29 protein-coding genes and 2 pseudogenes (1 of these 31 running past the window's edge) are annotated in these 57,671 nt (G+C 73.1%); 21 read left to right on the top strand and 10 right to left on the bottom strand.

Annotation, left to right across the window (positions count from 1 at the left end):
* Both DEJ46_RS03865 and DEJ46_RS03860 read left to right on the top strand, forming a co-directional pair.
* Positions 1-121 carry the 3' portion of a CsbD family protein gene (locus tag DEJ46_RS03865; RefSeq protein WP_150264170.1) on the top strand. The gene continues 62 nt to the left of window position 1, outside the view, so 121 of the gene's 183 nt are visible here — the last part of the coding sequence; its start codon lies off the left edge, out of view; it ends in the stop codon at positions 119-121.
* Positions 122-301: 180 nt separating this feature from the next.
* On the top strand, positions 302-1,045 hold the full coding sequence (locus DEJ46_RS03860; RefSeq protein ID WP_150264169.1) for a CPBP family intramembrane glutamic endopeptidase: 744 nt from the start codon (positions 302-304) through the stop codon (positions 1,043-1,045).
* A 12-nt stretch (positions 1,046-1,057) separates the two neighbouring features.
* Here DEJ46_RS03860 and DEJ46_RS03855 read toward each other — a convergent pair whose 3' ends face one another.
* From DEJ46_RS03855 to DEJ46_RS03820, 8 genes are all read right to left on the bottom strand, one after another.
* The gene (locus tag DEJ46_RS03855) at positions 1,058-2,791 is read right to left on the bottom strand and encodes an alpha/beta hydrolase (RefSeq protein ID WP_150264168.1); all 1,734 of its coding nucleotides are present in this window, start codon (positions 2,789-2,791) and stop codon (positions 1,058-1,060) included.
* A gap of 154 nt (positions 2,792-2,945) precedes the next feature.
* Positions 2,946-4,826 carry a hypothetical protein gene (locus DEJ46_RS03850; protein ID WP_150264167.1) on the bottom strand — a complete coding sequence of 627 codons (1,881 nt, stop codon included), beginning with the start codon at positions 4,824-4,826 and terminating at the stop codon, positions 2,946-2,948.
* A 13-nt stretch (positions 4,827-4,839) separates the two neighbouring features.
* The gene (locus tag DEJ46_RS03845; protein ID WP_150264166.1) at positions 4,840-6,384 is read right to left on the bottom strand and encodes a patatin-like phospholipase family protein; all 1,545 of its coding nucleotides are present in this window, start codon (positions 6,382-6,384) and stop codon (positions 4,840-4,842) included.
* On the bottom strand, positions 6,381-8,096 hold the full coding sequence (locus DEJ46_RS03840; RefSeq protein ID WP_223834490.1) for a GMC oxidoreductase: 1,716 nt from the start codon (positions 8,094-8,096) through the stop codon (positions 6,381-6,383). Before DEJ46_RS03840 ends, DEJ46_RS03845 begins: the two co-directional genes overlap by 4 nt.
* A 171-nt stretch (positions 8,097-8,267) precedes the next feature.
* Complete coding sequence (locus tag DEJ46_RS03835) at positions 8,268-9,425, bottom strand: AI-2E family transporter (RefSeq protein ID WP_150264164.1); 1,158 nt, start codon at positions 9,423-9,425, stop codon at positions 8,268-8,270.
* Between the two features lie 15 nt (positions 9,426-9,440).
* Positions 9,441-12,362: a helix-turn-helix transcriptional regulator gene (locus DEJ46_RS40440; RefSeq protein ID WP_150264163.1), complete on the bottom strand. Its 2,922-nt coding sequence runs from the start codon at positions 12,360-12,362 to the stop codon at positions 9,441-9,443.
* Positions 12,363-12,494: 132 nt separating this feature from the next.
* On the bottom strand, positions 12,495-12,725 hold the full coding sequence (locus DEJ46_RS38975; protein ID WP_190623340.1) for a hypothetical protein: 231 nt from the start codon (positions 12,723-12,725) through the stop codon (positions 12,495-12,497).
* Between the two features lie 131 nt (positions 12,726-12,856).
* Entirely contained in the window at positions 12,857-16,030 is a 3,174-nt protein-coding gene (locus DEJ46_RS03820) for a type 2 lanthipeptide synthetase LanM family protein (protein ID WP_150264161.1), read from the bottom strand.
* A gap of 294 nt (positions 16,031-16,324) precedes the next feature.
* Here DEJ46_RS03820 and DEJ46_RS03815 point away from each other — a divergent pair, with 294 nt between their 5' ends.
* The 15 genes and pseudogenes from DEJ46_RS03815 (at position 16,325) to DEJ46_RS03755 (ending at position 50,170) form a co-directional block, all read left to right on the top strand.
* Positions 16,325-17,668 carry a helix-turn-helix domain-containing protein gene (locus tag DEJ46_RS03815; protein ID WP_190622415.1) on the top strand — a complete coding sequence of 448 codons (1,344 nt, stop codon included), beginning with the start codon at positions 16,325-16,327 and terminating at the stop codon, positions 17,666-17,668.
* A gap of 243 nt (positions 17,669-17,911) precedes the next feature.
* Positions 17,912-18,382 carry a cobalamin B12-binding domain-containing protein gene (locus DEJ46_RS03810; RefSeq protein WP_411757713.1) on the top strand — a complete coding sequence of 157 codons (471 nt, stop codon included), beginning with the start codon at positions 17,912-17,914 and terminating at the stop codon, positions 18,380-18,382.
* Positions 18,379-19,794 (top strand): methylaspartate mutase, encoded by a 1,416-nt coding sequence (locus tag DEJ46_RS03805; protein ID WP_150264158.1) that lies wholly within the window; start codon positions 18,379-18,381, stop codon positions 19,792-19,794. The genes DEJ46_RS03810 and DEJ46_RS03805 overlap by 4 nt, the downstream gene beginning before the upstream one ends.
* 7 nt (positions 19,795-19,801) lie before the next feature.
* Positions 19,802-20,821 (top strand): asparagine synthetase A, encoded by a 1,020-nt coding sequence (locus DEJ46_RS03800; protein WP_150264157.1) that lies wholly within the window; start codon positions 19,802-19,804, stop codon positions 20,819-20,821.
* A 134-nt stretch (positions 20,822-20,955) separates the two neighbouring features.
* On the top strand, positions 20,956-22,257 hold the full coding sequence (locus tag DEJ46_RS03795) for a glutamate synthase-related protein (RefSeq protein ID WP_150274071.1): 1,302 nt from the start codon (positions 20,956-20,958) through the stop codon (positions 22,255-22,257).
* Positions 22,254-23,645, top strand: coding sequence for an MFS transporter (locus tag DEJ46_RS03790; RefSeq protein ID WP_150264156.1), 1,392 nt, complete (start codon positions 22,254-22,256; stop codon positions 23,643-23,645). The genes DEJ46_RS03795 and DEJ46_RS03790 overlap by 4 nt, the downstream gene beginning before the upstream one ends.
* Positions 23,638-25,065, top strand: coding sequence for an amidase family protein (locus tag DEJ46_RS03785; RefSeq protein ID WP_150264155.1), 1,428 nt, complete (start codon positions 23,638-23,640; stop codon positions 25,063-25,065). The genes DEJ46_RS03790 and DEJ46_RS03785 overlap by 8 nt, the downstream gene beginning before the upstream one ends.
* 136 nt (positions 25,066-25,201) lie before the next feature.
* Complete coding sequence (locus DEJ46_RS03780) at positions 25,202-25,417, top strand: MbtH family protein (protein WP_150264154.1); 216 nt, start codon at positions 25,202-25,204, stop codon at positions 25,415-25,417.
* A gap of 102 nt (positions 25,418-25,519) precedes the next feature.
* Positions 25,520-28,696: pseudogene (locus DEJ46_RS40850) on the top strand (amino acid adenylation domain-containing protein); the annotation flags it as partial.
* Between the two features lie 3 nt (positions 28,697-28,699).
* Positions 28,700-39,895: pseudogene (locus tag DEJ46_RS03775) on the top strand (amino acid adenylation domain-containing protein); the annotation flags it as partial.
* Positions 39,896-40,047: 152 nt separating this feature from the next.
* The gene (locus tag DEJ46_RS39640) at positions 40,048-40,257 is read left to right on the top strand and encodes a phosphopantetheine-binding protein (RefSeq protein ID WP_223835430.1); all 210 of its coding nucleotides are present in this window, start codon (positions 40,048-40,050) and stop codon (positions 40,255-40,257) included.
* A gap of 9 nt (positions 40,258-40,266) precedes the next feature.
* Positions 40,267-47,517, top strand: a complete 7,251-nt coding sequence (locus DEJ46_RS03770) for an amino acid adenylation domain-containing protein (protein WP_150264152.1) — start codon at positions 40,267-40,269, stop codon at positions 47,515-47,517.
* A gap of 47 nt (positions 47,518-47,564) precedes the next feature.
* The gene (locus tag DEJ46_RS03765; RefSeq protein WP_150264151.1) at positions 47,565-47,969 is read left to right on the top strand and encodes a nuclear transport factor 2 family protein; all 405 of its coding nucleotides are present in this window, start codon (positions 47,565-47,567) and stop codon (positions 47,967-47,969) included.
* An 87-nt stretch (positions 47,970-48,056) separates the two neighbouring features.
* A complete protein-coding gene (locus DEJ46_RS03760) occupies positions 48,057-49,133 on the top strand; it encodes a branched-chain amino acid aminotransferase (RefSeq protein ID WP_150264150.1) in 1,077 nt (358 codons plus the stop codon).
* Positions 49,134-49,300: 167 nt separating this feature from the next.
* The gene (locus DEJ46_RS03755) at positions 49,301-50,170 is read left to right on the top strand and encodes a class I SAM-dependent methyltransferase (protein WP_150264149.1); all 870 of its coding nucleotides are present in this window, start codon (positions 49,301-49,303) and stop codon (positions 50,168-50,170) included.
* On the opposite strand, the gene DEJ46_RS03750 is transcribed toward DEJ46_RS03755, so the two are convergent.
* Positions 50,125-50,532, bottom strand: a complete 408-nt coding sequence (locus DEJ46_RS03750; RefSeq protein WP_150264148.1) for a MerR family transcriptional regulator — start codon at positions 50,530-50,532, stop codon at positions 50,125-50,127. The two genes, DEJ46_RS03755 and DEJ46_RS03750, sit on opposite strands and share 46 nt — an antisense overlap.
* 50 nt (positions 50,533-50,582) lie before the next feature.
* On the opposite strand from DEJ46_RS03750, the gene DEJ46_RS03745 reads away from it, so the two are divergent.
* Positions 50,583-51,461, top strand: coding sequence for an NAD(P)-dependent oxidoreductase (locus DEJ46_RS03745; protein WP_150264147.1), 879 nt, complete (start codon positions 50,583-50,585; stop codon positions 51,459-51,461).
* Here the strand turns inward: DEJ46_RS03745 and DEJ46_RS03740 are convergent.
* A complete protein-coding gene (locus DEJ46_RS03740) occupies positions 51,458-54,607 on the bottom strand; it encodes an AfsR/SARP family transcriptional regulator (protein WP_223834489.1) in 3,150 nt (1,049 codons plus the stop codon). The two genes, DEJ46_RS03745 and DEJ46_RS03740, sit on opposite strands and share 4 nt — an antisense overlap.
* A gap of 209 nt (positions 54,608-54,816) precedes the next feature.
* Here DEJ46_RS03740 and DEJ46_RS03735 point away from each other — a divergent pair, with 209 nt between their 5' ends.
* The 3 genes from DEJ46_RS03735 (at position 54,817) to DEJ46_RS03725 (ending at position 57,536) form a co-directional block, all read left to right on the top strand.
* Complete coding sequence (locus DEJ46_RS03735; protein WP_150264145.1) at positions 54,817-55,059, top strand: hypothetical protein; 243 nt, start codon at positions 54,817-54,819, stop codon at positions 55,057-55,059.
* Between the two features lie 38 nt (positions 55,060-55,097).
* Complete coding sequence (locus DEJ46_RS03730) at positions 55,098-56,642, top strand: PQQ-binding-like beta-propeller repeat protein (RefSeq protein ID WP_150264144.1); 1,545 nt, start codon at positions 55,098-55,100, stop codon at positions 56,640-56,642.
* Between the two features lie 120 nt (positions 56,643-56,762).
* Positions 56,763-57,536: an SDR family oxidoreductase gene (locus DEJ46_RS03725; RefSeq protein ID WP_150264143.1), complete on the top strand. Its 774-nt coding sequence runs from the start codon at positions 56,763-56,765 to the stop codon at positions 57,534-57,536.
* The last annotated feature ends 135 nt before the right edge of the window (positions 57,537-57,671 follow it).

The raw sequence follows: 57,671 nt of genomic DNA, 5'->3' as shown, positions 1-57,671 counted from the left end.
CCACGAGCGCCTTGAGGCCGAAGGCAAGACGGACCAGGTGCGAGCCAGGATCCGTCAGAAGGTGACGAGCGCTCGACACCGGGCCGAAGGCATCAGGGACTCACTCCGGCACGACAGGTGAAGGCGAGGGCCCGCGTCGCCCCGGACGGGCGCTCCCGGGCGGCGCCGCCGGCCGGGCGCCCGGGGCGGGCCGTCGGTAACGTGGATCTGTGGAGGGGCGAGACGACCCGCTGGTGCAAAGGCCAAGGACGGAACCACTCCAGTGCCCTGCCGCGATCCGGACGATGCCGAGCCGCCCACGGTGCGAAGGCACCCTGGCGGGGAGGCACGGGAGCACAGCCGGCGGCGCGGGCCGATCGGCACGGGGCAGGCCGTCGTTCTCTCGGTCGTCGTTCTCGCCGCGGCGAATCTGCTGCTGCACCGCTGGACCGGCCCCCTCCGCCTGATGGCGGCCGTCGCGGTCAGCGCCCTGCTGCTCGGTGTGCTCCGCTGGGCGGGGGGCACCCTGGCGGACGCGGGGCTGGGACGCGGGACACTGGCCCGCGGCGCGCGGTGGGGGCTTGTCCTGATCGGCCTCGTCGGACTCGTCTACGCCGCCGGCGCGCTGCTGCCGGACACCCGCTCGCTGTTCGAGGACCGGCGGTACGACGGGATGACGGGGAGCGAGCTGGCGGCGCGCGTCCTCGTGGTGGTCCCCGTTGGTACCGTCCTGGTGGAGGAGATCGCCTTCCGGGGGGTGCTCTACGGGCTGGTGCGCCGGGCCCGTGGGCCCGTCTGGGCGACCGCCGTGTCGAGCGTGCTGTTCGGACTGTGGCACGTACTGCCGTCCCTGCACCTGGCGACCGCGAAACCCGCGCTGACCTCGGTCCTGGGAGACTCCGCGCTCGGCTCCGTCCTCGCGGTCGCGGGCGCCGTGCTGTTCACGGCCGCCTCGGGCGTCCTCTTCTGCGAACTGCGACGCCGCAGCGGCAGCCTGCTGGCCCCCATGGGGCTGCACTGGGCGGTCAACGCCTTCGGCTACCTCACCGGCTTCCTGCTGCGCTGAGCCCGAGGGGCTTCACTTCTCCGGCGGCTGGATGATGTCCCGCAGCCGGTCCAGGTCCTGCGGCGTGAAGCCCGAGGTCCGCATGACGGCGTTCCAGCCGTCGACGTACGCGGCCTTGTACGTGTGGCCGTGGCCGTCCGGCACACCCGTGGAGAACGGCAGGTCCGCAGTGACCTGCCAGAAGGTCACGAAGGGGATCCAGAACATCCCCTCCAGCACGTCGCCGCCGGGCGCCTCGCCGATCCAGTCGGGCTCGGAGAGAGCCAGCGACGGGCTCCACCAGACGATCGGGTCGGACGGGTGCATGAGGTACAGCACCCGCGTGCCGTCCCACGGCGCGCCCTCCGGGGTGATCCCGGTCGTCGGGTCGTCGGTGAACCGTACGGTCCGCCCCTGCTGGTAGACGGGCTCGATCTCGGGGCTTCCCGGGTCCCGGTGGTCGCTGAACTCGCGGAACAGGGTGTTGAAGTTCGGCGGACCGGCGAACAGGGTGCCGGCGGTGCGGTTGCGCAGGTCGTACTCGCCGCTGAAGGCCGTCTCGCCGCCGAACGACCCCAGGCTCTCGCCGGCGACGAACAGACGCGGGCGCTGGTCCTGGGGCAGCTTGGACCAGACGTCGTAGACCGCGTCGAAGAGCTCCCGTCCGGCCTCGCGCGCCTTGGACTGGTCCACCAGGTAGGAGAGCCACGACGGAAGGTACGAGTACTGCAGCGCCACGGTGGCGACGTCGCCGTCGCCGAGGTACTCGAACGAGTCCACGGCGGCGGGGTCGACCCAGCCGCTGCCCGTGGTCGTCATGACGAGCAGGTTCGCGCGCTCGAAGCCCCCGGCCCGCCGGAGGTCCGCGACGGCCCGCTCGGCGCGGGCCTCCGTGTCGTCGGCGGTCGCGAGTCCGGCGTACGCCCGTACGGGCTCCTGCGCGGGGCGGTGGGTGAAGGCGCCGATCTCCGTGGCCGTCGGGCCGGTGCCGGTGAAGGCCCGGCCCTGGTAGCCGAGCGTGTCCCACGGCACCAGCGAGCCGGGCCCGCCGGAGCGCAGGGCGGAGGAGGGCTGGTGCACGCCTTCCGGCGTCTCCGTGTCACGCAGTGAGAACGCCTCGTTGGTCGCGTTCACGAAGCCGGCCAGCAGGACGCCGCTGATGACGGACCACGCCAGGGCGGCCACCACGACCCAGCCGACCACCGCGGCCGCGCGCGGGCCGATCCAGCGCCGGAGGTGACGGGCGAGCCACCGGTACAGGCGCCGCAGTCCCCGGCCCGCGAGGAGCAGGAGCCAGAAGACGAGCGCGGCCACGAAGGGGCAGGCGATGGTGGTGAGGACGTTGTAGTCGGTGACCCCCATGAGCCGGCGGATCTCGTGCTGCCAGTACTGGCCGAACCCGAAGGCCAGGCCGAACAGCACGATCGTGCAGACGAGGAGCACACGCCATGACCGGCGCGACGCGGCTCGCGCCTCCCGGTCGGCGAACGCACGCCACACGTAGGCCGCGATCAGGCCGATCCCGTAGCCGATGGCCGCGGTGATACCGCAGATCAGCCCCTGGAGCACCCCGCCGCGAGGCAGCAGGGACGGGGTGAAGGAGAGGCAGGCGAAGAGAAGCGCCCCCCAGCAGCCGGGGAGCGTGAGCCGGGGCGACCAGCGGCGCTTCCCGGAGGCGGCCGCCGGCTCGGCGCTCTCGGCCTCCTCACGGCCCGGGGAGCCGTCCGGGGAGCCGTCCGGTGGGGACTGGTGCACGTCAGGAGCCATGGCTGACCTCCGGGAAAATAGTCCCAAGGCCCGCCCCGACGTGCCACCCGTGCCGAGCCGACTGCCCCTCCGCCGCCGCTCCCGGATCCGGATTCCCGTGCTTGTCCCTGCACACGTGGTGACCGCCGCGACGCCCGGACACGCGGCGCCGCTGTCATCCGGTGGGAGGACCGGGGGGACCGGGCGGATCGTCCGGAACCGTCGGCGCCCCGTGCGGCGCGATCACCACGGGCTCCTCGACGAGCCGTACGGTCGGCGACGTCATGGGCACCGGCCGGTGCCACGCGGTCGGCTCGTCCGGGACCTCCCTGACGTCCCAGTCCCGGCAGGTGGCATCGAGCGCCAGGGCGTAGAGGGTGAGCGAGCCGTCCGGGGCGATGTGCATCCGGACGAATCCCGTGCTGTCGTCGATCGACTGCCCGGACATCTGCCATTCGGCGACAAGGCCCTGGTCGGTCCACCGCACCCACAGGGCGAAGACCAGGGAGCCGAAGAAGGCGCCCGTCACCGCGGCGACGGCGAGCGCGATCAGCAGCGCCCAGAACCCGTGCCAGGACTGGGGCAGGGCACTGGCCACGGCGACGACGGCGGCGAGGACCCCCACGCCGACCGCCAGCTGGAGGAACGCGGCGACGAGGGCGGACCGCCGCCTGGGCTGCCCCGCGCGCACCAGTCGCCTTCCGCCGCCGATCACGAACGGCAGGACGAAGAGGACGGCGCTCATGCCGAGCAGCCCGAGGACGTCGTCGATGCCCGCTCTCCGCACGGTGTCGAGCGGATGGTGCCCGCCCTTGGCCAGCGCGAACGCACCGCTCGCCAGCAGGACGAGCAGCAGCTGCACCACCCCGGCCAGCACGGCGAAGCCGGGGTTGCGCCGGGGGAGCCAGTGCGGCGACCACGGCCTGGCGACGGCGCCGGAGAGCGCGCGGGACCTCTTGGCGTCGGGGTACGTGTCCGGGGCGAGCTCGAACACCGGCGGCGGGTCGTCCCTGTCCCGCATCCGCGAGGTGGCCGGCGGCAGCGGCAGCGTCTTCGGGAGCCTGTGCGTGGCGGCCAGGAACGCGCCGCCCAGTCCGCACGTCACCAGCTGGCGCCGCCGGGGGTCCGGAGGCAGTGCCTCGCCGGAGCCGGACGGATCCTCGGGGAGCCGTTCCGCGTAGCGGGCGTAGTGGTGCTTGTCGCCGGTCAGCCAGAGCCGGATCGACGCGCCCGTCTCCTCGGGCAGCCCGGTCTCGGGGTCGGGCCGCGTCCGGATGATCTTCCGGTCGAACCAGTGGAGGGTGTTGAAGGCGTCGCGCTCCTCGTGGCTCCTGACCCAGGTGGGCGCGGCGGAACAGACGATCACGCTGTCGCCCGGCAGCAGCCGCGGTGAGAGATAGGTCTCGAAGTAGCGCCGCTGCGGATCGTCGACGTAGGAGCCGAGCTGGCTGTCCAGACCGACGAGCCACCAGCGGTGCGGCAGCCGCACCGCGAAGTAGCTCCGGGTCTGCCGGGTCTCCCAGCCGCCGATGGGCCTTCCCTGGGCGAACATCCTCAGGAACGCGGTGAGTCCGTCGTACCAGTCGTGGTTGCCCGGCAGCACCACCATGAGCGGACGGTCCGGCGCCGACGGGAGCGCGGCGCGGTAGGGCCCCTTCATCCGGTCCTCGTACGCGGTCGTCGACGCCACCGGATACACCTGGTCGCCGCCGAGGACGAGCAGCGAGCCCCGCGGGCACGACACGCCCTCGGCGACGGTGAGCCGGTCGGCCGCCAGCGCGTTCGCCACCGAGGACGTCGCCTCGAATCCGTCGCCGAGGTCGGCGGCGAAGTCGATCCAGACCTCCTCGGCGTCGGGACGCGCCAGCGGCGCGTGCAGGAGCCCGGCCGGGAGCGCGCCCTGCATCTCGCGCTTGTCCGCGTAGTCGGCGAACACGGCGGCCAGCCCGACCTTGACCGCCGTACGCGCCAGTTCCGTCGGCGCCAGCCAGCGCACCGGCTCCCGTGGGGTGAACAGCAGCTCCGGCGCGTGCCCGCGCAACTCACGGAGATCCACGACGCCTCCTCGCTCACAGAGGTGACCAGGGCAGGACGTTCTGCGCGTACACGTCCCACAGCTTGCCGGCGAAGAACTGCCCGAAGCGCCCCAGCGTGGTCACCCTGCCGGGGAGCGTCGGCGCTTCGACCCGGAAGGTGGTGAGCTGCTTCAGGAAGTCGGCAGGGCGGATGCGTACGGCTCCGGAGGCCACCACCTGGGCTTCGGGCTCCTCTTCGGAGCCGATGTGGCCGCGGAGAACGCGGGTGTGGAGGACGGACGTGTCCTGCCAGACTCCCCGGCGGGAGTCCTCGTCGACGTCCTTGTGCCCGCTGAGGGTGAGCGGATGGCCGGCCCGGTCGGTGAAGTGCAGGCGGTAGTTCATCCGGAGGTGCTGCGGGTCGGACCGCTCCACGAACAACTGGAACGTTCCTCGCTCGACCGGGAGTCGTCCGCCCAGTGCCTGGCAGACGATCTCTCCCCGGATGGCGGCCTCGTGCTCCGGGCTGGCGAGGAAGCGGTCCACCCCCTGGATGTCGACGGTCACGTGCAGCGCCAGGTCGGCGGTGGCTCCGCGCTCCGGCGCGGGGATCTCCTGGATGTCGTGCTCGCCGAACGTGACGCGTCCGACCATGCGTTCGGTGAAGCGGATACGGGTGGGGTCGGCGCGGTCCGGAGGAGCACCGGCCCGCCAGGGAATGTCCTGGGCGGTGCACCAGTCACGGGCGCGCCGGACTCCGAGTTCCACGGCTTGGGCGAAGCGGTCCCGGCTGAAGTTGACGAGGTAGTTCAACGGGACCTCGGCGCTGAGGAGCCGGACCTCGATGAGCCTCCCGAACTCCCCGTGCCCTCCCGCGCGGATGGCCGCGTTGCTGACCTCGATCCGGCGCAGCCAGTGCTTCAACTGCCCGTTGGCCGTGGTCTCGATGATGTGGAAGTAGTTGGCCACGAACCCGTCGCGCCAGCGGTGCCGCCGGCTGACCGTCCAGATGATCCACAGCTCGTCGCACCCGCGCCGGATCGCCTCCTCGACGTTTCCGTCCGTGAGGTAGACCGGGTCGATGTACGTCCGCCCGTCGATCACCACGGGAGGGAACCACATGGGCAGCGCCACCCCGGCGCAGAAGCGGTCCTCGTCCATCCGGTCCGGGGTCACCGCCTCCAGCTCGTTGGAGCTGAAGTCGTAGAGGTTGAAGGTGGCTTCGCGGTCGGTGGCCCGGATCCGGTCCCAGTCCAGTCCCCAGCCCGGGAAGACGTGGCGCCGGTAGCCGTCGAGCGTGAAGAGCGAACGGGCGTACGGTCCCTTCGGCAGTTCGCGCCAGTTCGGGGTGACGCCCTTCAAGGGCGAGAGGGTGCGCCAGTTGTCCGCGATCTCGCGCCCGGACATCCCCTGGCAGTACATCGCGAGGTTGAAGATGCCGCCGCTCGCTCCGTCGACATGGTCGAACCGCAACTCGGCCTCGTCGAGCAGGACTTGGAGGACTCCCGCCTGGAAGGCCACCTTCAGGCCGCCGCCGGCGAGGATGAGGGATCTGCGCGGGGAGTCGCCGCGGCGCTCGCCGCCCTGGCCGGTCGTCATGAGGGCTCCGTGGAGTTCCCGGAATCGTCTTCGATGATGCGGACGGCCGACCGGTCGGCCAGTGCCGCGATGGTGAGCGAGGGGTTCGGGCCGACGGGGCCGGGCATCATCGAGCCGTCGGCGATCGACAGACCCGGATACCCGTACACGCGCCCGAAGGAGTCCACCACCCCCTCCTGCACATGGCGTCCCATCGGCGCGCCGCCCAGTGGATGCACGGTGATGAGGCGGTTGAGCCACCACAGGGGGTTCGAGACGTAGCGTCCGCCGACGCTGCGGGATACGCGCCGCATGGTGTCGTTCATCTGCCGGAAGTACGGGTCGGAGGCGGCCAGGTCCCAGTCGAGGTCGAGGTGCCCCTCCCGGAGGAACATGCGGCCGTTGGGGACGTCTCTTCCCATGCCGAGCAGCGGCAGGGACGTCGCGGTGAACAGCCCCTTGCCCATGGCGTCACCGAGCTGCCGTCCCACCCGGCTCCGGGCGGTCCCCGTCAACTGCGCCCAGCCTCGCCGGAGCAGGAACCTCCCGACCCTGGTCGACATGGTGAGGACGTTGTGCTCGACGAGCCAGTTCAGGAACTCCGGGTAGCCGGCGTCCTCGATGTAGGCACCCCGGGCGGCGTCCCTGGTCTCGGCGTTCTCGGCGTTCTCGGCGTTCTCCTCGCGTTCCACGCGCATCGCACTCGTGATGACCGGGCCGAAACTGGGCCTGAGGAGGTGCGACTCCGCTTCACCGGGCAGCTCCCGACGCCTCAGCCGTGCCTTGAGCACCAGGCCGAGGAAGTCGCCGTTCCCCGAGAAGTGCGTACCCAGCGCCGGACTGAGCCCGGGGAAGGCACTCCGGTTCCGCAGCAGAAGATAGGTGGTGCCGAGGGTGCCGGCGGAGAGGATCAGCCTCCTGGCCCTGACGGTGTGCCGCTGGGGAGGGGCGAACGGATCCCCGTCGGCGGCGGCGACGTGCCTGATGTAGGAGACCAGGAAGCCCTCCGGCACCGGTTCGAACGAGAAGACCTCGCAGTGGGGCCGGATGTCCGCCCCGAGCTGCTCGGCGGCGCTGAGGTAGGTGAAGTCGAGGCTGTTCTTGCTGCCGAAGTTGCAGCCCAGGTCGCATTCACCGACGAGCCTGCACGTGTAGCGCGGGCTCCGATGGTAGTTGTCCTCGCCGCCCTCGATGGGTACGCCGGGCGCCGCGGGGTTCCCGAACGAGACGGCCAGCTTCGGCAGTTCCCAGTCGAGACCCAGCTGCGCCGCCGCCTCTTCCATGGCGAGGGTCTTGGGAGTGTCCTTGTAGGGCGTCACATGGACGGGATACCGCTGCGCGCCGAGCATGTCCTCGACGAGCTGGTAGTGCGGTTCGAGGTCCGTGCGGGTGACGGGCCAGTGCTCGTAACCGCCGTCGAACGACTCGTGGACGAACCAGCTCTCCGGCTTGCGGATCAGCACGTTGGCGTAGATCAGCGAGCCCCCGCCGAGACCGCTGCACACCAGCGCGTCGAGCTTCGAGAAGCTCCACATGTCGTACATCCCGAACAGCCGGGAGTCCGGGTCCCAGAAGTTCTTCGCCGCCTCGTGGGGGCTGCGGGGAAAGGAGCCCGGCGGGTACGGCTTTCCCCTCTCCAGCACGCAGACGCTCTTCCGCGCCTCGGCCAGACGGAAGGCGGTCACGGATCCGCCGAAACCCGATCCGACGACGACGGCATCGAAGACGTCCACGCTCGCCACCTCTGGAGGCTTGCCACACCTGGAGTCCGGAGCCCGTGCCTGCCTTCCCCCGCACCCCGTTGCCGCGGGCACGACCTCCTTCAATGGTTCACCAGCGGCTGGTGACGCGCACGTCGAAGGGCCGTACTGGGGCCTGTCCGACGGATCAGGGTCGGATAGGCCCTAGGCGGTCGCGGCCGTGCCGAGGGGAGCGCCGGCGGGCGGTTCGTCGGCGGTCGGCCCGTCCGCCGGCGGAGCGTCGGGGTCCGTCTCCCGGCGGGGGTCTTCGAGCTGGGAGCGTACGTAGTTCCAGACCACGGCGATCAGCGCGGCCACGGGGACGGCGAGCAGGCTGCCCACGATGCCGGCCGTGCTGCCGCCGAGCGTGACGGCCAGCAGGATGACCGCCGCGTGCAGGCCCAGACCGCGGCTCTGGATCATGGGCTGGAAGACGTTGCCCTCCAACTGCTGGACGACCACGATGAGCGCGAGCACGATCAGCGCGTCGGTCGGACCGTTCGACACGAGGGCGATGAGGACCGCGACCAGACCCGCGAACAGGGCGCCGATGATCGGTACGAACGCGGAGACGAACGTCAGGACGGCCAGCGGAAGGACCAGGGGCACGTCGAGGATCCACAGCCCCAGGCCGATGAGGACGGCGTCGATCAGGCCGACGAACGCCTGCGAGCGGACGAACGCGCCGAGGGTGTCCCAGCTGCGCTCGGCGACGACCGGGATGTCGGTGGCGAGCCGGCCGGGGAGCTGGCGCGTGAGCCACGGCAGGAAACGCGGCCCGTCCTTGAGGAAGAAGAACATCAGGAAGAGCGCGAGGAACGCGGTGACCACGCCGTTGAAGACGGTGCCGAGCCCCGTCGCGAGCGCGGTGACCATGCTGCCGATGCTGTCCTGGAGGCGGGCGACGGCGGTGTCGAGTGCTCCGGTGATCTGGGTGTCGTTGATGTTCAGCGGAGGTCCGGCCGCCCACTCGCGCAACCACTGGATGCCGTCGACGACTCCGTCGCCGAGTTCACCGGACTGGGACGCCATGGGTACGGCGATCAGCGCGACGATGCCCGCGACGGACAGGAGGAAGAGCACGGTCACCGTCGCCGCGGCGAGGGCCGGGGGCCAGCCGTGCCGCCGCAGGAACCGGGCCGGCGGCCAGGTGAGGGTGGTGAGGAACAGGGCCGCGATCAGCGGCCACACTATGGACCACATACGGCCCACGAGCCACAGCGTCACCGCGGCCATCAACAGCACCAGAAGCGATTCGGCGGAGACACGTGCGGCTGTCCGGAGCGCGGCAGCGGATTTCGCGGAACTCAACATGGGAGACATCCAAGCACCCTTGGGTCAGTGCTTCTGCCCCGCCGGGTCCGACGCGGACAGGTCGCACAGCGCCTCGCGGTCCTGCCGCGCGGTCTTCGTCAGCAGGGCCGCCACATGCTTCTCGACCGTCCTCGGCGAGATGTAGAGACGGCCCGCGATGGCCTTGTTGCTCAAACGTTCCGCCAGCAGCTGGAAGACCTCGTACTCGCGGACCGTCACCCCCAGCGCCCGCAGCGGCGCCGGAATGCGGTCCGCGCCGCTGCGCCGCTGCCGGACCGAGACTCCGAATTGGCGCAGCAGCGCCCGGCAGGCACCCGCCACGTCCGGCACCGACGCGGCGTGGAAGTGCTCCTCCGCCCGGCGCAGCCACGTGGCCGGATCCCCCCAGCCGTTCTCGAGGGCCGCCTCGGCCGTCAGGCGCAGCCCCAGATGGAGCGCGGTCGGATAGGGGGCGGCCAGCAGCTCCGCCTCGGCGACCGCCGACACCGCCGACTCCGCCTCGCCCGAGCGGCCGAGCAGCACCGCGTGGGCCAGCAGCACGAACTGCCGGTTCCAACGCATCCGGCTCGCCGAGGTGGCAGCCGTACGGTGGTAGTGGTCCCAGCCCGCCTCACCGGCCAGCACGTCGAGCAGCAGCCGCAGCCCGTGCAGACCACTCAGATGGAACGTCGTCGGACTGTCCAGCTCCTGCGTGCGCGCCCGGTCCAACTCCCGCAGCGCCAGCGGCCGGTTCTCCTCGAGGAGTGCGCAGAACGCGCGCGCCAGACCGATGCACAGCGGCTCCTCCTGCGAGCCCGCCCCGTCCCAGCCGGCGAACTCCCGCAGCGCTCCCTCCATCGCCGCCCGGTCGCCCTGGTGCGCCGCCAGCGTCGCCCGGGTCATCAGCACGTACCGCGCCACCGGCGCGAGCCGCAGCCGGGCCGCCGTCGTCGCTATCTCCCCACCGAGCCGCGCGGCCTCCTCGAACCGGCCGCAGAGCACCGCCTGGAGGACGAGGATCGCGTCGATCGAGTACGCGATGGTGACCGCGCCCAGCCGTAACGCCTCCTCGCGCGCCAGCTCCAGGGACCGCGTCTCCCCGACCGCCAGCCATTCGTTCCCGCCGACCCGCACCAGCGCGTAGGCCCGCGGAATCGGCAGCCGGTGCTGCTCGGCGATCCGCCGCGCCCGCTCGAAGCACAACCGCGCCTCGTCGAGATCGCGCTCCCGGGCCAGCACCCCGAGAAGCTCCCAGGCCTGGCAGGCCACCGCCGGCTGCGGCCCGGCCTCGGCCGCCGAGACCGCGGCCCGGGCCAGCTTCTCGGCCGTCTCGGTGCGGTCAGGGCCCGGAGTGTCCAGCGCCAGATACGCCGCCACCACGTCGACGGCGGCCGACTGCGCCGGATCGCGTACGGTCGTCAGGAGCGCCCGGGCCTCGACGATCTGCGCATTGCCGTCGGCCCAACGGCCCGCCAGATGAGCCACCTTGGCCAGCCGGGTGTGGAGCGCGGCGAGACGGCCGGCCTCCACCCCCGCGCCGACCAGCTCGTGCAGGCCCTCCGCCAGCTCGAAGGCCCGGTCGAACTCACCGCTCTCCGCCAGCGCGGGCAGCAGCGACTCCAGCACCTCTGCCCGCGCCGACCAGTCCTGACAATGCGCGAGCAGCTCCTCGGCGCCCAGCAGCAGCGACACCCCCGAGCCCACGGCACCGTCCGCCAGCGCACGCCGGCCCGCCTCCGTGAACAGCCGCGCCGCACCCACCCGGTCCCCGGCGTCCCGGCGCAGCGCCGCCACCAGCGGACACCACTCGCCCGGCAGCCCCGGGTGGAGCTCCTCCACCACCTCGGCCGCCCGGCCGGACAGCTTAGCCCGGTCGGTGGGGGTCAGCTGGGCCAGCAGAGCCTCGGCGGTCAGCGGATGCCGGAACGCGTACCAGTCGGGGGCAGGCTCGTCCGGCACCACCAACTGGGCGGCCACCCCCGCGTGCAGATGGCTCAGCAGGCCGTGGTCGTCGATGCCGCACATCCGCTGGAGCACGGGCAGCGGGAAGCGGCGGCCGAGCACGGCCGCCGCCGACAGCAGCATCCGGCCCTGCGGTCCCAGCCGGTCGGTACGGTGCGCGATGCCCCGCACGAGCGTGCTCGGCACCTCGGTGCGCAGCGAGCCGACGACCTCCCAGGAGACGCCCCGGTGGACCACCGAGCCGTTGCCGATCATGCCGTGGAGCAGCTCCTCGACGACGAACGGATTCCCGACACTGGTGTCCCAGAGCCGCTCCACGATCTCGCCGGGCACCCGGTCCGCCTCGGTGTCCAGGCAGGAGGCGATCATCCGGGCGACCTCGGAGCGGTCCATCGGCCCCAGACCGAGCAGCACGCCGGAGCGCCGCTGAGCCACCGAGTGCGCCAGGTCCAGGGCGGCGCACGGCTCCGCGCGGGTGGTCGCGAGCAGGACCACCGGCAGGTGCTCCAGGTTGTCCACCAGGTATTCGAGCACCACCAGGGTCTCGGTGTCGGCGTCGTGCAGATCCTCGAGGACCACCAGGGCGCCGTGCTCCCTCGACACCACCGAGAGCAGCCGCAGGACGGCCTCGGCGAGCACCACCAGCGAGCCGCCGTTCTGCGCCTCGCCCGCCCAGTCGGGGACCAGTCGCCCCAACACCGGCCGGTACGGTCCCAGTTCGGCCTCCTCCCACGGCTCACCACCGCGGAAGAGCGACATCAGCGCCTCGGTGAGGGGGCGGAACGGCACCATCGGCCCGATCGTGCTGCCCCGGCCGCGCAGCACCCGCATTCCGGCGGAGAAGGCCAGGCCCGTCGCCTCGGCCGCGAGCCGTGACTTGCCGATGCCTCCGTCGCCGACCAGGAACACCGTGCTGCCGCGCCGCCCGCGAGCGGTCTCGAGGGCGCGTGCCAACTGGGCGATTTCCGCGTCACGTCCGACGAGGAGAGGAGCTCGGGGATGCATACCCGCGAATTTACCCGTTCATGCCAGGGCATAAGTGACGCTTCGATCAGGTGCCCGCACACACGGCGCCGGCGGCCGCCTCCACAGGGATCGGAGGGCGGCCGCCGGGGACGGGGATGTCAGGTCGGAGTGTCAGATCGGCAGGATCGGGATGCTCACGGTCGTGTCGATGTCGTTGAGGATCGCCACGAGACCGGTGCCGAGAGCGAGACCCGCGAGTGCCCGGGCCCGGGCCGTGGCCCGGTCACGCCCGGAGAGCGCGATACGCCCGGCCGGATCCACCGCGCCGGTGGCCCCGGGGCCCTCGACGGTCGTGTCGGTGAGTGCGGTGGCGGTCTCGCGGGACGGCGTCTGCGGGTTCATGGAGATCCTTTCGAGGTGCGGTCGGATGGACGTGCGTGCCGTACGTGCCGTACGTGCCGTGCGTGCCGTACGTGCCGTGCGCTCTGCGGGTTCCGTGCGGGTGGTGCGGGTGGTGCGAGGGGACGGCGGGGTCACCGCTCCCCAGGAGTGGGGTCGAGGAGGAGTACGGAGGGGACGGTCTCGGCGAAGCCCAGCCGGAGCAGGGCGTAGCCGATGCCGGACGATCCGGTGAGGAGCCCGGGAGAGGGCACCGTGTCAGGGGTGGCACAACGGGGTCCGTACCCGTCCAGCGCGCCGAGCACCAGCCCGGTTCGATGGGTGAGCCGGGCCGAGGCCCCGGGAAGCCCGTGCGCGGCGGCGACGGCCAGGGCCTCCACCGTGCCGAGCTCCCCGTGACACAGACTCAGATCGCTCAAGGGCGGGCGGTCACCCGCCAGTCGGTCCCACACGGTGGCCGGGACGGCCGTTGCCGAGGTGGTGGCCGAGGCTGTGGCGTCGGCCATGCCGGCCAGGAGGGTGCCGGAGAGCCCTGAGCACCAGCCGAGGTCGATGTCCGTGTCCGAGCCCGTCGCCACCGGGCCGAGCAGGGCCCGGCCGGCCGTCGCGTACCTGCCCTCGGGCGAGGGCGCGGCCGCCTCGTAGCGGCGCAGTGCCCAGCCCGCACCGGCCCGCCCCCGCAGGAACCCGGCCGGGAGTTCGCCGGCCACCGGGAGGAGCCGGTCGGCGAACTCCGCGGCGAGCGCGGCGGCTTCGGCCAGCCCGGTCTCCCGGTGGACCGCGAGGAGCGCCGCGAGACCTCCCGCGAGACCGGTGCCGACGTCCGCCGGGGGACCGGCAGGGTCGTGCGTACGGGCCGAGGCGGCCAGCGCCCGCAGCGCGAGCGGCAGGCAGTCGCCGAGCCGGTCGTCGCCGAGCAGGGTGGTCAGCCGGGCGAGCGCGTAACAGAGCCCGCCCAGGCCGTGGAATCCGCCGGGCCCGACCGCACGGCTCAGCTCGGGGTCGGAGGCGAGCGCGTGGATGAGCCGCGGCAGTGGCCGGGCGGCCCGCGCGGCCAGGTCCGTGTAGCGGCCGACGCCGGTCAGTCGGCCCAACTGGGCGAGGAACAGCGCCACTCCGGTGTAGCCGTCGGCGAGACCGGCGCCCATCGGGGTCACCGCCCAGTGCCTGCCGTCGACGAGCTCAAGGCCGATCCAGTTGGCCCGGGAGTCGTCGCGGACCGCGCGCCCCACGATCTCGTCGGCGATGCCGCACGCAGCCGCGAGGAGACGGCGCGGCTCCGGCACCGCGGCGGGCGCCGTGGGCAGGACCGGCGCGTCGGCGCGGTGCGTGACGCGGCCGGCCCGGCGGGCGGACAGCGCGGCCGAGATCAGCCATTCCTGGTGGTGCCGGTCCACCTCGTCGAGGCCGGAGATCTTCTCCTCGGTGGCGACGAGCGCGGGCGTGGCCAGCAGGCCGGGCAGTCGGGCCCCACGGGACGACCACGCGTCGGTGCTGCAGGGCCGGTGGACGAAGACCGGGACGTCGCCGTCCCAGAGGTCCGCGATCTCGTGCTCGACCAGGCGCCGCCGTACCGGGTCGCCCGCGGACTCGGCGTACAGCAGGGAGAACAGCACGTCCCGGTCGACGGCGTCGCCGAGCACGTCGGGGTGGGCCGACTCGTCCAGGAGCGTCGCGTACAGCCGGGTCGCCCGCCCCACGAATCGGGCAGGCGCCGTGCCGAAGCCCGCCAAGGGCCCTTCCTCGGCGAGGAGTTCCTCCCTACAGGCGACCAAAGTGTCGTAGCCCAGCCGGAATCCGGTCAGCAGCGCCGCGCCGTACGCGCCCGGATCGATCTCCCGGCCTTCCAGCGAAGGGCGGTTGGGGCTTCCGGAGTACGGGACCCGTCGGCGTACCAGATGCATCGTGTCGGTGCCGGCGTCCGCCCAGTCGACGGCGTCGGCGGGGGACAGCGCGGCCTGACCGCCGCCGAGGGCCGAGATGTCGAGCGCTCCGTGCTCGCCGATCAGCAACTGCGGCAGCAGGCAGGTCCGGTGCACGGAGGCGGCGAGGGCCAGCGCCGCAGGGTCGGGGCCCGCCGTGGTGGCCGCGGGCACCGAGGGGTGCATCAGCGTCTCCACGTCGACGAGCACCGGCTGGTCCCCGCAGGCGATGAGGTTCTCGCAGTGCATGTCCGCGCCGTCCAGCGCGTACAGCAGAGCCAGGAGCGCGCCCTGCCGCCGGTAGAACAGATCGGCCTCACCGACCGAGCCGCAGGGCCGGTGGCCGACGAACTCCAGCCAGCCGTACCCCTCGCGGCGCACCACCGCGACCGTGCGCAGTCCGAGGCCCGGCAGCCGGTCGTCGAGCCAGGCCACGAGCCGGTCGAAGCAGGCGTGCTGGTCGAGCGGGCGGGGCTTGTACACCACCGTGCGGCCGTCGGCGAAGCGGAGCATCGCCACCGCGCGGCCCTGCTGATGGGTGTCCCCCTGACCGAGGTCCACGCCCGTCAGCGCGCCGGGGTCGACGCCCCCGAGGAGTTCCTCCACGAGCGCGGCCCGGTCGGCCACGAACCGTTCGAGGAGTTCGGCGGTGGCGGCGGTGGCGTGGACGCACTCGGTGCCCAGTAAGCGGGCCAGCACCGGATACCGGGCGAACAGCCCGGACAGGGGCCGCCGGGTGCCCAGTTCGGCGGCGAAGCCGGCGAACCGGCGCTCCGGCGTGGCCCCGCCGAGCCGCCCCTCGACCCGTGCACGGTTCAGTTCGAGGACCAGGGTGCGCGCCGCCGGGGCCACCAGCCGGTGGCCGAGCTGCCGCTCGAACCGGGCCCGTACGGAGTCCTGATCGATCTGGCCGGGCAGCAGACCCGGCAGAGCCCGCAGCCGCTCGCCCAGCGCCCGTCCGGCCGCCCGCGTCAGGGGCGCCAGTGCTCCGGCGAAGTCCCGCCGCCACGTGTCGCGTGGCGCGGCGGGCCCTGCCGGTGCGTACTCCGTGACCGGGGCCGGCCACAGCGGGGCCGAGGCCACGGCGCGCTCCACGAACTCCGCCCACGCGGGCCGCTCCGTCCTGGCGGCCAGCCGCGCCGAGGGCTCCGCCGCGAGCGCGGCGACCGTCGGTACGTCGACGCCGAGCTCGGCCAGCCGCGCCGGGAACGCCTCGTCCTGGCCCAGGGCCGTCACCCGGTCCGCCAGCCGCTCCGCCGCCCGGCGGGAGAGCGCGCCTGCGGGAGCACCGGGGGCCGCGAGCCGCTCCCGCAGATGGAGGGCCGGAGCCCACCATCCCGGGGCGAGGCCCGTCGTGGTGTCCTGTGTGGAGGTGGTGATGGTCACGTGTGCAACGTTCGCAGGACACCCCCCGGTCCCACATGGGGGCATCGCCCCCATGTTTGTACCGCGCCCCCCGCGGACCCGCCGCGGCCCGTACCTCCGCTCGGCTCCGTACGACCGTCCGCGACTCCGTGAGGCCCCCGTCCACCCCGATCCGCGCCGTGGACACTCCGGCGGCATCCCCGCGCGACCCTCCGTCCGACCGCGCTCCCAAATCTGGGGGCGGCCGACCCATGCGGTGCGTGCCCGACCGTTCCGACCATGGGTGACGCCAGGACCGATCAAGGGAGGGGACCCATGACCACAGCCATCGGGACGGACCAGTTCGGCGGGCTGCTGCGCCACCACCGCCGGCGCAGCGGCATGACCCAGCAGCAGATGGCCGATCTGGCCACACTCAGCGTGAGGGCGATACGGGACCTGGAGAGCGGCCGCGCCCGCCGCCCCCGGCAGGAGACGGCCCGGCTGCTCGCCGACGTCCTCCGGCTCACCGGCGCGACCCGCGACGCCTTCCACGAAGCGGCGCGCAGGCGCCTCCCCTCCGAGGGGCCCGGTGCCACCGGGCCCGAGGCCTGCGTGCCGCCCGCGCTGCTCGGCACGACCGTCGGCCGCGAGCACGAGATCCACTCCCTCGTCGAGCTCCTGACGGTCGATCAGCAGCGGCTCGTGAGCGTCGTCGGCTTGGGCGGGGTCGGGAAGACCCGTGTCGTACGAGAGGCGGCGGGCCTCCTGCGGGACGGTCACGGCTGGCAGGTGCTCTGGGTGCAGGCATCCGGACTCTCGCCCGACCTGAGGGAGTTACGCCGCCTCGAACCGGACGTGACCGGCGCCGGGGGCGGTCACGGCCATGACGTGCTGCTCATCCTCGACGGTCTCGCGCACAGGGCCGAAGGAACCCTGGTCCACCACCTCCTCACACGCGCACCGGGCCTGCGCGTCGTCGTCACCGCACCCACCCCGTCCTGCCTGGCCGGCGAACAGGTCATGCCGATCGCGCCGTTGCCCGTGCCCGGGCACGCGCTCGACCACGACGCCGCCGCGCTCGCCGAGTTCCCCTCCGTCCGGCTGTTCCTGTCCCACCTGCGGCGGCTGCGCCCGTACGCCCCGCGACCCGCCGCGACCGCCGCCGTCGCCGAGCTGTGCCGCGCGCTCGACGGCGTCCCGGGCGCGCTGGAGACCACGGCCGCCTGGGGGCTCGTCCACGCCCCCGAAGAGCTGCTGCACTCCCTCGCCAGGGACCCCGAGCGCTTCTCGGTGCCTCCCGCCGCCTGGAGCCCCGATTCGGGGCGCGGCGCCTCTGCGGTCTCCCGCAGCCTCGCCGTACTGGAACCGCCCCTGCGGGAACGACTGTTCACGCTCGGCGCGCTGCCCGGAAGCTGGACCCTGGACGAGGCGGCAGCGCTCGCCGGGGCCTCCCTCGCCGACACCGCCGCGACCGTGTACGGCCTGCTGATCCACGGCCTGGTCCGCACCGCCGACGAGGACGGCCCGGACCGCTTCCGGGTCCTGCACCGGGTCCGGCCGGTCCTCGCGGGCCGCTCGGCCCCGCACCCCGGCCCCGACACCGAAGGAAAGGGAATTCCCGCGGAATACGCCTCGGTATCGCCGGTCGCCCGCGCGGTCGCCTGCGCGGTGGCCTGATGGCGTGCGTGCCGTCCGTCGCCCGCGGCCGATTCTGCCGGACACCTGCCGCTCGGACTTCCCTCCGGACCTCGGAGCCGCCCCTACGGTGAAACCGCGCCCCGATCGGACATTCCCGCCGTCACCAGGAACAGGTGAGGAATTCGGCGGGAATCGGAGACGACCGGGAATTCGGAGACGACCGGGTATCGCGGGCGAGAAGAAGACGCCATCTGTCATGTCGAACGAAGGCAGGCTATGAAAGTGGGCACCCCGGTCACCCCGGTCCAGACCCCCGTCACGGAGGTACGGTCCGCACCCGGACTCCAGGTGATCGTCTCCAGCGTCGCGTCGGACGCGCACACCTGGAACCTCGTGTTTCTGCAACTGCTGCTGGAGGAACTGGGCCACCGGGTCGCGAACCTCGGGGCCTGCGTGCCCGACGAGCTCCTCGTCGAGGAATGCCGGCGCCGGCGCCCCGACCTCGTGGTGATCAGCAGCGTCAACGGCCACGGCGCCAACGACGGACGGCGGGTCATCCGTGAGCTGCGCGGCCATCCCGAGACCGCCGCCATCCCCGTCGTGATCGGCGGAAAGCTCGGCATCGACGGCGCCGACAGCACCGATCAGGCAGGCCTCCTCGAAGCCGGCTTCGACGCCGTCTTCGAAGAGGGCGCGAGCCTCGCGTCGTTCGGGTCGTTCCTCAGATCCATCCCGTCGGGCGTGACGACATGACCGTACCCACGCGCCGCCCCACCCCGGCTGCCGCGGCCCGGCCGCTTCCCCCGGGCTCCTTCGGAGCCTTCGTCTCCGCCGCGCGGGCAGCCGGCCGCCTGGTCGTCCAGCCCCGCATGGGCATGAGCGACCCACGGGCCATGCGGGCCGGCCTCGCCGCCACCAAGGCGGCCGACGCCACCACCGTCGGCACCGTCACCCTCGACAGCTACACCCGCGTCGGCGACCAGGCCGCCGCCCGCCGCGCCCTCGCCGAAGGCGTCCCTCTCAACGGCTACCCCCTCGTCACCTACGACACCGCCGTCACCCGCTCCGTCCTCGACGGCATCCAGGACCAGACCTTCCCCGTGCAGGTGCGCCACGGCTCCGCCGCCCCGCAGGACATCGTCGCCGCACTCCTCCTCGCCGGGCTCGACGCCACCGAGGGCGGCCCCGTCTCCTACTGCCTGCCCTACGGCCGTACACCGCTGACCGCCTCCGTCGAGAACTGGGCCCGCAGCTGCGAACTGCTCGCCCGCACCCGCGACCACGGAGCCGAACCCCACCTGGAGACCTTCGGCGGCTGCATGATGGGCCAGTTGTGCCCGCCGAGCCTGCTCGTCGCGCTCAGCGTCCTGGAGGCCCTGTTCTTCGCCCAGCACGGACTGCGCAGCGTCTCCCTCAGCTACGCCCAGGGGACCGATCCCGCTCAGGACGAGGAGGCCCTGCACGCCCTGCGCCGACTCGCGGACGTGCTCCTGCCCGACCTCGACCGGCACATCGTCGTCTACACGTACATGGGCGTCTACCCGCGCACCCCCGACGGAGCCCGGCTCCTCCTGGAGGAGTCGGCCCGGCTCGCGGTCCGCACCGGCGCGGCCCGTCTCATCGTGAAGACCGCCGCCGAGGCCCACCGCATCCCGACGGTACGGGAGAACGCCGCCGCCCTGGAGGCCGCGGCGCGCGCCGCGGAGGCGGAGACGGCTCCGGGGGGACGTGGCGGGCCGGTCCCTGGCACGCCGGGCTCCGGCACGTCGGTCCCCGACACCGGCATCCACGCCGAGGCGTCCGCCCTCGTCCAGGCGGTCCTGGAGATCTCGCCCGACCTCGGCCGCGCCCTCCCGCTGGCCTTCGAACGCGGCTACCTCGACGTCCCCTACTGCCTCCACCCCGACAACGCCCAGCGCACCCGCAGCTATCTCGACACCGACGGGCGGCTGCGCTGGTCGGCCATCGGCTCCATGCCGCTCGGCGGCATCGTCGAACTCGGCCACGAGCCACGTCTGACCTCCAGCGGTCTCCTCGGCGCCCTCCGCCATGTGGAACAGCGCTTCGACGCCGCGGCCCTCGACCCCTCGCCCGCCCGCCGGCCCCTCGGCGACGGGCATCGCCCGCCGACGACCCGTGCGGCCCTCCCCGAAGAAGGACGGTAGAAACCCCATGCTGCACACCACGGACCCGGCGGCCGGCCCCGCCGCCACGGACCGCCTGCCCGAGGCCCCCGCACGGCACCTGACCGACCCGACGACCCGCGCCGTCGTACGGCTCCAGAACGGCGTGCTCACCGCCGCCCGCGACTTCCTGCGAGCCCACGGGTTCACCGAGATGCTGCTGCCGATGATCGGCCCCGTCACCGACCCCGGCGTACGCGGCTCCAAGCAGGTCGACATCGACTACTACGGCCACCGCTACAAGCTCATGACCAGCGCCATCCTCTACAAGCAGGCCTCCCTGCTCGCCTTCGACAAGATCTTCTCCATCGCGCCCTGCGTGCGCCTGGAGCCCCTGGAGACCGCGAACACCAGCCGCCACCTGGCCGAGTTCCACCAGATCGACGTCGAGGTCGCGGGCGCCTCCCGCGAGGAGATCACCCGGCTCGGCGAGGACCTCGTCCGGCACATCGTGCGCGAGGTCACCGAGCACCACGCCGAGGACTTCGAGAGCCTCGGCCGCGACACCGGCGCCTTCACCGAACTGCTCGGCCAGTCCTTCGGCCACCGCACCCACGCCGAGGCCGTCGCCGAGCTGCGCGACATGGGGCACGACCAGAGCGCCGACGCCGAGATCGACTGGCAGGGCGAGGCCATGCTCTCCGCCAAGTCCGGCCGCCCCTTCTTCGTCACCGACTACCCCAAGGGATCCCGGGGCTTCTACGACCGCGAGAGCCGCGACGAGCCCGGCACCCTGCGCAACTTCGACATCATCGCGCCCGAGGGCTACGGCGAGCTGTGCAGCGGCAGTGAGAGGGAGTTCGAGTACGCCCGGATCGTCGCCCGGATGCGCGAGACCGGGGAGAACCCCGCCAAGTACGGCTGGTACCTCCAGATGGTCCGCGAGGGCATACCGGACAGCGCGGGCTTCGGCATCGGCCTCGAACGCTTCACCCGCTACCTCGCGGGGCTCGACGCGGTGTGGCAGGCCAGCGCCTACCCGAAGGTGCCGGGAGTGATCGCCCCGTGAACGGACGACTCACGGACGACAGCCCCGAAGCCGGCCGCGACGGCAACCGCGACGGCAGCCGCGACGGCAGCCGCGAAGCTGGTCGCGAAGACAGCCACGACGAGAGCCACGACGACAGCCCCGAGGATCCCGGCCTGCGGGCCGACGCGTTCCCCGCCGACGCCGTGCGCGACCGGGCCCGCCGCGGCACCGCCGCCCTCTTCCCGCCCGTGGAGGCGTACGGACGGAACCTGTTCGGCGCCGCACGGACCCCGGCCCACACCGCCCCGGACGCCGACCTCCTGGACACGCTCCGCCTCGTGCCGCCCGTCTTCATGCCGCGGCGCCTGGAGAAGCTCATCGATCTCGCCCGTGAGCCGATGCACCACGACGTGGACCTCACCACCGTCGTCGGCGCCCTCCACTCCCCGCTGCCCGCCTACCTCTCCGCCTTCGGGTCGACGCAGGTGGCCAGCGCCGACCTCGGCACGGCCGCCAGCCGACAGGCCGGACGGCTCGGCCTCCCCATGGTGATCGGCGAGAACGTCGTCCCCGTCAACGGCTACGGCCGGCTCGGCGCCGCACCCTCCGGGGACTCCGGGCGCTCCCTGCTCGGCCGCATCCGCGCCTACCTCGACGAACTCCCCGACGGCACCGGCGGCGTCGCCGTGCAGCAGAGCACCGAGGACGCCGACGCCGAGGTGTGGAACCTCGTCTACAGCGATCCCTCCGCGAGGCCGCTGCTGGAATCGGGGCGGCTCGCCTTCGAACTGAAGGTGGGCCAGGGGGCCAAGCCCGGACTCGGCGGTATGACCGTCCTGGACCGTGCCGCCGCGACCCGCGTGGCGGAGCAGTACGCCGTCGACGACGTCCTCGGCGACGAGGAACGCGTCCTGCGGTGCAGCAGCCCCGGCACCTTCACCGAGGAGATCCTGCGCCAGCAGATCCGCCTGATGCGCAACAACTTCCCGCGCGCCCGGGTCTGGGTGAAGCTCCACCCCGGGCGGGACGTCCGGGAGGCCGCCGCCGTCGCCTGGTCGGCCGGCGCCGACGCGGTCACCGTCGACGGCGCGGAGGGCGGCACCGGCTGGGCGCCGCTCGGCTTCCTCGACGCGGTCGGACTGCCGCTGGGCGAATGCCTCCGCCGCATCGGCCGCCCCGCCGCCGCACTGCTCGTGTCCGGCCGCATGTGGGAGGGCACCCGCGCGGCCAAGGCGCTCGCTCTCGGCGCCACCGCCGTCGGACTCGGCCGCGCGGCGCTCCTCGCGGTCGAGGAGGACCCCGAGCACGGCCTCGTCCGACTCGTGGAGGCCCTGGCCCTGGAACTGCGCCTGCTGACCAGCGCATTGGGCAAGTACGAAGCGAGCGCCCTCGCGCACGAGGACGTGTGGGCCGCCGGATCGGGCCTCCCGCACTCGGATCCCTCGCTCGCCACACCCCTGGGCACCCAGCCGTGACCGGCGGCACCGCCACCGGGTCGACCGCGCCCCCCGGCACCCGGACCGGGGGCCCGGGGCTCACGGACGGCGGCTACCTCGGATTCGCCCTCGCCATGGGTCTGTCCGCGCTCGGCGACGCCGCCTGGTACGTGACACTCGCCTGGTCGGTCACCGCCGACACCGGCCCGGCACGGGCGGGCGCGGTCCTCGCGCTCGCCTCCCTGCCGAGGCTGGTCACCCTGCTCGGCGCGGGCGCCGTCGTCGACAGCATCGGCCCGCGCCGCGTCATGGTGGGAGCCGATGCGGCCCGCTGCGCGGTCATGCTCCTCGCGACCGCCGGGGCCCTCGCCCTGGGCCCCGGGGTGCCGCTGCTCGTGGTGGCGGCCGCCGGGCTCTCGCTGTTCGGCGCGTTCTTCATCCCGGCCTCGGGATCGCTGCGCGCCGGGCTGCTGCCCCACAGTCAGCTGGTCCGCGGCAACGCCCTCTATCTGGGCGCCCTCCGCGGCGGCCAGGCGGCGGGCGGCCCGCTCGGCGGGGTGCTGATGGCCCTCGGCGGCATCCCCCTCGTCGCGGCCGTCAACGCCGTGACGTTCGCGATCTCGGCCCTCGCCGTGCTCCGGGTACGGGCACGGGGCATCCCGGACCCGCGCTCCGCGGCACCGGGGAAGCCCGATGGCCCGGACGGCGACGCGCCGCAGGGCGGTTCGGGCGGCGATGGGCAGGCGGACGCGCCGGGTGGTGCAGCGGAGACGCCCCAGCACGGCCACGGCACCGCCGCCCGCCCCACCGCGCAGCAGGCGTCCTTGGCGGCGCGGATCGGCGAAGGGCTGCGGGCCGTGGCCGCCGAGCCACGGCTAAGGGCCGTGATCACCGTGATCGGACTGACCGAGTTCGCCGGTGCGGGACCGATCAACATCGGCGTGGCGCTGATGGCGGACCGGAACGGCTCGGCCGCCGCCGGCGCCGGCCTGCTCCTGACCGCCTTCACCGTCGGCGCCGCCGCCGGGTTCCTGTTGTCCCTGGTGTGGCCGGCCCGCCGACGCGCGGGACGCGTCCTCGTCCTGGGCACGATCGGGCAGACCGCGTGCCTGGCAGCGCTCGCCTGGGCGCCCTCCATGGTCGCCGCGCTCGCCCCGTACGCCGGCCTGGGACTCGTCTCGGCGCTGGTCGGGACCGTGCTGGTGTCGTGCGTGCAGCGCTGGGCCCCCGAAGCCGTACGCGGCCGGGTCGTGTCCATCCAGGCGCTCCTCATCTTCGGCGCCGCCCCCCTCGGCAACCTGGTCATCGGCATGCTCGTCGAGTGGGCCGGAATGACCTGGGCGCTGCTGCTGCACGCCCTGGTCGCGCTGATCGCCGTCGTCGTGGTGGCGCTCATCCCGCTCCTGCGGGAGGCCCGCCTTGACTGACCGTCCTGTCGCCGAGCTCGACCGTCCGGTCGCCGAGCTGGCGCGGCTGCTGCGCTCCGGCGAGCTGACCAGCACCGAGCTGGTCAGGGCCTGCCTGGACCGGATCAGCGCCGTCGACCCCGTGATCCGTGCCGTCCTCGCGGTCGACGGCACGGCCCTGACGCAGGCCCGCGCCGCCGACCGCCGCCACGCCACGGGCCGCTCCCTGAGCCCCCTGGACGGCATCCCCGTCCTCCTCAAGGACAACATCGACACCGCGGGCCTCGCCGGCACCGCCGGCTCCCGGCTGCTCGCCGGGACCCCGCCCGACCGGGACGCGGAGGTCGTCGCCCGGCTACGGGCCGCCGGGGCCGTGATCCTCGGCAAGACGAACCTCACCGAGTGGGGCAACTTCCGCTCCACCGGCAGCATCGAGGGCTGGTCCGCCGTCGGCGGCCAGACCCGCAACCCGCACGATCCCGAGCACAGCCCGTGGGGCTCCTCCGCCGGTTCGGCGGCCGCAGTGGCCGCAGGGATGGCCCCGCTCGCGCTCGGCACGGAGACGGACGGCTCCCTCGTCTGCCCGGCCGGCGTCTGCGGTGTCGCCGCGATCAAACCCGCCCCCGGAACCCTCCCGGTCGCCGGGATCGTGCCGATCTCCACGGTCCAGGACACCATCGGGCCTCTCGCGGCACGGCTGGAGGACGCGGCTCTCTGCCTCGCGGTGCTGACCGGCAGCCCGCTACCCGCCGTCCCTGCCCCACCGGAGTCGGTACGGGTGGGGCTGTGGCACGTCAAGGGCATGGCGCCCGACGCCCAGGACGTGGCGGAACGCGCGGCCGAACGGCTGAGGGACGCGGGCGCCGTCGTCGTACCCGTCGAGCTCGCCCTGCCCAGGGACATGCTCGTCGACGGACTCGACGCGCTCTGCGCGGAGTTCCCGCCGTCCCTGGAGCGGTACCTGAGCGGGCGGCGAGACGCCCCCGCCACCCTCGACGAGATCATCGCCGCGAACCGCCGGGACCCCGTGGAACTCGGCCCCTTCGGCCAGGACCTCTTCGAGCTGTGCGCCGCGCTCACCGACGAGGACCGAAGACTCGCTCCCGAACGGCGGCGCCGCTCCCGGCAGCGGGCCGCGGACCTGCTCGCCACGGCGCTGGCCGAGCACGGCGTGGACGTCCTGATGGCCGCGACCAGCGGTCCGGCCTGGCGCATCGACGACGGACCCGACCCCTTCACCCGGACCAGCTCCACCCTCCCCGCCCTGGCAGGCCACCCCAACATCGCGGTACCGGCAGGATTCTCCGGCGAACTGCCCATCGGCATATCGCTGTTCGGCCCGCCCGACCTGACGGCACTCCTGCCTTACGCGCTCCTCGCCGAGCGCTGCTGCGGCGAGCGCCGCACACCGGCGGTCCTGCGGGACCCGACTCTCCTTTGAGCCGCGGCATTCGACTGCCGTCGCCGCACAACTGCCGCCCAGCTGCCCGGGTTTCTGCCCTTCCTGAATTCACGGCGGCGATAGTTTTTCGCTGTCCCCGAAGAATATGAATTGCTTCGAGAACGGGAGAGTTCCGATGACCACCAATCCCTTTGAGAACGCGGACGCCGCATACCTGGTCCTCGTCAACGACGAGAACCAGCACTCGCTGTGGCCGGCCGACATCGAGGTCCCGGACGGCTGGACCGTCGTCCACGGAGCGACCTCCCGGCAGGCCTGCCTCGACTACGTCGACACCCACTGGACCGACATGCGCCCGGCGAGCCTCGTCGCCGAGACCGCCGCGGGCTGACCCGCCCGCCGCCTGTCACCCCCCGCCGTCCCCCCCGGCCGCCTGTCGCGCCCCCCGGCTGCAACGCCCACGCCCCACACGCCCCGACCGATCGCCCGAGTGATGGAGTTGATGAAGGTGTCCATGGACTGCGTCCACGAGGTCTTCGAGGAGCAGGTGGCCCGGACCCCCGATGCCGCCGCCGTGGTCTTCGGGGAACGGGACACCACGTACGCCGAGTTGAACACCCGGGCGAACCGGCTGGCCCGCCACCTGGTCGCGCACGGCGTACGGCGCGGCGACACCGTCGGGGTGCTGCTGGAGCGCGACACCGAGCTGGTGGTCGCCGTCCTGGCCGTCCTCAAGGCGGGCGCGGGATACACCCTCTTCGACCCCACGCTTCCCGCCGAGCGCGTCCGCGCCGTCGCCGCGCCGGCCGGCGTCACCCGGGTCGTCACCCTCGCCCGGTACGCCGGTCACTGGGACGGCACGCCGGTGCGACCGGTCTCCGTGGATGCGGAGGCGGGGGTGGTGGCTGCGTTGGAGGGTGGTGATCTGGGGCGGATCGCGGGTCCTGAGGATGTGGCGTGTGTGATGTTCACGTCGGGTTCGACGGGTGTGCCGAAGGGCGTGGTGACTCCTCATCGGGCGATGGCGGGCACGCTGACGGGTCAGGACTTCGTGTCCTTCGGACCCGACGAAGTGTGGCTGCAGTGCTCTCCGGTGTCGTGGGACGCGTTCGCGCTGGAGTTGTTCGGCGCGTTGCTGCACGGGGGGACGTGTGTCCTTCAGCCGGGGGTGCGGCCTGAGCCTTCGGTGATCGTGGATCTGATCGCGGCGCGTGCGGTGTCGACGGTGCATGTGTCGGCGAGTCTGTTCAATTTCCTGCTGGACGAGTATCCGGGGTGTTTTGCCGGGGTGCGGCAGTTGATGACGGGTGGTGAGCCGTTGTCGGTGGCGCATGTCGCGAAGGCGATGGCGGAGTATCCGGGGCTGCGGCTGGTGAACGGGTATTCGCCGGTCGAGTCGATGATCTTCACCTGCTGCCACGACGTCACCGCTCAGGACGCCGAAGGATCGGCCGTACCCGTCGGGTCCGTCATCTCCCACAAGCAGGTCCATGTCCTCGACGAGCGCCTCCGCCGCCTGCCGCCCGGCGCCGAGGGCGAGCTCTACATGGCCGGCGTCGGGCTGGCCCGGGGCTATGCCGCACAGCCAGGTCTCACCGCCGAGCGCTTCATCGCCCACCCCTACGGCGCCCCCGGCGAGCGCCTCTACCGCACAGGTGACCTCGTGCGGATGCGGCCCGACGGCGTCGTGGAGTTCATCGGCCGCGCGGACGGCCAGGTGAAGATCCGGGGCTTCCGGGTCGAGCCGGGCGAGGTCCAGGCCGTCCTGATGCGGCACAGCGCTGTCCGGCAGGCGGCGGTCGTGGTCCGGGAGGACCGCCCGGGAGACAAGCGCCTGGTCGCCTATGCCGTCCTCGACGCGCCGGCTTCGCCCGACGAGCTGCGGTCCCACGCCGCCGACCGGCTCCCCGAGCACCTGGTCCCCTCCGCGGTCGTCGTCCTCGACGCCCTGCCGCTCACCCCGAACGGCAAGCTCGACCGCCACGCCCTGCCCGCCCCGGAGGCCCGCACCGGACCCGCCGGCCGCGCCCCCGCGACACCCGTCGAGCGCACCCTGTGCGCGCTGTTCGCCGAGGTCCTCGGACTGGACGAGGTCGGCGCCGACGAGAGCTTCCTGCTGCTCGGCGGCCACTCGCTGCTCGCCGCCCGCCTGATCAGCCGCATCCGCCGCACCTTCGGCGTCGAGATCGGCATCCGTGAGCTGTTCCGGGACCCGACCGCCGCGGGCCTCGCCCGCGCCCTCGACGGTGCCGAGCAGGCCCCGGCGGCCCTGCGCCCCGCCGAGCGCCCCGCCGAACTCCCGCTGTCCCACGCCCAGCAGCGCATCTGGTTCCTCAACCGGACCGAGCGCTCCGGCTCCTCGGGGGCGGCGGCGAGCGGCGCCACGTACAACGTCCCGCTCGCCCTCCGGCTGCACGGCACACCCGACACCGCCGCCCTGCGCCGGGCCCTCGACGACGTGGTCGAGCGCCACGAAGCGCTGCGCACTCTGTACCCCGCGCCCGACGGGGAGCCCCGCCAGCAGGTGCTGAAACCCCAGGACGCGCGCGTGGCCTGGACCCACACATCCCCGGGCCAGGCCGGCCTCACCGAAGCCCTCACGTCCGCGGCCCGGCAGGGATTCGACCTTGCCATCGAACTCCCCTTGCGGGCCCATCTGTTCGGTCCGGAGAGCGGTGCCGGAGAGTACTGCCTGCTCCTGGTGATACATCACATCGCTTGTGACGGTTGGTCGTTGGCTCCGTTGGTGCGGGATCTGGCGGTGGCATACGGGGCTCGGGTGGACGGAGGTGTCCCGGAGTGGTCGCCGCTGCCCGTGCAGTACGCGGACTACGCGTTGTGGCAGCGGGAGCTGCTCGGTGATCCGGCGGACGCCGACAGCCTCCTCTTCCGCCAGACCGCCCACTGGCGGGAGACCCTCGCAGGGCTCGGCGACGAGCTGACGCTCCCCACCGACCGCCCCCGTCCGCTCCAGCCCTCCCATGAGGGCGGCGTCGTTCCCGTGGACCTGCCGGCGGAGCTGCACGGACGGCTCCTCGATCTCGCCCGCCGCAGCGACAGCACGCTGTTCATGGTCGTGCAGGCGGGCCTCACGGCACTGCTGACCCGCCTCGGGGCAGGCACCGACGTCCCGCTCGGCACGCCTGTCGCCGGCCGCACGGACGAGGCCCTCGACGACCTCGTGGGCTTCTTCGCGAACACGCTGGTGCTGCGGACGGACACCTCGGGCGATCCGACGTTCCGGGAGCTCGTCGCACGGGTCCGTGAGACCGACCTCGCCGCGTACGCCCACCAGGACGTGCCGTTCGAGCGGCTCGTCGAGGAACTGAACCCCGTCCGCTCGGCGGCCCGGCATCCGCTCTTCCAGGTCGCGCTCGTCCTCCAGAACAACGCCGTCGCCACGCCACGGCTGTCCGGCCTCGACCTCGTCGGACAGGAGGTTCTCTCCCTCGATGTCGCCAAGTTCGACCTGACCGTCGACGTCACCGAGGCGTACGACGACACCGGCCGTCCCACCGGCATACGGGGCTCCGCCCAGTACGCCGTGGACCTGTTCGACCGGGGCAGTGTCGAGGCGTTGGTGGCGCGTCTCGTGCGGTTGCTGGAGGCGGCTGTCGCGGAGCCGGATGCGCGGATCGGTGATCTCGACGTCCTGGCCGTGGACGAGCGGCGCATGCTGCTGGGGGAGTGGAACACGACGGCGGGCACGTCTCCGTACGAGGTGTGTGTCCACGAGCTGTTCGAGGAGCGGGCGGCGGTCTCTCCGGGTTCGACGGCGCTCGTCTTCGGTGATGTGCGTGTCTCGTACGGGGAGTTGGAGCGCGAGGCGAACCGGTTGGCGCGGTATCTGGTGGGCCGGGGTGTGCGGCGAGGTGACACCGTGGGTGTGCTGCTGGAGCGTGAACCCCGTCTGGTCGTGGCGGTGTTGGCGGTGCTGAAGGCGGGTGCCGCGTACACGCTGCTGGATCCGGGTTTCCCGGTGGAGCGGTTGCGGGATGTCGTCGAGCGTGCGGGTCTGTCGCTGGTGGTGACGGCGGGGGTTCTCGGTGAGCTGCTCGGTTCGACGGCGGGGCTGGTGCGGCTGGACGCGGCTGCCGAGGTGGCGGGCATCGCGCAGTGCGCGGACTCGGTACTGGGGCGGACCGCGAGTCCCGAGGATGCGGCGTGTGTGATGTTCACGTCGGGTTCCACGGGTGTGCCGAAGGGCGTGGTCAGTCCCCACCGGGCCATGACCGGCACGCTCGTAGGTCAGGACTTCGTGTCCTTCGGACCCGACGAAGTGTGGCTGCAGTGCGCACCGGTGTCCTGGGACGCGTTCGCGCTGGAGCTGTTCGGCGCGCTGCTCCACGGAGGCGTGTGCGTCCTCCAGCCCGGCGGAAAGCCGGAACCGGGGCTGATCGCCGAGCTCATCGCCCGCCACCATGTCACCTCGGCCTACCTGTCGGCGAGCCTCCTCAACTTCCTGCTCGACGAGTACCCGGGCTGCTTCACCGGGATGCGCCAGATCATCGGCGGCGGCGAAGCCGCGTCGCCCGCCCACGCGGCGAAGGTGCTGGCGGAGTATCCGGGGCTGCGGCTGGTCAACGGGTACGGACCGGTCGAGGCGATGATCTTCGTCTCGGCCCACCACATCACCGCGGGGGACACCGCCCGCCCCGCGATCCCGATCGGCCGGCCGATCGGCAACGAGCGGATGTACGCACTCGACGAGCGGCTCCGTCCCGTCCCGGTGGGTGTCGTCGGAGACCTCTACCTCACCGGTGCCGGCCTGGCGCACGGGTACCTGGGGCAGGCGGCCCTGACCGCCGAACGCTTCGTCGCCCACCCCCACGGCGCCCCCGGCGAGCGGGTCTACCGCACGGGTGACCTCGTGCGGTGGCGCGCCGACGGCGTGCTGGAGTACGTCGGAAGGGCCGACGGTCAGGTGAAGATCCGGGGCTTCCGGGTGGAGCCGGGCGAGGTCCAGGCCGTCCTGATGCGGCACAGCGGTGTGCGCCAGGCGGCGGTCGCGGTCCGGGAGGACCGCCCGGGGGACAAGCGCCTCGCCGCCTACCTCGTCGCCGAGCCCGGCACCGAACTCGACCCCGCCGACGTCCGCGGCCACGCCGCCGCTCACCTTCCCGAGCACCTGCGGCCCAGCACCTTCACCGTCCTCGACGCCCTGCCGCTCACCCCGAACGGCAAGCTCGACCGCAAGGCCCTGCCCGCCCCCGACATCGACTCCGCCCCCGGCGGGCGCGCACCGCGCACGGAGCAGGAGAAGCTCCTCTGCGAGCTCCTGGCCGACGTCCTCGGCGTCGAGCAGGTCGGCATCGACGACAACTTCTTCCACCTCGGCGGCCACTCCCTGCTTGCCGCCCGCCTGATCAGCCGCATCAGCACGGCCCTCGGGACACGTGTCGGAATCGCCGAGCTCTTCCACGCCCCCACCATGGCCGCGCTCGCCGAGCGCCTCGACAGCAAGCGCGGCGCCAGCGACAGCTACCCCGGCACCGGCACCGCCACCGCCACTGGCGCAGGGGCAGGCGCGGACGCGATCATGGGCGCCTGCGCCCCCCGTCCCGCACTCCTCCCGACCCCGCGGCCGGACCGCGTTCCGCTCTCCTTCGCCCAGCAGCGGCTCTGGTTCCTCGACCAGGTCGAGGAACCGAACGCCTCCTACAACGTGCCGCTCGCCCTCCGCCTGCGCGGACCGCTCGACTGCGACGCACTCCGTCGCGCCGTGACGGACGTGACGGCCCGCCACGAGGCCCTGCGCACGGTGTTCCCCACGACGGACGGCGAGCCCCGGCAGCACGTCCTCGACGCACGCGGCGCCACCGGCGACGCCTCGGAACCCGCGGCCACATCCGGGTGGCACACGGCCCGTTGCCCGGAGGAGCGTCTGCCCCAGGCCCTCCGGGAAGCCTCCTCGCACCGCTTCGACCTGGCCACCGAGCCCCCGCTGCGGGTCACCCTGCTCACGGTCGCCGAAGACGACCACGTACTCCTGCTCGTCTGCCACCACATCGCAGCCGACGGCTGGTCCCTCGCCCCGCTGACCCGGGACCTGGCCACCGCCTACGCGGCTCGCTGCGCCGGCATCGCGCCGGACTGGGCGCCGCTGTCCGTCCAGTACGCCGACTACACCCTGTGGCAGCGCGAGCTGCTGGGCGACGAGGGCGATCCGCACAGCCTGGCCCGCCGACAGCTGGACTTCTGGCGGGAGGCCCTGTCCGGAGCCCCCGACGTACCCGCCCTCCCGACGGACCGGCCCCGGCCCGCCGTCGCGAGCCACCGGGGCGACAGCGTGCCCCTCTCGCTCGACGCCGAGCTGCACGGACGGCTGCTCGACCTCGCCCGCCGCAACGACTGCACGCTGTTCATGGTGGTGCAGGCGGGCCTGGCCGCGCTCCTGGCACGACTCGGTGCCGGCACGGACGTCCCGCTCGGCACACCCGTCGCCGGCCGTTCCGACGAGGCGCTCGACGAGCTCATCGGTTTCTTCGTGAACACGCTGGTCCTGCGGACCGACGCCTCCGGGGACCCCACCTTCCGTGAGCTCCTCGTCCGTGCCCGAGACACCGACCTCGCCGCGTACGCCCACCAGGACGTGCCGTTCGAGCGGCTGGTCGAGGAGCTGAACCCGGTCCGTTCGCTGGCCCGGCACCCCCTCTTCCAGATCATGCTGGCCCTCCAGGACGCCCCGCCGCCCTTGGACCTGCCCGGCTGCGAGACCGACGTCGAGCACCCCGAGCGCAACAGCGCCAAGTTCGACCTGACCTTCGTCGTGGAACAGCACCACGCCCAGGACGGCGCACCCGCCGGCATCTCCGGCTTCCTGGAGTACGCCACCGATCTGTACGACCGTGGCACGGCCGAGGCGCTCGTCGCACGCCTGATACGCCTCCTGGCCGCGGCCGTGGACCGCCCGGACCTGCCCATCGGCGCGCTCGACGTGCTCACGGCCGACGAACGGACCCAGCTCCTCGTCGACTGGAACGACACTGCCACCACCACCACGACATCCACAGACGCGGGCACCGCCACGGACTCCCCGTACACCGCGTGCGTGCATGAACTCTTCGAGCGGCAGGCGGCCCGTACCCCCGAAGGCACAGCCCTCGTGCTCCCGGACCGCGAGATCGGTTACGCGGAGCTGAACGCCTCCGCCAACCGCCTCGCCCGTCACCTCCGTGACCGGGGCGTGCGCCGGGGCGACACCGTCGCCCTCCTCCTCGGCCGGGACCTCGATCTCGTCGTCTCCGTACTCGCGGTTCTCAAGGCGGGCGCCGGATACACGCTCCTCGACACGGAGTTCCCCGTCGAGCGCCTCCGCTCCGTCGTCGCCACAGCAGGAGCCGAGCTGATCGTCACGACGGGAGAGCCCGCCGACGGCTGGCAGGACGACGGCTGGCAGGACGGCACCGCCACCTTCGTACGCCTGGATGCGGAGGCGGGGGTGGTGGCTGCGTTGGAGGGTGGTGATCTGGGGCGGATCGCGGGTCCTGAGGATGTGGCGTGTGTGATGTTCACGTCGGGTTCGACGGGTGTGCCGAAGGGCGTGGTGGCTCCTCATCGGGCGATGGCGGGCACGCTGACGGGTCAGGATTTCGTGTCCTTCGGGCCCGACGAAGTGTGGCTGCAGTGCTCTCCGGTGTCGTGGGACGCGTTCGCGCTGGAGTTGTTCGGCGCGTTGCTGCACGGGGGGACGTGTGTCCTTCAGCCGGGGGTGCGGCCTGAGCCTTCGGTGATCGTGGATCTGATCGCGGCGCGTGCGGTGTCGACGGTGCATGTGTCGGCGAGTCTGTTCAATTTCCTGCTGGACGAGTATCCGGGGTGTTTTGCCGGGGTGCGGCAGTTGATGACGGGTGGTGAGCCGTTGTCGGTGGCGCATGTCGCGAAGGCGATGGCGGAGTATCCGGGGCTGCGGCTGGTGAACGGGTATTCGCCGGTCGAGTCGATGATCTTCACCTGCTGCCACACGGCGGAGGAGTGCGACAGTGCCGGTCCTTCGATTCCGGTGGGCCGGCCGGTGGCGAACAAGCGTGTGTACGTGCTGGATGAGCGGCTGCGGCCGGTTCCGGTGGGTGTGGTCGGTGAGCTGTACATGGCGGGTGTGGGTCTGGCCCGGGGGTATGTGGGTCAGGCGGGTCTGACGGCCGAGCGGTTCGTCGCCCACCCCTACGGCGCTCCCGGCGAGCGGGTGTACCGCACGGGTGACCTCGTGCGGTGGCGTGCGGACGGTGTCCTGGAGTTTCTGGGGCGCGCGGACGGTCAGGTGAAGATCCGGGGCTTCCGGGTCGAGCCGGGCGAGGTCCAGGCCGTCCTGATGCGGCACAGCGCTGTCCGGCAGGCGGCGGTCGTGGTCCGGGAGGACCGCCCGGGAGACAAGCGCCTGGTCGCCTATGCCGTCCTCGACGCGCCGGCTTCGCCCGACGAGCTGCGGTCCCACGCCGCCGACCGGCTCCCCGAGCACCTGGTCCCCTCCGCGGTCGTCGTCCTCGACGCCCTGCCGCTCACCCCGAACGGCAAGCTCGACCGCCACGCCCTGCCCGCCCCCGAACCCACCTCGGCCTCCGGCGGCCGTGGTCCGCGCACTCCGCGCGAGGAGGTGCTCTGCGGCCTCTTCGCCGACGTCCTCGGAGTGCCCGGCGCCGGTGTCGACGACGACTTCTTCCACCTCGGTGGGCACTCCCTCCTCGCCGCCCGCCTGATCGGCCGCATCCGCACCGCCCTCGGCGTCGAGGCCGGCATCCGTGACCTCTTCCAGGCACCCACCGTGGCCGGGCTCGCCCGCCGCCTCGACGGCGCCGACCGGGCCCGGCCGGCCCTGCGTCCCTTCGAGCGCCCCGACGAGCTTCCGCTCTCGTACGCCCAGCAGCGACTCTGGTTCCTGGACGAGGCCCGGGCCGGCACCGGCGGCACCGCGTACAACCTCACCTTTGCCGCCCGGCTCCACGGCGTCGTCGATCCGGACGCTCTCCAGGCCGCCCTCGTCGACCTCGCCGGCCGGCACGAGGCCCTGCGGACCCGCTTCCCCGCCGTCGACGGGCTGCCCAGCCAGTCCGTCGTGCCGGCCGAGCAGGCCCGTCCGGCCCTCGCTGTCGACGACCGGCCCCGCACCCCCGGGGAGCTCACCGCCGCCCTCCGGTCCGCCGCCGCCCACCGCTTCGACCTCGCAGGCGAACTCCCCCTCCGTGCCCATCTGTTCACTGCGGACACGGGCGAGCGCGTCCTGCTCCTGGTCATGCATCACATCGCCGCCGACGGCTGGTCCATGAACCCGCTGCTGCGCGACCTGGCCACCGCCTACGCGGCCCGCGCCACCGGCGACGCACCCCGCTGGAAGCCCCTCCCGGCCCAGTACGCCGACTACACCCTCTGGCAGCGCGAGCTCCTCGGCGACGACTCCGACCCGGACAGTCTCCTCGCCCGCCAACTGGACCACTGGCGCGGCACCTTGGCCGGCCTGCCCGACCACCTCCCCCTGCCCACCGACCGCCCGCGCACCGCCGACGCGCAGGCCGACTCCCGCAGCGAAGGGGCGCTGCTGCCCTTCCGGTTCGACGCCGAACTGCACCGAAGCCTCCGCGAACTGGCCCGGGAGACCCACTCCACCCTCTTCATGGTCGTGCAGGCAGGCCTCGCCGCCCTGCTGACCCGCCTCGGGGCCGGGACCGACATCCCGCTCGGCACGGCCGTCGCCGGCCGCACGGACGAGGCGCTCGACGACCTCGTCGGCTTCTTCGTCAACACGCTGGTGCTGCGGACGGACACCTCGGGCGATCCGACGTTCCGGGAGCTCGTATCGCGGGTCCGTGAGACCGACCTCGCCGCGTACGCCCACCAGGACGTGCCGTTCGAGCGGCTCGTCGAGGAACTGAACCCCGTCCGCTCGCTCACCCGGCACCCGCTCTTCCAGATCCTGCTCGTCCTCCAGAACACCGAGGAGACCGACGTGCGGCTCGGCGACGCCACCGCGCGCCCCGAGCCCGTCCAGAACACCGACGCCAAGTTCGACCTCTCCCTCTCCCTCACCGAGACCCACGACACCACCGGAGCGCCCGCCGGGCTCGACGGAGGCCTGGAGTTCGCCACCGACCTTTTCGACTCCGACACCGTGCGGACCCTCCTCGCCCGCCTGGAACGCCTCCTGCTCGCCGCCGTCTCCGACCCCGACCGCCCACTCGGCACCCTCGACGTGCTCTCCGCCGACGAGCGCCGCACCACCCTCACCACCTGGAACGACACCGCCGCCGACTATCCGCGCGACCGCACCCTGCACGACCTGTTCGCCGCACAGGCCGACCGCGCACCGCACGCCGCCGCCGTGATCTCCGGAGACGAGCGGATCGGATACGGAGAACTCGACGCCCGGGCCAACCGCCTCGCCCACCACCTCATCGGCCTCGGCGTCACCCACGGCGACCTCGTCGGCGTCCTCGTCGACCGCGGCCCCGACCTCGTCACCGGCATCCTCGCCGCCCTCAAGTGCGGCGCCGCCTATGTGCCCCTGGACCCCGGCCACCCCGAGGACCGGACCCGCTCCCTCGTCGAAGAGGCCGGCGTCCGCACCGTCGTCACCCACGCCCGACTCGCCGACCGCCTGCCCGGAGACCTCACCGTCGTCCGGACCGACGCACCCCGCGACCGCAGGCTGATCGACGACCGTCCCGCCACGGCGCCCGACGTGCGGGTCCTCGCCGACGACATCGCCTGCGTCCTCTTCACCTCGGGCTCCACCGGCCGCCCCAAGGGCGTCGCCTCCCCGCACCGCGCCACCGTCCGCACCTTCTTCGGCCAGGACTACATCCACTTCGGCCCCGACCAGGTCTTCCTCCAGTGCGCCCCCGTCTCGTGGGACGGCCTCAGCCTGGAGATGTGGCCTGCGCTCCTGCACGGCGGCACCTGCGTCCTCGCCCCCGGCCAGAGCCCCGAACCCGCCGCGATCGCCGCCCTCGTCGCCGAGCACGACGTGACCACCGTCTGGCTGTCCGCAGGGCTCTTCGCCGTCATGGCCGACACCCACCCGGAGGTGTTCCGCACCCTGCGCCAGGTCATGACCGGCGGCGAGGCACCCTCCGTGTCCCATCTCCTGCGCGTCCGGAGGGACTTCCCACACCTGCGGCTCGTCCACGGCTACGGACCCGTCGAATCCATGGTGTTCACCAACTGCCACCAGGTCACCGAAGCCGACGCCGAAACCCGACGGACCGTCGTCCCCGTCGGCGGCCCCCTGGCCAACACCCAGGTCTACGTCCTCGACGAGCACCTCCAGCCCGTCCCCGCGGGCGTCGTGGGCGAGTTGTACGTCTCCGGCGACGGCCTCGCCCACGGCTACCGCAACCGCCCCGACCTCACCGCCGAACGCTTCACCGCCCACCCCTACGGACCGCCCGGCGCCCGCATGTACCGCACCGGCGACCTCGTCCGATGGACCGCCGACGGAGAGCTGGAGTTCGCCGGCCGGGCCGACGGCCAGGTCAAGGTGCGCGGCTTCCGGATCGAACCCGGCGAGATCGAGGCCGTCGCCGCCCGCCACCCCGGCGTCGCCAACGTGGCCGTCGTCGTCCGCGAGGACCGGCCCGGAGACCGGCACGTCGTCGCCTACGTCGTCGGCGCCGCCGACCCGGCCGAGCTGCGCGGCCACCTGGCCCGCACCCTGCCCACGCACATGGTGCCGTCCGCCGTCGTCACCCTGGACGCCCTGCCGCTCACCCCCAACGGCAAGCTCGACCGCCGCGCACTGCCCGCCCCCGACTTCGCGGCCGGCGCCAGCCACCGGGCCCCGCGCACCCCGCGAGAAGAGATCCTCTGCGGCCTGTTCGCGGAACTCCTCGGCCTCCCGGACGTCGGCACCGACGACGACTTCTTCGACCGGGGCGGCCACTCGCTCCTCGCCGCCCGGCTGGCCGCCCGCGTCCGGGCCGCCCTCGGCGCGGAGATCACCCTCCGCGACCTCTTCGGCGCCCCGACCGTCGCGACGCTCGCCGAACGCCTCGACACCGCCGACGGGGCCCGGCCCGCCCTGCTCCCCGGCGTACGGCCCACCGAACTCCCGCTGTCCTACGCCCAGCAGAGACTGTGGTTCCTCGACCGGGCCGAGGACGGTGCCGCGTCCTACAACGTCGCCCACGCACTGCGCCTCGACGGCCCGCCCGACCGGACGGCCCTCGCCGCCGCGCTCGCCGACCTCGTCCACCGGCACGAGGCCCTGCGCACCGTCTTCCCCGAGGAGCACGGCCGCGTACAGCAGCGGATCCTGCCGCCCGAGGAGGCGCACCCGGACCTCGCGGTGACGCTCCTGTCGCCGACCGGGACGGACGGCCTGCCGGCCACCCTCTCCGCCGACGCCGCGCGGACCTTCGACCTTGCCGCCGAACTTCCCTTGCGGGCCCATCTGTTCGGTCCTGAGGACGGCTCCGGTGAGTGGGTCCTGCTGCTGGTGGTGCATCACATCGCTTGCGATGGCTGGTCGTTGGCTCCGTTGGTGCGAAATCTGGCGGTGGCGTACGGGGCTCGGGTGGACAGGGGTGTCCCGGAGTGGTCGCCGCTGCCCGTGCAGTACGCGGACTACGCGTTGTGGCAGCGGGAGCTGCTCGGTGATCCGGCGGATGCCGACAGCCTCATCGCCCGCCAGACCGCCCACTGGCGGGCCGCCCTCGCCGGAGTCCCCGACACCCTCGTCCTTCCCACGGACCGGCCCCGGCCCGCCGTCGCGAGCCATCGCGGCGACACCGTCCCCGTCCACCTCGAAGCGCGACTCCACCAGGAGCTGCTGCGCCTGGCCCGCACCTCCGGCGGCACCCTGTTCATGGTCCTCCAGGCGGCTCTCGCCGCGCTGCTGACCCGGCTCGGGGCCGGGACCGACGTCCCGCTCGGCACACCCGTCGCCGGCCGTTCGGACGAGGCCCTGGACGACCTCGTGGGCTTCTTCGTCAACACGCTGGTGCTGCGGACGGACACCTCGGGTGATCCGACGTTCCGGGAGCTCGTCGCACGGGTCCGAGAGACGGACCTCGCGGCGTACGCCCACCAGGACGTGCCGTTCGAGCATCTGGTCGAGGAACTCAACCCGACGCGCTCGCTCTCCCGGCACCCGCTCTTCCAGGTGATGCTCGTCCTCCAGAACAACGCCGACGCGGCGCTCGAACTCCCCGGGCTCGACGCCCGGATGGAGACCGTGCTCAACGGCACCGCCAAGTTCGACCTGACGGCCGCCTTCACCGAGACCAGGGACAGCGACGGCAACCCCAGTGGCATCACGGGAGCCCTCGAATACGCCGTGGACCTGTTCGATCAGGGCAGTGCCGAGGCACTCGTCGGACGTCTCGTGCGGTTGCTGGAGGCGGCTGCCGCGGAGCCGGACGCGCTGATCGGAGATCTGGACGTCCTGGAGGCCGACGAGCGGCGCCTGCTGCTGAACGAATGGAACGCCACGGCCGGCGGCTCGAACGAGCACGAGGTCTGCGTGCACGAGCTGTTCGAGGAGCGGGCCGAGCTCTCTCCGGGTTCGACGGCGCTCGTCTTCGGTGATGTGCGTGTCTCGTACGGGGAGTTGGAGCGCGAGGCGAACCGGTTGGCGCGGTATCTGGTGGGCCGGGGTGTGCGGCGAGGTGACACCGTGGGTGTGCTGCTGGAGCGTGAACCCCGTCTGGTCGTGGCGGTGTTGGCGGTGCTGAAGGCGGGTGCCGCGTACACGCTGCTGGATCCGGGTTTCCCGGTGGAGCGGTTGCGGGATGTCGTCGAGCGTGCGGGTCTGTCGCTGGTGGTGACGGCGGGGGTTCTCGGTGAGGGGCTCGGTTCGACGGCGGGGCTGGTGCGGCTGGACGCGGCTGCCGAGGTGGCGGGCATCGCGCGGTGCGCGGACTCGGTACTGGGGCGGACCGCGGGTCCTGAGGATGTGGCGTGTGTGATGTTCACGTCGGGTTCGACGGGTGTGCCGAAGGGCGTGGTGGCTCCTCATCGGGCGATGGCGGGCACGCTGACGGGTCAGGATTTCGTGTCCTTCGGGCCCGACGAAGTGTGGCTGCAGTGCTCTCCGGTGTCGTGGGACGCGTTCGCGCTGGAGTTGTTCGGCGCGCTGCTCCACGGAGGCGTGTGTGTCCTCCAGCCCGGTCTACGGCCCGAACCCTCGGTGATCGCCGGCCTGGTCGCTGCTCACGGAGTCACCAGCGTCCATGTCTCGGCGAGTCTGTTCAATTTCCTGCTGGACGAGTATCCGGGGTGTTTTGCCGGGGTGCGGCAGTTGATGACGGGTGGTGAGCCGTTGTCGGTGGCGCATGTCGCGAAGGCGATGGCGGAGTATCCGGGGCTGCGGCTGGTGAACGGGTATTCGCCGGTCGAGTCGATGATCTTCACCTGCTGCCACACGGCGGAGGAGCGCGACAGTGCCGGTCCTTCGATTCCGGTGGGCCGGCCGGTGGCGAACAAGCGTGTGTACGTGCTGGATGAGCGGCTGCGGCCGGTTCCGGTGGGTGTGGTCGGTGAGCTGTACATGGCGGGTGTGGGTCTGGCCCGGGGGTATGTGGGTCAGGCGGGTCTGACGGCCGAGCGGTTCGTCGCCCACCCCTACGGCGCTCCCGGCGAGCGGGTGTACCGCACGGGTGACCTCGTGCGGTGGCGTGCGGACGGTGTCCTGGAGTTTCTGGGGCGCGCGGACGGTCAGGTGAAGATCCGGGGCTTCCGGGTCGAGCCGGGCGAGGTCCAGGCCGTCCTGATGCGGCACAGCGCTGTCCGGCAGGCGGCCGTCGTGGTCCGGGAGGACCGCCCCGGAGACAAGCGCCTCGCCGCCTACCTCGTCGCCGAACCCGGCACCGAACTCGACACCGCCGACGTCCGGGCCCACGCCGCCGCTCACCTTCCCGAGCACCTGCGGCCCAGCACCTTCACCGTCCTCGACGCCCTGCCGCTCACCCCGAACGGCAAGCTCGACCGCAAGGCCCTGCCCGCCCCGACGTCAGCTCCGCCCCCGGCGGGCGCGCACCGCGCACCGAGCAGGAGAAGCTCCTCTGCGACCTCTTCGCCGAGGTCCTCGGGATGCCCGACGTCGGAGTGGACGACGACTTCTTCCACCTCGGCGGCCACTCCCTCCTCGTCACCCGGCTCATCAGCCGCATCCGTGCGGTGTGCGACACCGAACTGTCCATCAAGACCGTGTTCGAGGCACCCACGCCGGCGGCTCTCGCCGAGCGCCTGGACGGCGCCGAGAAGGCCAGGCCCGCGCTGCGGCGCCGGTCCCGCTCCTGAGGAGAAACCATGATTCCGTTGTCGTACGCGCAGCAGCGGCTGTGGTTCCTCAGCCGCACGCAGCCGAACCCCAGCTACAACGTGCCGCTCGCCCTCCGCCTGCGCGGAACCCTGGACACCGACTCCCTGCGCCTGGCGCTCACGGACGTCCTCGGCCGTCACGAGGCGCTGCGCACCCGCTTTCCCGACTCCGATACCGGGCCCCGGCAGGACATCGTCCCGGCCGAGGAGGTCGAACTCCCCTGGGAGTTCGTCGTGACGGACCCGGGCCGGCTGGCCGACGATCTGAGTGACACCGCTCGTCACGTCTTCGACCTGACCGCCGAACTTCCCCTTCGAGCCACGCTGTTCACGGTCGCCGAAGACGATCACGTCCTCCTCCTCGTCTGCCACCACATAGCCGCCGACGGCTGGTCCCTCGGCCCGCTCGTACGGGACCTCGCCACGGCCTACACCACCCGCACCGCCTCCGGACTGGAGCCCGTCTGGCCCGAACTCCGCGTGCAGTACGCGGACTACACGCTGTGGCAGCAGGAGGTGCTGGGGCGTGTGGAGGATCCGGAGAGTGTGGTGTCGGGTCAGCTGCGGCACTGGCGGGAGGTGCTCGCCGGGCTGCCGGAGGAGTTGGTCCTGCCGGCGGACCGTGCGCGTCCGGCTGTGCCGAGCCATCGCGGTGACGCGGTCCCGATGCGCCTCGACGCCGGCGTGCACGGCCGGGTGGTGGAGTTGGCGCGGTCGTCGGGCGCGACGGTGTTCATGGTCTGCCAGGCGGCTCTGGCCGCGCTCTTCACCCGCCTCGGGGCAGGCACCGACATTCCGCTCGGGACGCCGGTGGCCGGTCGTACGGACGAGGCCCTGGACGATCTCGTCGGCTTCTTTCTCAACACGCTGGTGCTGCGGACGGACACGTCGGGGGATCCGACGTTCCGTGAGCTGCTCGCCCGCGTCCGGCACGCAGACCTGGAGGCTTTCGCTCACCAGGACCTGCCCTTCGAGCGGCTGGTCGAGGAGCTCAACCCGGCCCGCTCCCTCGCCCGCCACCCCCTCTTCCAGGTGATGCTCGTCCAGAAGGACGCGGGCGGCCCCGGCGGACGCGCGGTCTCCTGGCCGGGCCTGGACGTCGAGACGGTCCCCCTCGGCACCGGTTCGGCCAAGTTCGACCTGACGGTGGGGATCGAGGAGCGGTACGACTCCGAAGGTCGTCCGGCGGGTCTCGACTGGACGCTCGGATACGCCTCCGACCTCTTCGACCACGCCACCGTCGAGCGCATCGGCCATCGCCTCTCCGTCCTGATCTCCGCTCTCGCCCAGGACCCCGACCGGTCCCTCGGCGCCGTCGACCTCCTCACCGACGAGGAACGGCGCCAGCTGCTGCCCGTACCGGGCGACGAGCGGCCGGCCGCGGCGCCCGGCCGTGTCGACCGGGTCTTCGAGGCGCAGGCGGCCCGTACCCCCGACGCGACCGCCCTCCTCTTCGACGGCGCGTCCGTCACGTACGGCACGCTCGACGCCCAGGCCACCCGTCTCGCCCGCCGCCTCCACGCCCGTGGGGTGCGGCCCGGGGACATCGTCGCCGTACACCTGGAGCGTGGGCCCGACCTGGTCCGTGCCCTGCTCGCCGTACTCAAGGCGGGAGCGGCGTACACCCTCCTCGATCCGGACTTTCCCGCCGATCGGCTGTCCGCGGTCCTCGCCCAGACCCGGGCGACCGCCGTCGTCACCGCTCCCGAGGTGCCCGAGTGGCTCGCGGCCACCGGCGTGCGGCCGATCCACCCGACCACTCCTGACGGCGCCCCTGACGCCGACCTCGTATCGGGGGTCCCGCTCCCTGCCGGCCCCGACAGCGCCGAGGCGCCCGCCTGCGTGATGTTCACGTCCGGTTCGACGGGCGTGCCGAAGGGCGTCGTCGCCCCGCACCGGGCGCTCACCGGCACCCTCACCGGCCAGGAGTACGCCCCCTTCGGCGCCGGCGAGACCTGGCTGCAGAGCGCCCCCATGTCCTGGGACGCCTTCGCCACCGAGCTCCTCGGCCCGCTGCTCAACGGCGGCCGTGTCGTGCTCCAGCCGGGGCAGCGCCCCGACCCGGCCACCATGGCCTCCCTCGTCACCCGGCACGGCGTCACCGTCCTCAAGGCCTCGGCGAGCCTCTTCAACCACCTGCTCGACGAGCACCCCGAGGCCTTCCAGGGCCTGAACGCCGCCATGACCGGCGGCGAGGCCGCCTCCGTCGCCCACACCGCGCAGGTGCTCGAACGGTTCCCCGGAGTCCGCGTCACCAACGGCTACGGACCCGCCGAGAGCATGGGCTTCACCACCACCCACACCGTCACCGCCGCCGATCTGACCGGCCCGCCCATCCCGGTCGGCACACCCGTCCACGGCAAGTACGCCCACGTCCTCGACGACCGGCTCAGGCCGGTGCCGCACGGCGTGCCGGGGGAGCTGTACGTGTCCGGCGCCGGGCTCGCGCTCGGCTACCTCCACCGCCCCGCGGCCACCGCGGAACGTTTCGTCGCCCACCCGTGCGGCGCACCGGGGGAGCGGGTCTACCGCACCGGCGACCTCGTGCGCCGCCGGGCCGACGGGGTCCTGGAGTACCTCGGCCGCGCCGACGACCAGGTCAAGATCCGCGGCTTCCGCGTCGAACCCGCCGAGATCGAGACCCACCTCACCGCGCACCCCGACGTCCGGCAGGCGGCCGTCGCGGTCCGCGAGGACCGGCCCGGCGACCGGCGCCTGGTCGCGTACGTCGTCCCCGTCCGTCCCGGTACGACTCCGGCCGGCCTGCGGGCCCACACCGCCGCGCGGGTCCCCGACCACATGGTGCCGTCCGCGTTCGTCACCCTTGACGCCCTGCCGCTCACCCCGAACGGCAAGCTCGACCGCCGTGCCCTCCCCGCCCCCGAGACCAGCTCCTCACCGGGCGGCCGGGCCCCGCGGACCCCGCGTGAGGAGATCCTCTGCGGGCTGTTCGCCGAGATCCTCGGCGTCGGCGCGGTCGGTGCCGACGACGGCTTCTTCGACCTCGGCGGCCACTCCCTGCTCGCCGCCCGGCTGATCACCCGGGTCCGCGCCGCGCTCGGCGTGGAGATGACCGTCCGCGACCTGTTCCAGGCGCCGACGCCCGCCGGCCTCGCCGGACGCCTCGACGCCGCAGTCCGCGCCCGGCCCGCCCTGCGGCCGGTACCCCGTCCCGCGACGCCCCCGCTCTCCTTCGCCCAGCAGCGCCTCTGGTTCTTCGGCCGGGTGGACGACAGCCCGCTCTACAACGTGCCGTTCGCTCTCCGCCTGCGCGGCACCCTCGACCGCGAGGCGCTGCGGGAGGCGCTCGCCGACGCGGTCCGCCGCCACGAGTCGCTGCGCACCCGCTTCCCGGAGTCCGGGACCGGACCCTGGCAGGACATCCTCCCGGCCGAGGAGGCCCAGGAGCTGGTCCCGTGGGAGTTCGTCACCACGGACCCCGCCCGGCTCGAGGCCGACCTCAGCGACGTCGCCCGCCGCCCCTTCGACCTGACCGGCGGGATGCCCCTGAGGGCCGCCCTGTTCACGGTCGCCGAGGACGATCACGTCCTTCTCCTCGTCCTCCACCACATCGTCTGCGACGGCTGGTCCATGGGGGCACTGGCCCGGGAGGTCGCCGCCGGATACACGGCGCACGCCACCGGCCGGCCTTCGCCCGCGCGGCCGCTCCCCGTGCAGTACGCGGACTACACGCTGTGGCAGCAGGAGGTGCTGGGGCGTGTGGAGGATCCGGAGAGTGTGGTGTCGGGTCAGCTGCGGCACTGGCGGGAGGTGCTCGCCGGGCTGCCGGAGGAGTTGGTCCTGCCGGCGGACCGTGCGCGTCCGGCTGTGCCGAGCCACCGGGGCGACGCGGTCCCGATGCGCCTCGACGCCGGCGTGCACGGCCGGGTGGTGGAGTTGGCGCGGTCGTCGGGCGCGACGGTGTTCATGGTCTGCCAGGCGGCTCTGGCCGCGCTCTTCACCCGCCTCGGGGCGGGCACCGACATTCCGCTCGGGACGCCGGTGGCCGGTCGTACGGACGAGGCCCTGGACGATCTGGTCGGCTTCTTCGTCAACACGCTGGTGCTGCGGACGGACACGTCGGGGGATCCGACGTTCCGTGAGCTGCTCGCCCGGGTGCGCCACACCGACCTGGAGGCTTTCGCTCACCAGGACCTGCCCTTCGAGCGGCTGGTCGAGGAGCTCAACCCGGCCCGCTCCCTCGCCCGCCACCCCCTCTTCCAGGTGCTCCTGGTGAAGAAGGACCCCACCGCCTCCGGCCAGGCCGAATCCATGCCCGGCCTGCACACCGAAGTCGTCCCCGTGGGCACCTGGGTCGCGAAGTTCGACCTGACGGTGGGGATCGAGGAGCGGTACGACTCCGAAGGCCGTCCGGCGGGTCTCGACTGGACGCTCGGATACGCCTCCGACCTCTTCGACCACGCCACCGTCGAGCGCATCGGCCATCGCCTCTCCGTCCTGATCTCCGCTCTCGCCCAGGACCCCGACCGGGCCCTCGGCGCCGTCGACCTCCTCACCGACGAGGAACACGACCAGGTCGGTCGCCACTGGAACGACACCACCGCTCCCGTCCCCGTCACCACACTGCCCCGGCTCTTCGCCGAACAGGCCCGCCGCACGCCCGAGGCCACCGCCGTCCTCTTCGAGGACGAACGACTCGACTACGCCGCGCTCGACGCCCGCGCCGAACACCTCGCCCGCCACCTCGTGGCCCACGGAGCCCGCCCCGAACGCGTCGTCGCCGTCGCCCTGCCGCGCTCGACGGAGCTGCTCGTCGCCCTGTACGCCGTACACAAGGCCGGCGCCGCCTACCTGCCCATCGACCCCGACTACCCGCAGGACCGCGTCGCCCACATGCTCGACGACGCCGCGCCCGCCCTCGTCCTCACCCCCGGACTCCTCGCCGAACTCGAAGCCGCCCCCGCCCCCGACTCCGTACCCGACCTGCCCGAGGCCCTTCCCCGACACCCCGCCTACGTCATCTACACCTCGGGCTCCACCGGCCGGCCCAAGGGCGTCGTCGTCACCCACGACGCGATCGTGAACCGGCTCCTCTGGATGCAGCACACCTACGGCCTCGCACCCGGCGAACGCGTCCTGCAGAAGACCCCGTCCAGTTTCGACGTCTCCGTCTGGGAGTTCTTCTGGCCGCTGATCACCGGCGCCACCCTCGTCGTCGCCCGGCCCGAGGGACACAAGGATCCCGGCTACCTCGCCGCCCTGATCCAGCGGCACTCCATCACCACCGCCCACTTCGTCCCCTCGATGCTGGAGGCGTTCCTCGGCGCCGCCGACCTCGCCGCCTGCCGCTCCCTGCGGCGCGTCATCTGCAGCGGCGAGGCCCTGCCCACCGTGCTCGCCGAACGCCTCGCCGCCGTCAGCGCCGCCGAACTGCACAATCTGTACGGACCCACCGAGGCGGCCGTCGACGTGACCGCCCACCGCTTCGGAACGGCCGGCGCCGGTTCCCCGCCGAGCGCGGTCACCGTCCCCATCGGCCGGCCCGTCTGGAACACCGGTGTGCACGTCCTCGACGCCGGGCTGCGGCCCGTGCCGCCGGGAGTGACCGGCGAGCTCTACCTCTCCGGTGTCCAGCTCGCCCGGGGATACCTCGGCCGCCCCGGCCTCACCTCGGAACGCTTCACCGCCGCCCCCTTCGGGCCGCCCGGCAGCCGCATGTACCGCACCGGCGACCTCGCCCGGTGGCGCGGCGACGGCGTGGTGGAGTTCCTCGGCCGCGCCGACGACCAGGTCAAGATCCGCGGCTTCCGCATCGAACTCGGCGAGATCACCGCCGTGCTCTCCCGCCACCCGGGTGTCCGTCAGGCCGCCGTCGTGGTCCGCGAGGACCGGCCCGGCGACAGGCGACTCGTCGCCTACGTCGTCGGCGGGACGGAGCCGGCCACCACGGACGACACGTGCTCCACGGACGACACGTGCTCCACGGCCGAGCTGCGCGACCATGCCGCCCGTGCTCTGCCCGCCCACATGGTGCCCGGGCAGTTCGTCCGCCTCGCCGAACTGCCCCTGAGCCCCAGCGGCAAGCTCGACCGCCGTCGCCTGCCGCGGCCCGTCCGCGCGGACACCATGCCCGTACGCGGGCCCCGGGACAGCCGCGAGGAGACCCTGTGCGGTCTGTTCGCGCAGACCCTCGGCGTGGAGACGGTCGGCGTCGACGACGGCTTCTTCGACCTCGGCGGCCACTCCCTGCTCGCCACCCGCCTGATCGCCGGCATCCGCCGCGCCTTCGGCGTCGACCTCGGCATCCAGGCACTGTTCGAAGCACCCACCGTCGCAGGCCTCGCCGCCCGGCTCGCCGGAGACGGCGGCGCCACGACCGGGACCGGCACCGGCGACTCCCTCGGCTCCCTGCTGCCGCTGCGCCCGCGCAGCCCCCTCGCCCCCACCGCACCGCTCTTCTGCGTGCACCCTGCGGCCGGGATCAGCTGGGTGTACGCGGGACTGCTGCGCCACCTCGGGCCCGAGCGCCCGCTGTACGGGCTCCAGGCCCGCGGTCTGACCCCGTCGGAGCTGCCGGCGGCCGGGCTCGACGCGATGGTCAAGGACTACCTGGCGCAGCTCCGCTCGGTGCAGCCCGAAGGGCCGTACCACCTCCTCGGCTGGTCCTTCGGCGGCCTCGTCGCCCACGCACTGGCCACCCGGCTGCGCGCCGAGGGCCAGGAGGTCGCCCTGCTGGCCCTCATGGACGCCTACCCGCACCTCGTGACGCAACCGTCCGAGAGCGACGGCGACGGCGACGGCGACAGCGCCACCGGGGCCGGCGGCCGGCCCCCGTCCTGGGCCGCCGGCGGGCCGCCGCCCGCCTCCTGCCCGCGGACGCTCGCCGCCCTGCTGGAGTCCCTGGGCCTCCCGGTCCCGGCCGACACACCGGCCGAGAACCTGACCTTCGCCCGGTTCGAGGAGACCGTACGGGAGACCGACGGCCCGCTCTCCCGGTTCGACGGCCCCGCGCTCGCCGCCCTGGCGGAGGTGTTCTCCTCGAACGTCCGGCTCCGGCACGAGTTCGTTCCCGAACGCTTCGACGGCGACCTGCTGTTCTTCGCCGCGACCGAGGGCCGGACCGGTCGCCGCCCGCGGCCGGACGACTGGCGCCCGTACGTCGCCGGCCGGCTCGACCTCCACGAACTTCCCTTCACGCACGGCGACATGACCCGGCCCGACGCGCTCGCGCGGATGGCCGACGCACTGATCGACCGGCTCACCCCGCCGGCGATCTGAGGTTCCGACCCACCCGTCCCGCTTCCTCACCGCTCAGGAGACCCCGCATGCGGACCGACGACTCCACCGCCACCGCCACGACGACCGCCACCTCCGCCTCGTCCGCCGAGGCCGATGTGCGCCGCTACTACGAGCTGGTCGACGCCGGCGACGTCCCCGGCCTGGTGGGCCTGTTCACCTCCGACGCCACCTACCACCGCCCGGGCTACGAACCGTTCGAGGGCCACGAAGGCCTGACCCGCTTCTACGGCGGCGACCGCGTCATCCGGACGGGGCGCCACACGCTCACCAAGGTCCTCGTCGAGGGCTCCGACATCGCCGTGCACGGCGAGTTCAACGGCGAGCTCCACGACGGCACCACGGTCGGGCTGCGCTTCGCCGACTTCTTCCAGCTCACGGCGGACGGCCGGTTCGGCCGCCGCGACACCTTCTTCTTCGCGCCGCTCGTCTGACGGCCGGCGCGCGTCGGACCGGCGCGCCCGGCTCCCCCTGTCCCGTACCGAACCGTCCCGTACCGAACCGTCCCGTAAGGAATCCTCATGACCATCACGTTCGACCGGAACTCCGCCGCCTCCGCGCCCCGCCCCGTCCGCTCCCCGGGGCACGGCGACGCGTTCACCGACCACATGTTCACGATGTCGTGGAACGAGACGGACGGCTGGCACAAGCCCGGTCTCTCGCGGCTGCACGACCTGACCCTGCACCCCGGGACGATCGGACTGCACTACGCCCAGGTCATCTTCGAGGGCCTCAAGGCCCACCGGCAGGCCGACGGCGGGGTCGCCGTCTTCCGGCCGTGGGAACACGCCCGCCGCTTCCAGCGCTCGGCCCGCCGGCTGGCCATGCCGGAGCTGCCCCAGGACGTCTTCGTCGACTCCATCGAGCAGCTGCTCCGCGCCGACCAGGGGCTGCTCTCCGACGACCCGAGCCACAGCATCTACCTGCGGCCGCTGATGTTCGGCGCGGACGCCAACCTGATGCTCCGCCCCTCCCACACCTACGAGTACCTGGTCATGGCGTTCGTCGCCGGCGGGTTCTTCGGCAAGGCGATGGAGACGGTGTCGGTCTGGGTCAGCCACGAGCACAGCCGCGCCATCCCGGGCGGTACCGGCAACGTCAAGTGCGCCGGAAACTACTCCGGTTCGTTCGTCGCCCAGCTCCAGGCGCAGGAGGCCGGCTGCCAGCAGGTCGTCTGGCTGGACCCGGTGGAGCGCACCTGGGTCGAGGAGATGGGCGGCATGAACATGTTCTTCGTCCGCGGTACCGGCCCCGGCGCCGAGATCGTGACCCCGTCCCTGAGCGGCTCGCTCCTGCCCGGCGTCACCCGTGACACCCTGCTCGGACTCGCCGAGGGCATGGGCTACGTCCCCCGGGAGGAGAAGGTCTCCCTGGAGCAGTGGCGCCGCGAGTGCGCGGAGGGCCGCATCACCGAGGTGTTCGCCTCGGGCACGGCCGCCGTCGTCACCCCCGTCGGCCACGTCAAGGACCGCGACGGCGACTGGACGATCGGTGACGGCGCCCCCGGCCCCGTCACCCTCGCCATGCGCGAGGCCCTGGTCGACCTGCACCACGGCACCGCTCCCGACCCCAAGGGGTGGCTGCACCGCATCTCCTGACGGCACGGATCCCCTCCTCCGGCGGCAGCCGGAGGTACCGGAGGCAGCCGATCGGCTCAGGCGCGGCGCGCCTCGGCCGTGCGGGCGGCCGCCGGGGGAACATCGGTGGGCGGGCGGCCCCGGCACGGACCGCCCGGCACCGCCCCCAGGTACGAAGAGGTCCGGTCATGGAACAGTTCGGCGGCCGTTACGGCGAGGACGTCTTCCGTCCCGAGCAGGCGGGCGAGGGCGAGCGCATCGACTTCGGCGCCCTCGCCTACGACGGCATCACGATGGCACGGCTGCGGGCCCTCGGGGCCGGTCCGGGGTGGCGGTGCCTGGACGTCGGGGCCGGCACCGGCACGGTCTCCCGGCGGCTGCTCGCCGAGGCCGGGGTGACGAGCGTGCTCGCCGTCGACCGCGACGTACGCTTCCTGAGCGAGCGGCCCCTGCCGGGGCTCGACGTGCTGGAGGCCGACGTCACCGCCCCGGACTTCGATCCCGGCCGGTTCCGGCTCGTCCACGCGCGCTTCGTGCTCATGCACCTGCCCGAGCACGACCGCCTGATCGACCGGCTCGCCGGACTCGTCGAGCCGGGCGGAATGCTCGTGCTCAGCGACGCGGTCGACCTGACCAGCGGCCTGCCGGGCTCCGTGACACCCGGGACTCCCTACACCGCGGTCATGCGGGCGATGTGGCAGGGGCTCCGGGACACCATCGGCACCGATGTCGGCTGGGTGCCGTCGTACCCCCACCTGCTGCGCACGGCCGGGCTCCTGCCCGTGGCCGCCGAGATCCACGTACCGCCGCTGCAGCCCGGCAGCCCCATCAGCCGCTTCTGGGCGGACACCTGGCAGCGGAGCCGGGCCGCGATGCTCGCCACCGGCCTGGTCGACGACACGGACGTCGACGCGGCCGTCCGGTACCTGGACTCCGAGGAGTGCGCCGCGCTGTCGGCCGGGATGCTCACCGTCTGGGGACGGAAGCCCGGGGAGACGGGGGCCGGGGAGGGTCAGGAGGCGACGGACCGCACCACGGGGCCGGTGAGCAGCGGGTAGCTCTCGCCGCCCAGGCGTTCCGCCGCGTCGATGTAGCCGTTGAGGGCCTCGCGGGACCGGGCGAGCCGGTCCATCTGACTGTCGAGGCGGTGCAGGCGGGAGCGCATCGCGGCCAGCAGCTCGGGACAGCCGACGAGTTCAGGGGCCTCGCCGACCGCGCAGGGCAGCAAATACGCGATGTCCTCCGAGGACAGTCCGGCCCCCAGCAGGTGCCTGATCTGCTTCACCCGCAGCAGGGCGTTCTCGTCGTACTCGCGGTAGCCGTTCGTGCCGCGGTCCGCCACCAGCAGCCCCTGGGCCTCGTAGTAGCGCAGCTGGTGGGCGTTGACGCCCGTCCGCCGACTCAGTTCCCCGATCCGCATCGAAAACCTCGCTTGACCTTCACACCGGTATCAACGTTGACGATGCTGCCATGAACGACAACACACCACACACGCCCGTGACGGTCATCGGACTCGGACTGATGGGCCAGGCCCTCGCCGGCGCGTTCCTGAAAGCCGGACACCCCACGACCGTGTGGAACCGCACGTCCGCCAAGGCCGCCCCGCTGGTGGCCACCGGGGCACGCTCGGCGCCGACCCTCGGCGACGCGCTCACGGCGAGTCCCCTGACCGTCGTCTGCCTCACCGACTACGCCGCCGTCCACGAACTGCTCGGCGCGGAGGGCGTCGAGCTGGACGGCACGACGCTCGTCAACCTGACCTCGGGGAGCTCGGCCGAGGCCCGCGTGGCCGCCGGGTGGGCCGAGGGGCGCGGTGCCCGCTACCTGGACGGCGCCATCATGGCCGTGCCGCCGGGGATCGGCACCGCGGAGGCGGTGATCCTGCACAGCGGGCCCGAGGACGTCTTCGACGCGCACGCGCCGACGCTCGGCGCCCTCGGCACGGTCACCCACCTCGGAGAGGATCCCGGTCTGGCGTCCCTGTACGACGTGGCCGGCCTGGCCATGATGTGGAGCGTCCTGAACGCCTGGCTCCAGGGCACGGCGCTGCTCGCGACGGCCGGAGTCGACGCCGCGACGTACGCGCCGTTCGCCCGGCACATCGCCGCCGGTGTCGCCGACTGGCTCCCCGGGTACGCCGAGCAGATCGACAAGGGCTCCTTCCCGGCCGAGGTGTCGGCGCTGGAGACCGACGCGCGGGCGATGGAGCACCTGATCGAGGAGAGCGAGGCGCTGGGGGTGAATGCCGAACTGCCCAAGCTGTTCAAGGAGATGGCGTCCCGCGCGATCGCCGCCGGGCATGGCGGTGAGCAGTACCCGGTGCTCATCGAGGAGTTCGGCAAGGCCTAGGAAGGGTCAGCGGTCGACCGGCTGAGCGCGTCGCGCGCGAGGTCGTACTCCCGGGGGTGGTCGCCGGCTCCGGGCAGGGCGAGGGCGGTACGGAACTCCTGACGCGCCTCGTCATGGCGGCCCGCCGCCGCGTACGTGCTGCCGAGGCGGATCCGGACGCCCATCTCCAGCCAGGTGCTCGTGTGCTCGGTCAGCGACGACAGCGCCTCGTGGTGGGTGTCGACGGCCGAGCGCAGATCGCCCTGTACGTGCTCCGCCACGGCGAGCCGCGACAGGCCTGCCGCGCGCAGCGGGAGGTCCTCGGCCTCGCGGGCCAGTTCGGCCGCCCGCCGCAGCAGGCCGGTGGCCTCCGCGGGGCGGCCGAGGGCCAGGTGGGCGTCGGCGGCGAAGCACAGGGTGCTGCTGATCGTCCGGGGGCGGCCGTTCTTCTCGGCGAGGGCCAGGGCGGTGGCGTAGTGGTCGAGCGCGAGCTCGTGCCGGCCCTGGTGGGAGTGGATCGCGCCGAGGTTCGTGGTCGCCATCCCGGTCAGCCAGTCGTCGTCGAGACCGGCCGCCAGCTCCAGCGCCTCGGTCAGGAGTGCCAAGGCCTCCTCGGTGCGGCCCAGCGGCCATGTCGCGGCGCCCAGGCCGGCGGTCGCCCGGGCGCGGTCCCGCGGATCGCCCTGCCGGCGGGCGTACCGCAGCGCTTCGGCGAACCAGTCGCCCGCCTGGCGGAACCGGCCCTGGTACACGTCGACGATCCCGAGGCAGATGCGCAGGGATGACGGCATGCGCCGGTCGGTCGACATGTCCGCGCAGGCCAGGGCGTGTTCGAGGGCGGTGCGGCACTCGTGGAAGTGGCCCTGGCGCGCCAGGTGGTCGACGAGGGCCTCGGCGATCCGGCAGGCGTGGTCGAACTCACCGGCGGCGGCCGCGAAGGCCACCACGTCGACCACGTCTCCGCCCGCCGCGTTCAGCCAGGTTGAGGCCTCTGCCCAATCGGTGAAGGGCGGAGGACCGGAGACGTCAGAGCCGGTGAACCCCGGGCCGGTGATGTCCGGGCCGGGGACGTCAGGACCGGGGAGGCCCGGGCCGGGGACGCCTTGGCCGGTGGGGAAGGTCTCCGGTCCCCAGTCGCTAGCGACGCGGCCCGCCGCCGTGTACAGCCCCAGAACCGCGGCGCGGTCCGCCGCGGCCTCCAGAGGCGCTGCGGCGGCGAGCCGCCGCGCGTGGGCCCGTACGAGATCGTGCAGCCGGTAGCGGCCGGGATGCGGCTCCTGGAGCAGGCTCGCGTCGACCAGGTCCTCCAGGAGGGCCTCGGCGTCCTCTTCGGGCGTGCCCAGCATGGCGGCGAGGGTCAGGCCGTCGAAGCGGGCGGCCGGCGTGGACCCCAACGCCCTGAAGCAACGCCGCAGTTCGGGGGTGAGCTGGTCGTACGACATTCGGAAAGCGGCCTCCACGCTGCGGTCCCCGGCCCGCAGCTCGCCCAGGCCGCGTGTGTCGTCGGACATCCGGCCGGCCAGGAAGGCCAGGGTCCAGGACGGGCGGTTCTGCAGCCGGGCGCTCGCGATGCGCAGGGCGAGCGGGAGACCGCCGCAGCGCAGGGCGAGCTCGCGGGCGGCCTCGGGCTCGCGGTCCGCCCGCGACTCGCCGAGCAGCTCCCGGAAGAGGCCGACGGCGTCGCCGGAGCCCAGCGGCTCCACGGTGAGGCGGAGATCGGCGTCGAGGCCGGGCAGCCGCTGCCGGCCCGCCACCAGAACCCGGCTGCCCGGTCCGGCGGGCAGCAGCGGCCGTACCTGCTCGGCGCTGCGGGCGTTGTCCACGACCAGCAGCAGCCGCAGACCGCTCGTCGCCGCCCGCCACGCGGTGACCAGCTCCGACACATCATCCACGTGGGGGGCGTCGTGGGCCGGTTCGTCGCCGGGGCCGCGCACCGCGCGGAGCAGGCGGCGCAGCGCACGCTGCGGGCCGACGGTCTCGTGGGCGGCGCCGTACGCGTGCAGGTCCACGAACAGGCAGCCGTCGGGGTACGAGGCGCCCAGCGCCCAGGCGGCCCGTACCACCAGGGCGGTCTTCCCGACGCCCGCCGTACCGTCGATCGTCATCACGGACACGGCGCCGGGCGCCACGGGCGCGGTGAGCAGGGCGAGTTCCGCCTCGCGGCCGACCAGACAGGCGGTGTCGCCCGGCAGTTCGTTCCGCCGTGGACGCGCCTGCGGTTGCGGCCGGTGGGGCTGCTGGAGAGGCCGGGCAGGGGAGGGCTGGAGGGCCGGGTCGGCCGGCTTCGTGGGCCGGTTCCGTCGCGGCGGAGCGCCCGGTGACGGGGCGTCCCCGGCCTCGCGCGGCTCCGGCGCCCGGCCGAGCAGCAGCGCGTCCTCCCGGCGCAGGACGGCCTGGTGGACGCGGCGCAGCTCCTCGCCCGGCTCCACCCCCAGCTCGTCGAGGAGCCGCCGTCGCGTCTCCTGGTAGACGGACAGCGCCTCGGCCTGCCGGCCGCTGCCGTACAGGGCGCGCATCCGCAGGGCCGCCAGCGGTTCGTCGTGAAGCCGGGCCAGCGGCGCCGCCATCAGATCGTCCAGGGCGTCCGGGTACCGCCCGAGCAGCAGCAGGCACTCGGCGCGGTCCTGGTGCAGGGCGTGCCGCTGCCGGGCGAGGCGGTGCCGCTCGGTGTCGGCGAGCGGCCCCGGCAGACCGGGCAAGGGTTCACCGCGGAGCAGCTCCAGGGCCCGGCCGCCGTGGTCGAGGGCCCCGTCGAGGTCTCCGGCGGCCTTCGCGCGCCGCGCGAGACCGGCGTGCTCGGCGAGGTCGGCGAGGTCGGTCCGGGTGTCGCCGGTCACGAAGCGGTAGCCGCCGCGCCCCCCTTCGATCGCCGAGCGGTCCGGTCCGGCGCCCGGCGCGTCGAGCGCCTTGCGGAGCGCGTACACATAGCTCGGCAGGACCCGGTGACCCGTACCCGGAGGCTCGGTCCCCCAGACGTCGTCGAGGAGCTGCCCGTACGTCACGAACGCCGGTGCGCGCAGGACCAGGGCGGCGAGGACCGCCTGGCGCCGTATCGGGCCGAGACCCAGCGGCGTACCGTCGCGACGGGCGCGGACGGGTCCGAGCAGCTCGATCCGCAGCCGCCCCGCCGTCCCGGCCGGGCCCGCACCCGGCCCTGCTGCATCCACGCCCACTTCGAAGCCCCATGTCCCCGTGTTCCCTGCCCGCGCAGTGTCCCCAGTCTCCTGCATCAGCGGGAATTCATCCGCGCTGCAGAGCGACTCTCCAGTGTGGGACTCGTCATGTCGGATGCCGACGGGCCGGGCGGTGAGCGGGAGGAGTCGGTCGGCGGGAAGCAGCCGGCACACCGTCAAGAGAGGACATGTCCCCATGTCTCATGCCAGCGGCGCGTCCGGCGCACGGCCGGGCGCTGACCGGCGCGCGCCTGCGCCCCGGCGCGGCCCTTCCGGCAAGGCCGGCGGCCACGGCACAGGACCCGGCCATGCCCGCGCCCGTCCATGTCGCCGTCCCGCGTGCCGGCTTCGGCCTGTCGCAGATGCTCCGCAAGGCCCGTAAGTACGCTCCGTCGCACATCCGGATCGTGGTCTCCGACCCGTCCGGTGATCGCCCCGCCACCTGATGACCAGCTCTCGGACCGGCGGACAGTAGGGGAGACCGATGCACCACCCGCCACAGCCCTGGTACCGGCCGCACCAGCCACAGCAGCAGGTCCCGGACAACCCGTACGCCCCCGGGGGCTACACCCCGCCGGAGCCGCCGCCCCGCCGCAGACGCTTCGGCAAGGGGCCGCTGATCGCGGCAGTCGTCGCCCTGTCGCTCCTGGCGGCGAGCGGATGGGTGTACGCCCTCGTCGACGGCCCGTGGAGCCGGTCCGCCGCGCCCGTGGCCGACAAGGCGCCCGGCCCTTCCGTGACGCCGACGCCCTCCCGGACGCCGGCCGTCCGCACCCCGGTGCCGGAGCGTGTCCCGACGTCGGAGGAGCTCAACGCCGGGCGCGCGGCGGGCGACGCCACGGCGTGGATCGCCGACGACCGCACCGACCTGCCCCGGCGGTCCGTCAAGCTCTATCCCCTGTGGATCGTCGGCGACACCGTCGTCCAGGCCGCGTACGAGAAGGTCACCGCCCGCCGCCTGTCGGACGGCACCGAGGCGTGGAGTGTGCCGCTGCCCGCCTCCGTCTGCGAGGCGCCGGCGAACCCGACCCCCGACGGCAAGATCGTCGTGGTCTACAAGAGCGACCGGAACTGGACCGGCAACCGCTGCAACCAGCTCCAGATGATCGACCTCAGGACCGGGAAGGCCGGGTGGCGCAAGAGGCTCACCGAGACCGGTTCCATGGACGGCACGATCATGGTGAACAGCGCCATCAGCGGCGGCACCCTCGCGATCGTCCAGAGCATGAGGGCCGCCGCGTACCGGGTCGACACCGGAGCCAAGCTCTACGACATCCCGCTGGAGAACCCCGGCAGGTGCTACCCCGCCAACGTCGCGGGCGGCCCCCGGCTCGTGGTGGACTCCACCTGCGCGATCAACGTCGACCGCGGCAAGTCCTACCACCAGCTCCGCGAGCTCGACCCGCGGACCGGCAAGGTCCGTTGGCGCTACCGCACCCAGCCGGGCTGGATCGTCGGGAAGATGCTCTCCGTCGACCCGGTCGTCTTCACCAGCTACCACCACAAGGAACTCACCGCCGACTGGCGGGTCGTGGCCCTGAAGGCCGGCGGGAAGCCCCGCGTCACCATCGACGCCCGGCCCAAGGGATTCGCGTACTGCGCGGACGCGGGGGACTCGGGAGGGAACATGCAGATGTGTCCGGGCACCGCCGTCGGCAAGGACGTCGTCTTCCTCGGCGGCACCGACCGCGTCGGCGGCTACAGCCTCGACACCGGGAAACTGGTCTGGGGCGTGAAGACCTCGGCCGGCACCCTGCACCCCCTGCGTCCGGACGGAGGCGCGTCCGCACTCGTCTACGAGGCGCCCACGGACAAGGAACCGGGCAAGATCACCCGCTTCGGGCCCGGCGGCGTGGACACGAAGAAGCAGGTCCTCCGGCATCCCGTGACGGCCCGGGCGACCGAACGCCGCATGCTCGCCGGACGCCTGGCCTACGCGAACGGCCGGATCGTCATCGCGCCGAGCGGCGTCTCCGGCAACGACGCGGACCACCAGGCCCGCATGCTGTCCTTCGCTCCCGGACCGTAGGCCTCCGGGGCCCCGCCGAGGCGGTGGGGCCCCGGTTACCGTTCAGTGATCACGCAGTGATACCGGCCCGGTTACGGTCGGTGTCGTTCAGTGAGTCGCTTGACGTCTTCAGGAGTTGTGATGGGCAAGTACGCCGGCAAGAAGGCCGTGGTCATCGGTGGGACGCACGGCATGGGCCTCGCCATGGTGCAGGGGCTGCTCGACGGCGGGGCCGAGGTCCTGCTGACGGGGCGCAACAAGGACAACATCGAGACCGCGCGCCGCGACCTCGACGGCAAGGCCGTGCACGTCCTGCGCTCGGACGTCGCGAGCATGGGGGACATCGCGGAGCTGGGCGCGGAGGTCGAGAAGAAGCTCGGCCGCGTCGACGCCGTCTTCGTGAACGTCGGATACGCCGCGCTCGAGCCGATCGCCCTCGTCACCGAGGAGACCTACGACCGGCAGTTCGACGTGAACACCAAGGGCGTGTTCTTCACGGTGCAGAAGCTCGCTCCGCTCGTGAGCGACAACGGGTCGATCGTCTTCACCACTTCGATCGCCAATGTCACCGGCACCCCCGGCATGGGCGTGTACTCGGGCGCGAAGGCGGCCGTGCGCTCCTTCGCGCAGGTCTTCGCCGCGGAGCTCCTGCCCCGCGGCATCCGCGTCAACTCCGTCAGCCCGGGCTTCATCCACACCCCGACCATGGGCATCGCGGACGCGACCGCCGAGGAGCGGGCCGTCCTCAGCCAGGTGGGCGACGCGCTCACCCCGATGAAGCGCCACGGTACGCCGGAGGAGGTCGCCACCGCCGCGCTGTTCTTCGCCTTCGACGCGACCTTCACCACCGGCGTCGAGCTGGTCGTGGACGGCGGACTCACGCAGCACATCCAGCCGGTTCCGCCGCAGCAGTAGCAGTAGCAGTAGCAGGAGCAGGAGCAGGAGCAGGAGCAGGAGCAGGAGCAGGAGCCGGAGCCGGTGGCCCGCGGAGCGGCATCGCCGCCCCGCGGGCCATCACCGTCTCCGGACCGGCCAGGGGCCGGTGACGGT

It is taken from the genome of Streptomyces venezuelae, from assembly GCF_008642375.1.
Lineage (GTDB): Bacteria > Actinomycetota > Actinomycetes > Streptomycetales > Streptomycetaceae > Streptomyces > Streptomyces venezuelae_G.
Note: the sequence above shows the minus strand (reverse complement) of the source record. Positions and strands in the feature narration are given on the sequence as shown.

Coding starts and splice junctions, on each gene's coding strand:
- DEJ46_RS03780 (WP_150264154.1), top strand. CDS start 25,202: ATGACCACCAATCCCTTTGAGAACGCGGACGCCGCATACCTGGTCCTC.
- DEJ46_RS03835 (WP_150264164.1), bottom strand. CDS start 9,425: ATGTCTCCCATGTTGAGTTCCGCGAAATCCGCTGCCGCGCTCCGGACA.
- DEJ46_RS03770 (WP_150264152.1), top strand. CDS start 40,267: ATGATTCCGTTGTCGTACGCGCAGCAGCGGCTGTGGTTCCTCAGCCGC.
- DEJ46_RS03735 (WP_150264145.1), top strand. CDS start 54,817: ATGCCAGCGGCGCGTCCGGCGCACGGCCGGGCGCTGACCGGCGCGCGC.
- DEJ46_RS03730 (WP_150264144.1), top strand. CDS start 55,098: ATGCACCACCCGCCACAGCCCTGGTACCGGCCGCACCAGCCACAGCAG.
- DEJ46_RS03750 (WP_150264148.1), bottom strand. CDS start 50,532: ATGCGGATCGGGGAACTGAGTCGGCGGACGGGCGTCAACGCCCACCAG.
- DEJ46_RS03765 (WP_150264151.1), top strand. CDS start 47,565: ATGCGGACCGACGACTCCACCGCCACCGCCACGACGACCGCCACCTCC.
- DEJ46_RS03815 (WP_190622415.1), top strand. CDS start 16,325: ATGACCACAGCCATCGGGACGGACCAGTTCGGCGGGCTGCTGCGCCAC.
- DEJ46_RS03800 (WP_150264157.1), top strand. CDS start 19,802: ATGCTGCACACCACGGACCCGGCGGCCGGCCCCGCCGCCACGGACCGC.
- DEJ46_RS03755 (WP_150264149.1), top strand. CDS start 49,301: ATGGAACAGTTCGGCGGCCGTTACGGCGAGGACGTCTTCCGTCCCGAG.
- DEJ46_RS40440 (WP_150264163.1), bottom strand. CDS start 12,362: ATGCATCCCCGAGCTCCTCTCCTCGTCGGACGTGACGCGGAAATCGCC.
- DEJ46_RS39640 (WP_223835430.1), top strand. CDS start 40,048: ATGCCCGACGTCGGAGTGGACGACGACTTCTTCCACCTCGGCGGCCAC.
- DEJ46_RS03760 (WP_150264150.1), top strand. CDS start 48,057: ATGACCATCACGTTCGACCGGAACTCCGCCGCCTCCGCGCCCCGCCCC.
- DEJ46_RS03745 (WP_150264147.1), top strand. CDS start 50,583: ATGAACGACAACACACCACACACGCCCGTGACGGTCATCGGACTCGGA.
- DEJ46_RS03845 (WP_150264166.1), bottom strand. CDS start 6,384: ATGACGACCGGCCAGGGCGGCGAGCGCCGCGGCGACTCCCCGCGCAGA.
- DEJ46_RS38975 (WP_190623340.1), bottom strand. CDS start 12,725: ATGAACCCGCAGACGCCGTCCCGCGAGACCGCCACCGCACTCACCGAC.
- DEJ46_RS03855 (WP_150264168.1), bottom strand. CDS start 2,791: ATGGCTCCTGACGTGCACCAGTCCCCACCGGACGGCTCCCCGGACGGC.
- DEJ46_RS03805 (WP_150264158.1), top strand. CDS start 18,379: ATGACCGTACCCACGCGCCGCCCCACCCCGGCTGCCGCGGCCCGGCCG.
- DEJ46_RS03725 (WP_150264143.1), top strand. CDS start 56,763: ATGGGCAAGTACGCCGGCAAGAAGGCCGTGGTCATCGGTGGGACGCAC.